50 protein-coding genes and 1 tRNA gene (1 of these 51 cut by a window edge) are annotated in these 57,462 nt (G+C 67.3%); 21 read left to right on the top strand and 30 right to left on the bottom strand.

Translation table 11 applies throughout. The features are described 5' to 3' along the window. Positions 1-316 carry the 5' portion of a GNAT family N-acetyltransferase gene (locus ASF72_RS01220; protein ID WP_056595797.1) on the bottom strand. It extends 224 nt beyond the left edge of the window, so 316 of the gene's 540 nt are visible here — the first part of the coding sequence; the start codon lies at positions 314-316; its stop codon lies beyond the left edge, outside the window. Positions 317-320: 4 nt separating this feature from the next. Further along, positions 321-2,297 carry an FAD/NAD(P)-binding protein gene (locus tag ASF72_RS01215; protein WP_056595794.1) on the bottom strand — a complete coding sequence of 659 codons (1,977 nt, stop codon included), beginning with the start codon at positions 2,295-2,297 and terminating at the stop codon, positions 321-323. A 316-nt stretch (positions 2,298-2,613) separates the two neighbouring features. Here ASF72_RS01215 and ASF72_RS01210 point away from each other — a divergent pair, with 316 nt between their 5' ends. From ASF72_RS01210 to ASF72_RS01180, 7 genes are read left to right on the top strand one after another with little or no spacing between them, the layout of a single operon-like run. Next, entirely contained in the window at positions 2,614-3,654 is a 1,041-nt protein-coding gene (locus ASF72_RS01210; RefSeq protein ID WP_050685297.1) for an amino acid ABC transporter permease, read from the top strand. Further along, positions 3,654-4,463: an amino acid ABC transporter ATP-binding protein gene (locus ASF72_RS01205; RefSeq protein WP_050685296.1), complete on the top strand. Its 810-nt coding sequence runs from the start codon at positions 3,654-3,656 to the stop codon at positions 4,461-4,463. Before ASF72_RS01210 ends, ASF72_RS01205 begins: the two co-directional genes overlap by 1 nt. A gap of 10 nt (positions 4,464-4,473) precedes the next feature. Beyond that, complete coding sequence (locus ASF72_RS01200) at positions 4,474-5,505, top strand: ABC transporter substrate-binding protein (RefSeq protein WP_050685295.1); 1,032 nt, start codon at positions 4,474-4,476, stop codon at positions 5,503-5,505. After that, positions 5,502-6,632: an LLM class flavin-dependent oxidoreductase gene (locus ASF72_RS01195; RefSeq protein ID WP_056595791.1), complete on the top strand. Its 1,131-nt coding sequence runs from the start codon at positions 5,502-5,504 to the stop codon at positions 6,630-6,632. The genes ASF72_RS01200 and ASF72_RS01195 overlap by 4 nt, the downstream gene beginning before the upstream one ends. Further along, entirely contained in the window at positions 6,616-7,443 is an 828-nt protein-coding gene (locus tag ASF72_RS01190) for a DUF1684 domain-containing protein (RefSeq protein WP_056595788.1), read from the top strand. The genes ASF72_RS01195 and ASF72_RS01190 overlap by 17 nt, the downstream gene beginning before the upstream one ends. Continuing rightward, positions 7,440-8,516: an LLM class flavin-dependent oxidoreductase gene (locus ASF72_RS01185; protein ID WP_056595785.1), complete on the top strand. Its 1,077-nt coding sequence runs from the start codon at positions 7,440-7,442 to the stop codon at positions 8,514-8,516. Before ASF72_RS01190 ends, ASF72_RS01185 begins: the two co-directional genes overlap by 4 nt. 9 nt (positions 8,517-8,525) lie before the next feature. Continuing rightward, complete coding sequence (locus ASF72_RS01180; protein WP_050685291.1) at positions 8,526-9,914, top strand: NtaA/DmoA family FMN-dependent monooxygenase; 1,389 nt, start codon at positions 8,526-8,528, stop codon at positions 9,912-9,914. Between the two features lie 72 nt (positions 9,915-9,986). Here the strand turns inward: ASF72_RS01180 and ASF72_RS01175 are convergent, their stop codons facing one another. The 6 genes from ASF72_RS01175 to ASF72_RS01150 form a co-directional block, all read right to left on the bottom strand. Continuing rightward, positions 9,987-11,579 carry an APC family permease gene (locus tag ASF72_RS01175; protein WP_056595783.1) on the bottom strand — a complete coding sequence of 531 codons (1,593 nt, stop codon included), beginning with the start codon at positions 11,577-11,579 and terminating at the stop codon, positions 9,987-9,989. A gap of 46 nt (positions 11,580-11,625) precedes the next feature. Next, complete coding sequence (locus ASF72_RS01170) at positions 11,626-13,266, bottom strand: GMC family oxidoreductase (protein ID WP_056595779.1); 1,641 nt, start codon at positions 13,264-13,266, stop codon at positions 11,626-11,628. Beyond that, a complete protein-coding gene (locus tag ASF72_RS01165; RefSeq protein WP_056595775.1) occupies positions 13,267-14,784 on the bottom strand; it encodes an aldehyde dehydrogenase family protein in 1,518 nt (505 codons plus the stop codon). It abuts the gene before it with no gap. Positions 14,785-14,907: 123 nt separating this feature from the next. Further along, positions 14,908-15,510 (bottom strand): TetR/AcrR family transcriptional regulator, encoded by a 603-nt coding sequence (locus tag ASF72_RS01160; protein WP_050685287.1) that lies wholly within the window; start codon positions 15,508-15,510, stop codon positions 14,908-14,910. A 94-nt stretch (positions 15,511-15,604) separates the two neighbouring features. Next, complete coding sequence (locus ASF72_RS01155) at positions 15,605-16,588, bottom strand: ABC transporter substrate-binding protein (RefSeq protein ID WP_056595772.1); 984 nt, start codon at positions 16,586-16,588, stop codon at positions 15,605-15,607. A gap of 219 nt (positions 16,589-16,807) precedes the next feature. Further along, a complete protein-coding gene (locus tag ASF72_RS01150) occupies positions 16,808-17,677 on the bottom strand; it encodes an aldo/keto reductase (RefSeq protein ID WP_050685285.1) in 870 nt (289 codons plus the stop codon). Positions 17,678-17,817: 140 nt separating this feature from the next. Here ASF72_RS01150 and ASF72_RS01145 point away from each other — a divergent pair, with 140 nt between their 5' ends. Continuing rightward, positions 17,818-18,807 (top strand): LLM class flavin-dependent oxidoreductase, encoded by a 990-nt coding sequence (locus ASF72_RS01145; protein ID WP_050685284.1) that lies wholly within the window; start codon positions 17,818-17,820, stop codon positions 18,805-18,807. Between the two features lie 180 nt (positions 18,808-18,987). Next, positions 18,988-21,654: a trehalase-like domain-containing protein gene (locus ASF72_RS01140; RefSeq protein WP_056595770.1), complete on the top strand. Its 2,667-nt coding sequence runs from the start codon at positions 18,988-18,990 to the stop codon at positions 21,652-21,654. A 3-nt stretch (positions 21,655-21,657) separates the two neighbouring features. Here ASF72_RS01140 and ASF72_RS01135 read toward each other — a convergent pair whose 3' ends face one another. The 3 genes from ASF72_RS01135 to panD all read right to left on the bottom strand — a co-directional run bounded on the left by ASF72_RS01135 (position 21,658) and on the right by panD (position 24,312). Then, positions 21,658-22,788 carry an FAD-dependent oxidoreductase gene (locus ASF72_RS01135; RefSeq protein WP_056595767.1) on the bottom strand — a complete coding sequence of 377 codons (1,131 nt, stop codon included), beginning with the start codon at positions 22,786-22,788 and terminating at the stop codon, positions 21,658-21,660. Positions 22,789-22,837: 49 nt separating this feature from the next. Next, the gene (locus ASF72_RS01130) at positions 22,838-23,764 is read right to left on the bottom strand and encodes an AEC family transporter (RefSeq protein WP_056595764.1); all 927 of its coding nucleotides are present in this window, start codon (positions 23,762-23,764) and stop codon (positions 22,838-22,840) included. Positions 23,765-23,880: 116 nt separating this feature from the next. Then, the gene (gene panD / locus ASF72_RS01125) at positions 23,881-24,312 is read right to left on the bottom strand and encodes an aspartate 1-decarboxylase (RefSeq protein ID WP_197273551.1); all 432 of its coding nucleotides are present in this window, start codon (positions 24,310-24,312) and stop codon (positions 23,881-23,883) included. A gap of 132 nt (positions 24,313-24,444) precedes the next feature. Between panD and ASF72_RS01115 the strand changes: the two genes are divergently transcribed. Further along, positions 24,445-24,873, top strand: a complete 429-nt coding sequence (locus tag ASF72_RS01115; RefSeq protein WP_056595761.1) for a hypothetical protein — start codon at positions 24,445-24,447, stop codon at positions 24,871-24,873. On the opposite strand, the gene ASF72_RS01110 is transcribed toward ASF72_RS01115, so the two are convergent. Then, positions 24,826-25,788, bottom strand: a complete 963-nt coding sequence (locus tag ASF72_RS01110; RefSeq protein ID WP_050685278.1) for a LysR substrate-binding domain-containing protein — start codon at positions 25,786-25,788, stop codon at positions 24,826-24,828. The genes ASF72_RS01115 and ASF72_RS01110 overlap by 48 nt on opposite strands. A gap of 149 nt (positions 25,789-25,937) precedes the next feature. Between ASF72_RS01110 and ASF72_RS01105 the strand changes: the two genes are divergently transcribed. Then, positions 25,938-27,398: an amino acid permease gene (locus ASF72_RS01105; protein ID WP_050685277.1), complete on the top strand. Its 1,461-nt coding sequence runs from the start codon at positions 25,938-25,940 to the stop codon at positions 27,396-27,398. Between the two features lie 233 nt (positions 27,399-27,631). Continuing rightward, a complete protein-coding gene (locus ASF72_RS01100) occupies positions 27,632-31,126 on the top strand; it encodes a bifunctional proline dehydrogenase/L-glutamate gamma-semialdehyde dehydrogenase (RefSeq protein WP_056595758.1) in 3,495 nt (1,164 codons plus the stop codon). Between the two features lie 85 nt (positions 31,127-31,211). On the opposite strand, the gene ASF72_RS01095 is transcribed toward ASF72_RS01100, so the two are convergent. Both ASF72_RS01095 and ASF72_RS01090 read right to left on the bottom strand, forming a co-directional pair. Continuing rightward, positions 31,212-31,526, bottom strand: coding sequence for a hypothetical protein (locus ASF72_RS01095; protein WP_056595755.1), 315 nt, complete (start codon positions 31,524-31,526; stop codon positions 31,212-31,214). Between the two features lie 132 nt (positions 31,527-31,658). Then, positions 31,659-32,513, bottom strand: coding sequence for a LysR family transcriptional regulator (locus ASF72_RS01090; RefSeq protein ID WP_050685274.1), 855 nt, complete (start codon positions 32,511-32,513; stop codon positions 31,659-31,661). 140 nt (positions 32,514-32,653) lie between these two features. Between ASF72_RS01090 and ASF72_RS01085 the strand changes: the two genes are divergently transcribed. Beyond that, entirely contained in the window at positions 32,654-34,036 is a 1,383-nt protein-coding gene (locus tag ASF72_RS01085; protein ID WP_050685273.1) for an MFS transporter, read from the top strand. A gap of 2 nt (positions 34,037-34,038) precedes the next feature. On the opposite strand, the gene ASF72_RS01080 is transcribed toward ASF72_RS01085, so the two are convergent. From ASF72_RS01080 to ASF72_RS01070, 4 genes are all read right to left on the bottom strand, one after another. After that, the gene (locus tag ASF72_RS01080; protein ID WP_056595752.1) at positions 34,039-35,289 is read right to left on the bottom strand and encodes an amidohydrolase; all 1,251 of its coding nucleotides are present in this window, start codon (positions 35,287-35,289) and stop codon (positions 34,039-34,041) included. A 178-nt stretch (positions 35,290-35,467) separates the two neighbouring features. After that, positions 35,468-36,649: a N(5)-(carboxyethyl)ornithine synthase gene (locus ASF72_RS01075; protein ID WP_050685271.1), complete on the bottom strand. Its 1,182-nt coding sequence runs from the start codon at positions 36,647-36,649 to the stop codon at positions 35,468-35,470. Beyond that, the gene (locus ASF72_RS20670; RefSeq protein WP_164468834.1) at positions 36,646-36,786 is read right to left on the bottom strand and encodes a hypothetical protein; all 141 of its coding nucleotides are present in this window, start codon (positions 36,784-36,786) and stop codon (positions 36,646-36,648) included. Before ASF72_RS20670 ends, ASF72_RS01075 begins: the two co-directional genes overlap by 4 nt. Before the next feature lie 152 nt (positions 36,787-36,938). After that, positions 36,939-37,012 (bottom strand) — tRNA-Gly (locus ASF72_RS01070). 232 nt (positions 37,013-37,244) lie between these two features. On the opposite strand from ASF72_RS01070, the gene ASF72_RS01065 reads away from it, so the two are divergent. Then, positions 37,245-37,706, top strand: a complete 462-nt coding sequence (locus tag ASF72_RS01065) for an SRPBCC family protein (protein WP_056595750.1) — start codon at positions 37,245-37,247, stop codon at positions 37,704-37,706. 8 nt (positions 37,707-37,714) lie between these two features. Here ASF72_RS01065 and ASF72_RS19885 read toward each other — a convergent pair whose 3' ends face one another. Continuing rightward, the gene (locus ASF72_RS19885; RefSeq protein WP_082483891.1) at positions 37,715-39,544 is read right to left on the bottom strand and encodes a CAP domain-containing protein; all 1,830 of its coding nucleotides are present in this window, start codon (positions 39,542-39,544) and stop codon (positions 37,715-37,717) included. Positions 39,545-39,655: 111 nt separating this feature from the next. Here ASF72_RS19885 and dcd point away from each other — a divergent pair, with 111 nt between their 5' ends. Beyond that, complete coding sequence (dcd, locus tag ASF72_RS01055) at positions 39,656-40,231, top strand: dCTP deaminase (RefSeq protein WP_056595747.1); 576 nt, start codon at positions 39,656-39,658, stop codon at positions 40,229-40,231. Between the two features lie 29 nt (positions 40,232-40,260). Here the strand turns inward: dcd and ASF72_RS01050 are convergent, their stop codons facing one another. The 6 genes from ASF72_RS01050 to ASF72_RS01025 all read right to left on the bottom strand — a co-directional run bounded on the left by ASF72_RS01050 (position 40,261) and on the right by ASF72_RS01025 (position 46,242). Beyond that, entirely contained in the window at positions 40,261-41,442 is a 1,182-nt protein-coding gene (locus ASF72_RS01050) for a cation:proton antiporter (protein ID WP_050685268.1), read from the bottom strand. 5 nt (positions 41,443-41,447) lie between these two features. Continuing rightward, a complete protein-coding gene (locus tag ASF72_RS01045) occupies positions 41,448-41,930 on the bottom strand; it encodes a cation:proton antiporter regulatory subunit (RefSeq protein WP_056595745.1) in 483 nt (160 codons plus the stop codon). A 40-nt stretch (positions 41,931-41,970) separates the two neighbouring features. Then, complete coding sequence (locus ASF72_RS01040; RefSeq protein ID WP_235504630.1) at positions 41,971-42,663, bottom strand: cupin domain-containing protein; 693 nt, start codon at positions 42,661-42,663, stop codon at positions 41,971-41,973. Positions 42,664-42,701: 38 nt separating this feature from the next. Further along, positions 42,702-43,646 carry a PmoA family protein gene (locus ASF72_RS01035; RefSeq protein WP_056595740.1) on the bottom strand — a complete coding sequence of 315 codons (945 nt, stop codon included), beginning with the start codon at positions 43,644-43,646 and terminating at the stop codon, positions 42,702-42,704. Further along, complete coding sequence (locus ASF72_RS01030; RefSeq protein ID WP_056595737.1) at positions 43,643-44,743, bottom strand: Gfo/Idh/MocA family protein; 1,101 nt, start codon at positions 44,741-44,743, stop codon at positions 43,643-43,645. Before ASF72_RS01030 ends, ASF72_RS01035 begins: the two co-directional genes overlap by 4 nt. A 95-nt stretch (positions 44,744-44,838) precedes the next feature. Beyond that, a complete protein-coding gene (locus tag ASF72_RS01025) occupies positions 44,839-46,242 on the bottom strand; it encodes an MFS transporter (RefSeq protein WP_056595734.1) in 1,404 nt (467 codons plus the stop codon). Between the two features lie 191 nt (positions 46,243-46,433). On the opposite strand from ASF72_RS01025, the gene ASF72_RS01020 reads away from it, so the two are divergent. The 6 genes from ASF72_RS01020 to mnhG are packed head-to-tail and all read left to right on the top strand — an operon-like array spanning position 46,434 to position 52,889. Further along, entirely contained in the window at positions 46,434-49,451 is a 3,018-nt protein-coding gene (locus ASF72_RS01020; RefSeq protein WP_056595731.1) for a Na+/H+ antiporter subunit A, read from the top strand. Further along, positions 49,448-50,035, top strand: coding sequence for a Na(+)/H(+) antiporter subunit C (locus ASF72_RS01015; protein WP_050685261.1), 588 nt, complete (start codon positions 49,448-49,450; stop codon positions 50,033-50,035). Before ASF72_RS01020 ends, ASF72_RS01015 begins: the two co-directional genes overlap by 4 nt. After that, positions 50,032-51,678 (top strand): Na+/H+ antiporter subunit D, encoded by a 1,647-nt coding sequence (locus ASF72_RS01010; RefSeq protein WP_050685260.1) that lies wholly within the window; start codon positions 50,032-50,034, stop codon positions 51,676-51,678. Before ASF72_RS01015 ends, ASF72_RS01010 begins: the two co-directional genes overlap by 4 nt. Next, complete coding sequence (locus ASF72_RS01005) at positions 51,675-52,220, top strand: Na+/H+ antiporter subunit E (RefSeq protein ID WP_050685259.1); 546 nt, start codon at positions 51,675-51,677, stop codon at positions 52,218-52,220. Before ASF72_RS01010 ends, ASF72_RS01005 begins: the two co-directional genes overlap by 4 nt. Then, entirely contained in the window at positions 52,217-52,498 is a 282-nt protein-coding gene (locus ASF72_RS01000; protein WP_050685258.1) for a monovalent cation/H+ antiporter complex subunit F, read from the top strand. Before ASF72_RS01005 ends, ASF72_RS01000 begins: the two co-directional genes overlap by 4 nt. Next, positions 52,488-52,889: a monovalent cation/H(+) antiporter subunit G gene (gene mnhG, locus ASF72_RS00995; RefSeq protein ID WP_056595728.1), complete on the top strand. Its 402-nt coding sequence runs from the start codon at positions 52,488-52,490 to the stop codon at positions 52,887-52,889. Before ASF72_RS01000 ends, mnhG begins: the two co-directional genes overlap by 11 nt. 75 nt (positions 52,890-52,964) lie before the next feature. Here mnhG and ASF72_RS00990 read toward each other — a convergent pair whose 3' ends face one another. The 5 genes from ASF72_RS00990 to ASF72_RS20870 form a co-directional block, all read right to left on the bottom strand. Next, the gene (locus ASF72_RS00990) at positions 52,965-53,225 is read right to left on the bottom strand and encodes a DUF4235 domain-containing protein (RefSeq protein ID WP_056595725.1); all 261 of its coding nucleotides are present in this window, start codon (positions 53,223-53,225) and stop codon (positions 52,965-52,967) included. A 70-nt stretch (positions 53,226-53,295) separates the two neighbouring features. Further along, complete coding sequence (locus tag ASF72_RS00985; protein WP_056595721.1) at positions 53,296-55,479, bottom strand: hypothetical protein; 2,184 nt, start codon at positions 55,477-55,479, stop codon at positions 53,296-53,298. A 95-nt stretch (positions 55,480-55,574) separates the two neighbouring features. Beyond that, positions 55,575-55,760 (bottom strand): CDGSH iron-sulfur domain-containing protein, encoded by a 186-nt coding sequence (locus ASF72_RS19880; RefSeq protein WP_432246065.1) that lies wholly within the window; start codon positions 55,758-55,760, stop codon positions 55,575-55,577. Positions 55,761-55,792: 32 nt separating this feature from the next. Next, complete coding sequence (locus tag ASF72_RS00980; RefSeq protein ID WP_056595717.1) at positions 55,793-56,851, bottom strand: iron-containing redox enzyme family protein; 1,059 nt, start codon at positions 56,849-56,851, stop codon at positions 55,793-55,795. A gap of 172 nt (positions 56,852-57,023) precedes the next feature. Next, on the bottom strand, positions 57,024-57,462 hold a 439-nt coding region (locus ASF72_RS20870), incomplete at its 5' end, for a sugar phosphate nucleotidyltransferase (protein WP_268760240.1).

The raw sequence follows: 57,462 nt of genomic DNA, 5'->3' as shown, positions 1-57,462 counted from the left end.
GCCCGGTGGCGGTCCAGATCCGCTTGAACTCAGCGGTGGTGGCGTCGTAGCGGCGGAACGCGCCGCCGGCGATGGATTCGCCGTTTTCCTGGATGATCAGCAGCGCCCCGCCGGGGGCGGCGAACTCGGCTGCCGGGTACCGGTTCAGTTCGTCGGCCACCTCCCGGTCGCCGAAGAGGTCGTTGTAGCGGGTGCCGTATTCGACGGCGAGCTCGTCCAGGAGCGGGCGGACCCTGGGGTCATCCATGGGCAGGCTCAGGACGGCCAGCGAGGCCGGGTCGAGGGGGTGGTGCGCCACAGTGGGTTCGGCAGTCATGGTTTCAGTTCTTTCCGACGGCGGCTGGTTGGGGATGACGGGTTGGTTGCGGATACTGCGTTGGTGCGGTCGCCGAAGCGGCGGCGGATGCTGCTGCGAGCGATTGCGCTGCGGCGAGGATCCGCCGGGCCAGGGCATCATTCTCCCGGAACGGTGCCGCGTTGGTCGAGGGCCGCGCAAACGCGCCGGCGCCCCAGCCCGAGGTGCCGGGCCCGATTCCGAAGACCGCCGCCTGGGGTTGGCCGCAGGCGCCCACCAGTTGAAGGTCCCCGTTGACCAGAAGCTTGCCGGTGGAATGGATCCCGTCCGCCGTCAGCAGCTGCTGCTCGGTGCCGAGCCCGGTCCGGTGCAGGGCGGCCAGGGCAGGGTTGCGGGTCCGGGCCAAGGAGGTGGCCGGCAGCCGGGCCTCGATGAAGGCGGTGGCGCTGATGCCCGCGCCGGACTGCCGGGACGTGGCGTGGAAGGCGCCGGTTGTTTCATCGGCTGAGACTTCCAGGCCGGGGCCAAGGAACTGCAGCAGCCCGGCGCGGTGCAGGGCCAGCATCTGCCGGAGCCGGTGCGGGGGCGGGCCGGAATCCACAAAGCTGAAGAACCCGTGCCACCAGCCGTGGACGGTCTGCTGCGACCGGGCATTGAGCCGCTCCGCGGGAACCACCCGTCCCAGTTCCATGTAGACGCGCAGCAGGGCCAGGAACAACGCCAGGGTTTCCGGATGGTCCGGGCTGTCGCGGAGGGCCAGGTCATGCTCGATGTAGCCGGCCACGGCGGCCTGGACATCCTCGGCGCCCTCGAACAGGCGTCCCTCAAACGGGCGGTCCAGCTGTTCCAGGTCAAGGTGGAGCGCGGCATCGGGTACAGCGGCGGCCACCAGGTCCCGGCGGGCGTCGCTGTACCAGTCCAGGCCCGCGTACTTCACTGCGAACGTGTCCCAGGCCAGGGCGCCGCGTCCGGGTGCACCTGTCAGCAGCTCGCGGTAGTAGCCGTACCCGGCCTCCTTGGCGATCAGCGGCCACAGGTGGCTGCGGAAGTCCAGTTCCCCGTGCTGTTCCAGCAGCCCGGCCACCGCGTCCGCGGTGAAGAACTCCAACGGACCCGGCGCGTCACCGGCAAGGGCAGCGGAGATCTTCGAGTGGTAGGGAACACCGCGTCGGGACCCGGCCCACAACCGCGGTTCCCGTCCGGACGGAAGGTAGCGGAGCCCGCCGTCGGCCGCTTCTTCAAACCTGCCGCCGCGGCCTTCCATCAGGATGACCAGGAGGTCCACAAACGCCAGGCCCATGCCGGCCACGATGACGTCCTGGCCCGGTGCGATGGCCGAATAGTCGACGTCGGTGGTGTAGCTGGGTGCGGCGTGGAACCCGCCGTGGCGCCGGGCGAAGTCCTGCCACCGTTCGGACGCGGCATCAGGCAGGGAATCGGTGTGGCCCACCGCGGTGACCAGGAGGTCGGCGTGCAGGACCCGGCCGTTTGCCAGCGTTATGTCGTGGCCGCCGCCGTCGGAGGCGGTGATGTCTTCCGCGGTGGTCCGGTGCACCGTCAGGCTCCGGCCGAAGGTCCTGGCGGTCCTCCGGAAGAACCACTCAAGGTACTGGCTCTGCAGGCGGCGGGTGGGGAACGTGGCGCCGGTGAGGGTGCGCAGTTGCTCCTGGAGGGGGCGGGGGAAATCCGGGACGTCCGTGATGCTGCCGGACAGGATCCCGGCGGCCCACTCCGCCAGCGACGGCCCGGGCAGCGCCGGGCCGTCGCAGCTTACGGAGTCGTCGGTAAACATGGTGATGTCCGCGGCCATGGAGTTCAGCAGCAGGCCCGGGTCCTGGTCGTAGCGCCAGATCCGGCCCGAACCTGGGACGTGCGGCTCCACCACGTGGATCTTTACGGGACCGGCGAAGACTTCCGGCCGGTTGGCTGCCAGCCTCTCCAGGACGCCTGCCGCACGGGGCCCGCCGCCAATAAAGACGATGGCCGGGATGGTGGCTGGCATGGGGGCTCCTGGTGGCAGGCGGTGGTGGGTTGCGGCAGCGGGACCTTCGGACATTGAAGGGGCTGCCGGAGTGCCATGGTAGGCAGCGTTCCCGACGGCGGTCGAGCGCCTTGTTCACGCCCGTTAACTCCGGGTCATCCCGCGTCAAGAAAGGCAAAAAACGGACTCATGACGCCGTGCGAAGCCAGGTGAAGGAATGCAACCTGCCGCCTTGCCGGGCCTCTCGGCGCGGTCCTAGATTTGCAGCCAGCAACCGCGGCAGAATGTCGCGGACCAGGGCGGATGCTCCGGGCACAGACCAGAAGCGAGGTGGCACATGAGTTCAGCAACAACAAGGGTGGCGCAGCCGGAACAGGCTGCGGACCCGTCCGCAGGACCTGCGCCGGCTGCTGCCGGTGCCGGGAGCCAGCCGCCGGCAGGTGGCCCGGGCCGGCAGGCCGCCGATTACTCCGCTTACCGCGTGGTGGCGGCCAAACACCCGTGGCGGTGGGTGGGCACCGCGGCCGTGGCGCTGGGCGTGGTGGCGATCGCCTGGTCGCTGGCCACCAACCCCCGCTGGGAGTGGGGCGTGGTGGCCCAGTGGTTCACCGCGCAATCGGTCATCAACGGCCTGGTGGAAACGCTGAAGCTCACCGCCATCTCCGGATTGCTCGGCTTTGTGCTGGGCTTCATCCTGGCGCTGATGCGGCTCTCCGCCTCCCCGCTGCTGGTCTCCGTGTCCTGGACGTTCTCCTGGATTTTCCGGTCCACCCCGCTGCTGGTGCAGATGCTGCTCTGGTACAACCTGGGCTACCTGTACGAAAAGATCAGCCTGGGCATCCCGTTCACTGACGTCCGGTTCTTCGAAATCCAGACCACCACCCTGATCAGCCAGTTTGCCGCTGCCGTCCTGGGCCTGACACTCAACCAGGCTGCCTACTCCGCGGAAATCATCCGCGGCGGCATCCTCTCCGTGGACCAGGGCCAGCTGGAGGCTGCTGCGGCGCTGGGCATCCCGGCCTGGCGGCGGTCCACCAGGATCGTCCTGCCGCAGGCCATGCGCGCCATCCTGCCCACCGCCTTCAACGAGATCATCGGCCTGGTCAAGGGCACCTCGATCGTCTACGTGCTGGCCTACTCGGAGCTCTTCTACACCGTCCAGGTCATTTACAACCGCACCCAGCAGGTCCTCCCGCTGCTCCTGGTGGCCACGCTCTGGTACGTGGTGATCACCTCGGTGCTCAGCGTCTTCCAGTACTACATCGAACGGCACTACTCCAAGGGAGCGGTCCGCAACCTGCCCCTGACGCCGTTGCAGAAGGCCCGCAAATTCTTCGCCACCCACGCCGTGGACAGCAACCGGGCAAGGAGCCTCTGATGACTGAAACACCAACCCGCGGCCTGGTGGAAATCACCGGGGTCAGGAAATCCTTCGGGACCACTGAAGTCCTTAAAGGTGTCAGCCTCACCGTGGAACCAGGCGGCGTGGCAGTCATTGTGGGCCCCTCCGGCTCCGGAAAGTCCACGCTCCTGCGCACCATCAACCACCTCGAAAAGATGGACGGCGGCCACATTTCGATCGACGGAAAGCTGGTGGGCTACGAGGTCCGCGGCGAACGGCTGCACGAGCTGCGGGAAAAGGACATCCTGAAGCAGCGCACCGAAATCGGCATGGTGTTCCAGAACTTCAACCTCTTCCCGCACCTGACGGCGCTCGAGAACGTCGCCGAAGCCCCGGTGGTGGCACAGCGCCCCGGAAAAGCCAAAAGCACCAAGGAGGAAGCACGGCGCCGCGGCCTGGAACTCCTGGACCGCGTAGGGCTCAAGGACCGCGCCGACGCCTACCCCCGCCAGCTCTCCGGCGGCCAGCAGCAGCGCGTGGCCATTGCCCGGGCACTCGCCCTGGACCCCAAGATCCTGCTGTTCGACGAGCCAACGTCCGCACTAGACCCCGAGCTGGTCAACGAAGTGCTGGACGTCATCCGTGAACTGGCCAAGTCCGGCACCACCCTGATCATCGTCACCCACGAAATGGGCTTCGCCCGGGACGTCGCGGACACCGTGGTGTTTATGGACCAGGGCCAGATCGTGGAACAGGGCACACCCCAGGAACTCTTCACCAACCCCCGCGAACCGCGCACCAGGAGCTTCTTCTCCAAGGTCCTCGAACCCGCCTTCAACATCTAAAGGATCCACCATGGCTTTCTCCTCCAGTCTCCCCGGCGCCGGCCGCCGGCACCCGCGCCGCGTCCGCACCCTTGCCGCCCTGCCCGCCGTCGTCCTCCTGGGCACCGCAGCCTTGTCCGCGTGCGCCGACCCCGGCGCCTCCGCCGCTGGAAACGCCTCGGCCCCGGCGGAGCCGACGGCGGCCCGCAACGGAGTGGTCTACAACACTTCGCCGGACCAGCAGCGCATCCGGGCAGAGAAGGACGCCGCGCTCGCCGCCAAGGTGCCGGACCTGATCGGCAAGGACGGCAAGCTGACCATCGCCACCACGGCAGGGTCGATTCCGCTGACGTTCCACGCCACGGATGACAAAACGCCCATCGGCGTGGAGATCGACATCGCCCAGCTGGTAGCGGACAAGCTGGGCCTGGACCTGGACATCCAGGTGACCTCCTGGGAAAACTGGCCGCTGAAAACCCAGTCGGGCGACTTCGAAGCCGTGTTTTCCAACGTGGGCGTCAACAAGGACCGGGTGAAGCTCTTCGACTTCGCCACCTACCGGGCCGCGTTTATGGGGTTCGAAGCCAAAAAATCCGCAAGCTACGACATCAAGGGCTCCGACGACATTTCCGGCCTGAAGGTTTCCGTGGGGTCCGGCACCAACCAGGAAAAGATCCTGCTGGCCTGGAACAAGGAACTTGAGGACAAGGGCAAGGCCCCGGCCACGCTGCAGTACTACTCGTCCGACGCCGATACCATCCTGGCGCTGTCCTCAGGCCGCACGGACCTGAACATCGCCCCCTACCCGTCCACCGTGTACCGGGAAAACACCCGCGACGACCTCAAAGTGGTGGGCAAGGTCAATGCCGGCTGGCCGGCAGAAACCCTGGTGGCAGCCACCACGCTCCGGGGCAACGGCCTGGCCCCGGTCATCACCGAGGCGCTGAACGCCGCCATCAAGGACGGCAGCTACGGGGACGTCCTGGAACGTTGGGGTTTGAGCGAGGAAGCCCTGCCGGAGTCGGCAACGGTCACGGCGGAAAGTTTCGGGGCCGCAAAATGAAGTTCCAGGTCCTGGACATTATTCCGCACCTGAAGAACCCGCTCACCGGGGACATCGTTTCCACCGCGGACCGGCTGAACCAGGTGGTGCAGACCGCACAGCGGGCCGAGGAACTGGGCTACGACGGGTTCTCCGTGGGTGAGCGGCATGCGGGGGAGTTCATCTCCTCCTCGCCCACCACGGTGCTGGCGGCCATCGCTGCCGTCACGGAGCGGATCCGGCTGCAGACCGGTGTCGCCGTCCTTTCCGTCCTGGACCCGGTCCGGGTGGCCGAGGACTACGCCACGATCGACCAGCTCAGCCGCGGCCGGCTGGAACTGGTGATCGGCAAGGGCAATGAGGTGCTCCAGTACCCGCTCTTCGGCCTGGACCTGGACCACCAATGGGAGCTCCTGGCCGAAAAGTATGAACTGCTGCGCCGGCTGTGGCGCGAGGAGAACCTCACCTGGTCCGGCCGGTTCCGGGCACCCCTGACCGAGCCCACCACCACCACGCCCCGTCCGTTTGACGGCCCGCCCCGGATTTGGCACGGCTCTGCCACAACGCTGACATCGGCGGCCCTGGCCGCCAAGTGGGGGGACCCGCTGTTCACGGCGAACGCCATCCAGCCGCGGGAAAACTACCAGGTGCTGATCCAGCACTACCGGGACGAATACGAGCGCCACGGCCATGACCCGAAACACCAGTATGTTGGCTCGGGCAGCGGCGCCGGTGGTGTGTTTATCGCGGACACCACGCAGGAGGCCATCCGCCAGTTCGGGCCTGTGTACGAGGCGCTGACCCGCAACCGCAACGTCCCCGGCAACAACTCGCCCTTCCGGGACATCAACCACGCGGTGGCGGAAGGACCGGCCCTGGTGGGCAGCCCCGAACAGGTGGTGGACAAGATCCTGAGCTACCACGGGCTGTACGGCCACGACCTGCAATCCATTTCCCTTCCCACCACCCTTCCCTTCGGGCAGCAGCTGGACATCCTGGAGCGGTTCGCCCTTGAAGTCATCCCCGCCGTGCGGGCCGCCGCTCCCACCACCTTGTGGGAGGCCGAAGACCCGTACGGGCTGCGCCCCGAACCTGCTGTCCCAGCCACTTCCATCCAGACCAGGAGCACCCTTGACTACGCACGCTGAAACGACGCTGTTCGCCGCTGAGTGGGAAGAATGGCACACAGCCCACGAACAGCACCGGGCCTCCCCGCACGGCTTCCTCGCCGTCACCCATTTGCATTGGCTTGACGCCACGCCCACCCCGCTGGACGGCGCACCGGGCACCTGGAGCGCGGATGCCGACACCGTCACGGTGGTCCTGGCGGCCGGCGAAAGCCTGGAGCAGGACGGGCAGGAGCTCAATACTGCAACGGGCACCACCATCACCTTTGGCCCCATTCCGGAACGCGGCGGGATCAACCTCGCAGCCGGTAACGCAGTGGTGGAACTGGCTAAACGCGGCGGGCTGTACATCGTCCGGCCGCGGCACCCGGACAACGCCCTGCTCGGCACCTACCAGGGGACCCCTGCCTACGCCCCGAACGCGGCCTTTGCCGTCCCCGCGACGTATGTGCCCTTCGAAACGCCGCGCACCACCACCGTTGGCGCCGCCGTCGAGGGCATCCAGCACGTTTACGAAGCCCCGGGCGAGCTGCGTTTCCGGCTCGAAGGCCAGGACCTGTCGCTGACCGCGTTCAACGGTTACACGGCCGGATCCCTCACGGTGCTGTTCACGGACCAGACCTCCGGAAAGACCACCTACGCCGCCAACCGGTCGGTGTCCGTGGCTCCGGCCGCTGATGGATCGGTGGAGCTCGACTTCAACCGCGCCGTTAACCTTCCCTGCGCCTACACCGACCTTGCCACCTGCCCGCTGCCGCCGGCCGAAAACCGGCTTCCGGTGGCCATCGAAGCCGGCGAAAAGACACCCTACGAACGGAAGGACCAGCAGTGAGCACCGCAGCTACAGCACGCCCCGGTTTCCTGGCCATCGAACTCGACGGCGCCGGCTGGGACGGGGCCGGATCCGGCACCCTCGCCGCCGCCGTGCTGGCAGTGGAATCCGCAGGTTTCCACGTGGCCACGTTCAAGGACGCCCCGGAAGCGGGCCGTGCCAACGCGCTGCAGCGCGCAGCCTTTGCCGGCCCCGTGACCCGGTCCATCGCCTTGGTTCCCGAAGTGGACACCGTGTACACCGAACCGTTCCACGTCTCCACCCAGCTGGCCAGCCTGGACTACGTTTCGGGCGGCCGGGCCGGCTGGATTGCTACGGCAACCGAATCCCCGGCGGCCGCCGCAGCTGTGGGCCGGCGCAGCGTCACGGGCGAAGGCCTGGCCAAAGAGGCTTCGGCTGCGATCGAGGTTTCCCGCAGGCTCTGGGATTCCTGGGAGGACGACGCCGTCATCCGCGACGTGGCCACCGGCCGCTACATCGACGTGGACAAGCTCCACTATGTGGACTTCACCGCCCCGGAAGAGGCCGGCCCCGGCTATTCCATCAAGGGCCCTTCCATCATTCCGCGGCCGCTTCAGGGCCAGCTGCCGGTCATCGCCCCGCTGGGCCTGCTGGGCAGCGGACTGGTGGACGACGCCGCAGTGGACGCGGTCCTGGTGACCGCACCCACGCCCGAACTGTTGACCGCAGAGGTCCGGGATGCCCGCAGCCGGCTGCGCACCGGGGTGGCCATCATCGCCGAACTTGACGTGGTCCTGGACTCACGCGGGCTGGCAGCGGCAGACCGCCCCGCGCCGGCGGACAGCGGCCGTGCGCTCTTTACGGGCAGCGCGGCCGGGCTTGCCGCTTTACTGGCACCGATCCTGGCGGTAGCCGACGGCGTCCGCCTCCACCCGGCGTCGTTCGATGTGGAACTCGACGAGCTCTCCCGCGTGGTCCTGCCGGAGCTGCGGCGCAGCGGCGCCCTGCGCGCACCGTTGCAGGATGCCACCTTCCGGGACCTGCTGGGCCTTGACCGCCCCGCCAGCCGCTACGCCGACGCCGCCGCAACCGCCATTGCCGCCGCAGAATAAGGAAAAACCATGACTTCGCACAGCAGTGCTAAATCCGATCCCACCGTTTTTGCGCCCTCGGGCACCCTGCAGTTCGGCATCTTTTTCCAGGGGGTGAATTCGGGCACCATCTGGAAGGCCGCCGAATCCGGCTCGCAAACGGACTTCGAATCCTTCCGCCGGCTGGTGCAGACCGCAGAGCGCGGCCTGTTCGCCGCCTTCTTCCTGGGCGAAGGGCTGCGCCTGCGCGAGCACCTGGGCCGGCCGCACGCCCTGGACGTGGTGGGCCGCCCCGACGCACAGACCGCCCTGGCTGCCCTCGCCGCCGTCACCACCAACATCGGCCTGGTAGCCACTCAGAACACGACCTACAACGATCCCGCGGACCTGGCACACCGGCTGGCGAGCCTCGACCTGATTTCCGGCGGCCGGGCCGCCTGGAACATCGTTACCACCGACAACGCCTGGACCGGAGCGAATTTCCGCCGCGGCGGCTACCTTGACCACGCTGACAGGTACAAGCACGCGGAAGCCTTTGTGGAGACCGCCAAACGGATCTGGGATTCGTGGGAGACCCCCGCCGGCCCCGCCCGCCACGTACGCCACGAGGGCCAGCACTACACCGTGGACGTCACGCCCCGCCTTCCGCGCAGCGCCCAGTACCGCCCGGTGCTGTTCCAGGCCGGGGATTCCCCGGAAGGCCGGGACTTCGCCGCCCGGCAGGCTGACGTGATCTTCTCCGCGCATCCCAAGCTGGAGAAAGCCATTGAATTCCGCACCGACCTGGTGGCCCGGACACTGGCGGCAGGCCGTCCTGCCAACGCCGTCCAGATCATGCCGGCCAGCGAGTTCATTCTCGCGGCCACCGACCAGGAGGCCCAGGCCAAGAAGGAGTGGGTCCGCAGCCTGCAGATCGGGCCGCAGCAGGCCCTGGCCTACCTCGAACAGTTCTGGGGCCGGGAGCTCTCCGGCTACGACCCCGACGGGCCGCTCCCCGAAATCGATCCCGTGGTGGAGGAGACGTCCGAGACGCGCGGCAGCGGATTCCACGGCGCCAAAGCGCGGCAGCTCGCGGACCAGTGGCGGGCCGAGGCGAAGGACAAAGGCCTGTCCATCCGGCAGTTCGTCTCCGCCAAGACCTCCCGCATGGACGCCACGTTTACCGGCTCCTACTCCGCCGTGGCCGATCACCTCGCGGAATTCGCCAGGGTGGGGGCTGTGGACGGCTTTAACATCTCGCCGTGGCTCATCCCCACGGGCCTGGACGACATCGTCAACCACCTGGTGCCGGAACTGCAGGAACGCGGCGTCTACCCCACGGAGTACCGCGGCACCACGCTCCGGGAAAACCTTGGCCTGGCGACGCCTGTCCGTTCCGGCGATGCCGTCACCGCCGCCGGCCCGGTCCGGCATGCGTGAGCAGGACAGCTCCGCGGCGGAATCCACCGCGGAGCTGGTCCGGCTGCAGCTGACCGTGTGGGAACAACTGCTCTAGGGCACCTTGGCCTCCAGTCCGGCGGCGACAGCCGGTGCTTCCTCCCCGCCCGGACCCGACGAAGGATGGGCTGCGACGGCCGCGGCATGCTCGGCCAGGACACCCGTTTGATGGCGGATCTTCAGGCGGTACAGCAGGGCGCCGCCAGCGGTGACGGCGGCGACGAAGATCACCCCGCCCCACTGCAGATACCACTCGAACGGAGGCACCGAGTTGTAGATCTCGGGGCGCGGCCAGATCAGGTTCACTGTCATGGCGGCGCCCCACAGGACGGCGAGGATGTTCACCGGCAGCCCCCATTTGCCCATGCTGAAGCCGGCGTCGGAATTTTCGCCGGGCCACCTGCCCAGGAGCCGGTTGCGCAGCATGGGCGCAGTGACCAGGAGATATGACAGGTAAATCAGCACGATGCTGATGCTGGACAGAATCGTGAAGATCGCCGGTTGCATAACGTTGATGAGCAGCGGCATAACGGCCAGGGCGCCGATGACGATGGCCGCGACGGTAGGGGTCCTGCGGACCGGATCCACTTTGCTGAGCTGCCTGCTGAAGGGGAGGTTGTTGTCCCGCGCCATGGCGAACATCATCCGGATGGCGGCCGCGTGGACGGACAGGGTGCAGACCACCACGGCCACCACGATGCAGACAAGGAAGGCTTTGCCGAAGGGTCCGCCCAGGACGGAGAGCACGATGTGCTGCAGGCCGCCGTCGGCAGAACCGATTTTGGGATCGGTGAGGTCCGGCGCGGCGAGGATGCCAAAAAGCAGGATCAGGCCACCGAGCAGGAACGAGGCGGTGACGGCCCGCAGGATGGCCTTGGGTGCCGTGCGTTTGGGGTCCTTGGTCTCCTCTCCAAGGGAGCTGGCGGTATCGAAGCCGTACATAACGTAGCCGGACGCCATGGCCCCGATCAGGAAGACGCCGAAGAAGCCCAGGTCATGGCCTTCCCCGAAACCGGTGGTGTCGAAGAAGACCTCAGGCCCCCGCACCACATGCCAGCCAAGCGCTAGGATCAGCAGGACGGCTGCCACCAACTCCACAAAAACCCCAACGCTGTTGATCCGGGTCATAAGCTTCACGCCGAACGCGTTGATGAGGGTGGAGATGGTGATCATGATGGTGGCCAGCACCACGCCGTTCATGGCAAAGTCGAACGGGCCGGTGCCGTCACCAACGAACTGGAACCCGGACCAGAGCTGCGGCAGGGTGAGCTGCAGCGCCAGGGCCACGGACCCCAGCGCCATGATGGAGGACAGCAGCAGCCAGCCGGCCAGCCACGCCGAGGTACCGGACGCCAGCCGTTTGGCCCAGTTGTAGACGGATCCCGCCACGGGGTAGCGGCCGGCCAGTTCGGCGAAGCACAGCGCCACCATCAGCTGGCCAACGAAGACAATGGGCCAGGACCAGGCATACGCCGGTCCGGCCATGGAAAAACCGAAGTAGAACAGTTGAAAAACGCCGGTGAGGATGGAGATGTAGCTGACGCCTGCTGCAAAGCTGGCGAACTTGCCGATGCTCCGGTCCAGGGTCTGGGTGTAGCCGAACTCGTCCATGCCGCTTGAATCAATACTCTTGCTGGGTTCCAACATTTGGACTCCTCGATCAGAAAAGCACGATGGTGATGACGCCTGGTACTCAGGCGTGGGAGGCGCTGAACTCCAGTTCGGCCGTTGTCGTTTCGCCGGTGCGGCCGGTGCGGATGAGGTCCGCGCAACGCTCGCCGATCATCATGACGGTGATGTTGGGGTTGACTGTGATGTGTTCAGGCATCACGGAGGCGTCAGCGACGCGCAGTCCTGTGACGCCCTTGACCCGCAGCTCGGGATCGAGCGGCGACATCCCGTCGTCGGGCGGGCCCATCCGGACGGTGCCGACGGGGTGGTAAACCGTGTTGTGCGTCTTGCGGATGTAGTCCTGAAGTTCCTCGTCGCTTTGTGCCCCGATCCCGGGCGACAGCTCACGCCCGGCCCACTCGGCCATGGCCGGCTGGGCGGCGATCTCGCGGGCCTTGCGGATGCCGGCCACCATGACCCGCATGTCGTGGCCGTCGGGATCCGTGAAATAGCGTGGATCCACCATCGGCTTGTCGCGGAAATCGCGGCTGCGCAGCCGGACGGTGCCGCGGGAACGGGCGTGCGTGACGTTCGGGGTGAGGGAAAAACCGTTCTCGGTGGTGGGGTAGCCGTACCGCAGGGTGTTCATGTCGAACGGTACGGAGCCGTAGTGCATCATCAGGTCCGGGCGGTCCAGGCCTTCCTCGGTGGGGGTGAAGATGCCGATCTCCCACCACTGCGTCGAGCTCTGCACCATTGGCTGTTTGGCCTCGAATTGGACCACGCCCTCAGGATGGTCCTGCAGGTTTTCGCCTACGCCGGGGGAGTCCACCAGGTCTTCGATCCCGTGCCCGGCAAGGTGCGCCGCGGGGCCGATGCCGGAGAGCATCAGCAGCTTGGGCGAGTCGATTGCGCCGGTGGACAGGATGACCTCGCGGTGGGCGGACAGCCTGTGGGTCCGGCCGAACGCCGAGTCCACAACGTCGACGCCGGTGCAGCGCTTGTCCGCGTCGAACACCAGCTGGCGGGCGCGGAAGCCGGTCAGCAGGGTGAAGTTTTCGCGCTCCGTGATGGGGTGGATGTAGGAGACCGAGCTGGAGGACCTGGTGCCGTCCGCGCGGCGGTTGATCTGGAAGAAGTTGGCGCCGTTGACCACCGTGGTTCCGGTGTTGAACTTTGCCCGGGGGATGCCGGTCTGTTCGCATGCATCCAGGAGCGCGACGCCGGCAGGATCCACCGGGGGCACGTTCATCAGGTGCACGGGGCCTGAGTCACCGTGGTGCGGCGCGTCAGGGCCGGCATCCTCGTTGGTTTCCAGTCGCTGATAGAGCGGCCAGGCGGTTGCAGAGTTCCAGCCGGTGGCGCCGTACTTCGACTCCCACTCGTCCAGGTCCTCGCGCGGGGCCCAGAACGCGATGCAGGAGTTGTGGCTGGAGCAGCCGCCCATCACCTTGGCGCGGGCGTGGCGCATAAAGGAGTTGCCGTTCTCCTGCGGTTCCACCGGGTAGTCCCAGTCATAGCCGGATTCCAGCAGCTCCATCCAGCGGTCCAGCTGCAGAATCTCGGGCAGGCCGCGGTCATCCGGGCCGGCCTCCACGAGGGCCACGGTCACGTCCGGATCCTCGCTCAGCCGGGCGGCCACTGCGGCTCCGGCGGATCCGCCACCAATAACGACGTAGTCGAACCCGCGCCCGGGAAGATCCCCGATGTTTTCCACGTGCATCTAGTTCTCCTTGCTGTGGTCAGCAAACCAGCCGGTTACCTGCGGGCTGGTGTTCTGGTAGGTGTGCTTGGCTTCCTGGTACTCGGCCAGGCCGGTCGGGCCCAGCTCGCGGCCGACGCCGGACTGGCCGAAGCCGCCCCACTCGGCCTGGGGGAGGTAGGGGTGGTAGTCGTTGATCCAGATGGTGCCGTGCCGCAGCCGGGACGCCACGCGCTGCGCCTTGCCCGCGTCCTGGGTCCAGACCGCTCCGGCCAGGCCGTAGACGGTGTCGTTGGCGATGGCCACCGCCTCGTCCTCGGTGCGGAACGTCTCCACCGTCACCACCGGGCCGAACGCTTCGTCGGTGACCACGGACATTCCCCTGGCAACGCGGTCCAGGACGGTGGGCTGGTAGTAGAAGCCGGCGTCGTACTTTTCCCCAACAGGTGCCGCGCCGCCGCACCGCAGCCGCGCGCCCTCGTTGATGCCGCGCTGGACGTAGGCGTGGACCTTGTCCCGGTGGGCCGCGGAGATCAGGGGGCCGGTTTCTGCCGCCTCGTCGAAGGGGCCGCCAAGCCTGATCGCCTGTGCGCGGCGGACCAGTTCGGCCACGAAGCTTTCGGCGATGGATTCCGCCACCACCAGCCGCGCCCCGGCCGAGCAGACCTGCCCGGAGTGGACGAACGCGCCGTTAAGGGCGTTGTCGACGGCGGCGTCAAAGTCCGCGTCCGCAAACACCACGTTGGGGTTCTTGCCGCCGAGCTCCAGTGCCACTTTCTTGACGGTGCCGGCTGCGGCGGCCGCGATGCGCTTGCCGGTTTCCAGGCCGCCGGTGAAGGAAACGAGGTCGACGTCGGGGTGTTCGGAGAGCGGCGCGCCTGCCTCCGCGCCTGCTCCGGTGACGAGGTTGGCGACGCCGTCCGGCAGGCCGAGGTCCTGCAGCAGCTGCATGGCCAGGATGGCGGTGGACGGGGTCAGCTCGGAGGGCTTCAGGACGAAGGTGCAGCCGGCGGCCAGGGCGGGGGCGATCTTCCAGGCCGCCTGGAGCAGCGGGTAGTTCCAGGGCGTGATCAGGCCGCAGACGCCCACGGGTTCGTAGGTGATTTTGCTGACGACGGCGGGGTCCCCGGCGTCGACGATGCGGCCCGCCTGCTGCCCGGCGAGCCGGCCGAAATATTCGAAGCAGGCGGCGATGTCGTCCATATCGATGCGGCTTTCGACCATCCGCTTGCCGGTGTCCAGCGACTCGGCGCGGGCGAACTTTTCGCGGTGTTCGCGCAGTCCGGCAGCGACCTTCAGAAGGAAGCTGCCGCGATCCGGGGCCGGGACGTTCGACCAGACTCCTGAATCGAAGGCGGCCCGGGCTGTAGCGATGGCGCGTTCAGCGTCTTCCTGCCCGGCTTCGGATACGGTGGCGGCCAGTTCGCCGTCGGCCGGGTTGCGGATGTGGCGCACCGCGCCGGATGCGGCAGGCTCCCACGAGCCGTTGATGAACAGGGTGGCTGCTGGCACGTCGTCAGAAGGTGTGGCGTAGGTCATACGGAGGACATTAGCTGAAGTTGAACGACTGTTCAATGCTTTTTTGAACAAACGTTCAAGATGTCTCAGGCCGATACCGGTTGCTGGAAATGGTCCGCCTTGGGGCGGGGCTGGGCCCGACGCCTAGGTCTGGCTGCCGGCCTGTGGGGCGAAAGCGATCTCTTCCGTGCGGGCGATGCTTCGCTGGATGGAGGCCTCATCCACGCCCAGCAGCGACGTCAGCCACATGCCGTTCTGCACCACCACAATGTCTGCGGCCCGCTCCCGGCATTCCTGCCAGGCAAGCCCGGGGATGGCCTTCGAGACGAGCGCCGCGAGCCCGTCGAGATACCCGTCGAAGGCGGCGGCATTAATCTCGGCATAGTCTGCGTCGGCCTGGGCGAGGGCCCAAAGGTGAAGGCGCAGGGACAGGTACCTGGTGGTCAGGAGGTCGGCACCGGCGATCCGCCGCAGGGCCCTGCGGAGTTGTTCATCCGGTTCGGCCGAGGGGTCCGGTGCCAGCAGCAGGAGGTCCTGCTCCTCAACCCGGTGCAGGGCGGCCCGTATCAGGCTGGTTTTGTCGTCGTAGTAGTAGTTCACCAGGCCCAGCGCGACGCCGGCCTCCCGGGCCACCGCACGCATGCTCACACCCGAAATGCCGTGCCGTGACAGCAGTTCCAGGGCCGCCTCGAGAATGCGCGATTGCCTGTCAAGCTGCTCACCTGAGTTCACGGTCTTTGTCCCCATCTGGCCAGAGTATGCCAAACCCGCCGGGAGCCCACATTCGAAGAATCCCAGCCCCGCCGGAGCGGGGCTGGGATTCAGTCGGCGGGAGGTCCCGTTATTTTTTGGGCAGGCCAGGCGGGTTCAGCTCCGACTTTTCGATGGCTTCGGAGGTGAGGCCCCAGCGGTCCAGGATCTTGGCGTAGGTACCGTTGTCGATCAGTTCATTCAATGCCGCCTGGGCGGCCACGGCGAGGTTGTTGCCCTTTTTGGTGGTGAACGCGATCTCGGCCGTCAGGGGCCAGCCGCCGTTCAGGGTGCCCACCTGCTTGGTTTTGCCGTCCAGGGCGGCCTTGTAGGCCGAGCCCGCGTTGGGGGCAAACGTCAGGTCCGCCCGGCCGGACTGCAGTGCCAGCGTGGAGGCCGAGTCGTCGTCGTAATACTGGAATTCCACCGGCGCCAGGCCGTTCTTTTTGTTTTCCTCGTCCCAGCGCACCAGGATGGCTTCCTGGTTGGTGCCCGAGCCCACAATGATGCGCTTGCCGGCCACGTCCTTGGCTTCCCTGACCTCGCCGACGTCGGAGTCCGTCTTGGCGTAGAAGCCCAGGAGGTCGTTTCGGTAGGTGGCGAAGTCGAACTTTTCCTTGCGGGCCTCGGTCACGGTGACGTTGGACAGCACGGCCTCGTACTTGCCGGACTCAACGCCCAGCGGCCAGTCGGCCCAGGCCACCGGAAGCACCTCGACCTGCAGGCCCAGGGTCTCACCCACGGCGTGGGCGATGTCCACTTCGCTGCCGATCACGGTTTTGTTGTCCTTGGCGAACAGGCTCAGCGGCGCGGTGCCGCCCGTGGACACTACTGTCAGCTTGCCGTCGGCCTTGATGGCTTCGGGGACCAGGGCGGCTGCCTCGGCGTCGACAGACACCTTGAACCGGTCCTGCTCGGGCGCCAGGTTGAACTGCTTGCCGGCCGCGGTGGTGGCGGCGCCGGTGGCCGGCCCTGCGGCCGCGGAGGCGCCGGGGTCCGAGCAGGCGGCGAGCCCCAGCAATGCGGTGATGGTCAGGGCCGCGGCCGCGAGCGGCTTTGCCTTAATGGTGGCCATTTTTTCTCCTGGGAGGTAAGGGCTGATGCAGCGGAAGTGTGCTTGTGCAGCAACTATCCGGCAGCCCTCCCCGCCAGGCCAAAGGCCTCCGCAACCCGGAGATACGCGGCGTAACCGCCGTTAACCGGGCGACCGCGGCGGTCATATTCGTGGCGGCATCACCCGGCGCCGGAAAAGGCCCGGTCCGCCGTGGCCGGGCCTTTCCGCATCCGAGTGGTGCTACTTGCCGGCTGCTTCGAGCTCAGCGTACGTGGCGTCGTCGAGGCCAACACCGGCCGAAGCCAGGTTCTCCTCGAGGTGTGCCACGGAGCCGGTCCCCGGGATGGGCATCATCACGGGGGAGCGGCGCAGCAGCCACGCCAGCGCCACCTGGGACGTGGTGGCCCCCAACCGCTTGGCGGCAGCATCCAGCGGGCCGCCGGGCTGCGCCAGTTCACCGGCGGAGATGGGGGCCCAGGGGATGAACCCGATGCCGTTCTTTTCCGCGTACTCCAGCACGTCCGCCGAACTGCGGTCCGTCAGGTTGTAGCGGTTCTGGACAGTGGACACAGTGAAGTGCCGGCCGGCCGCCTCCAGTTCCGCAACGCTGACCTGCGACAGGCCCAGCGCACGGACCTTGCCCTCGTCCTGCAGCTCGCGCAGCACCCCGAACTGTTCCTCGGCGTCCACTTTGGGATCGATCCGGTGCAGCTGCAGGAGGTCCAGGGTGTCCACCTTGAGCTTCCGCAGGCTCAGCTCGGTCTGCTGGCGCAGGTATTCCGGCCGTCCCACCGGAACCCAGCGGTTCGGCCCGGTGCGGGTGAAACCCACCTTCGTGGCGATCTTCAGGCCCTCCCGGTACGGGTGCAGGGCCTCGGCCAGGATCTCCTCGCTGATGTTCGGGCCGTAGGAGTCTGCCGTGTCGATGAAGTCAACACCGAGTTCGACGGCGCGGCGCACCACCGCGACGGCGGCCGCCCGGTCGGTGGGCTCGCCCCAGACGCCATCGCCGACGATGCGCATGGCGCCGAAGCCAAGTCTGTGCACCGTGCCGAGATCCTTAAGGCTGATGGTGGCGGAAAGTTCCAGCTGGTTCGTATCAGGGGTCATGGAGGCGGCAACAGCCCCAGTGTGCCGGGTATTCCGGAAACCCGTCGAAATAAGCCGGGCGCCGCCGTCGTTATACCTGCTGTGCCTGCCGTGACCCGGCCGGCATTTCCAACGCAACGCTCTGAAAGGCCGGCAGCACCGTGACTCTTCCCCTCTCCATCCTTGATCTGGCAACCATCGGCAAAGGCCAGACGGCTGCGGAGAGTTTCGCTGGCAGCGTGGCCATGGCGCAGGCGGCCGAGAAGCTGGGATACCGGCGGGTCTGGTACGCGGAGCACCACAACATGTCCTCCATCGCGTCGTCCGCCACCAGTGTGCTGATCGCCCACGTGGCGGCCCACACGGAAAGCATCCGGCTGGGTTCCGGCGGCGTGATGCTGCCCAACCACTCGCCGCTGACCATCGCCGAGCAGTTCGGCACCCTGGAGACCCTGCACCCGGGCCGGATCGACCTGGGCCTGGGCCGCGCGCCCGGCAGCGACCAGAACACCATGCGCGCCCTGCGCCGCGATCCGATGTCCGCAGACAGCTTCCCGCAGGACGTCCTGGAACTGCAGGGCTACCTCACCGGTCCCACCCGGGTCCAGGGTGTGGAAGCGACCCCCGGCAAGGGCACCGACGTGCCCCTCTACATCCTCGGCTCCTCCCTCTTCGGCGCCCGCCTGGCTGCCCAACTGGGATTGCCGTACGCCTTTGCCTCGCACTTCTCGCCGGCGGCGCTGCAGGATGCCGTGGCCACCTACCGACGCGAATTCAAGCCGTCCGCACAGCTGGACGCCCCGCACGTGATCGCCGGCGTCAACGTCATCGCCGCGGACTCCGCCGCAGAGGCGCAGGCCATGATGCAGGCCACCAAGCGTGCGCGCGTGTCCCTGTTCTTCGGCGGCGGCCGCGAGTTCACGGACGATGAGGCCGACATGGTGCTGGATTCCCCGCAGGGCCAGCACGTGTCGCAGATGATGACGTACTCCGCCGTGGGCACCCCGGATGTGGTGCTGGACTACCTGGACTCCTTTGGCCGGCACGCCGACGCCGACGAACTCATCGTGGCCCACCAGAGCACCGGGACCGATTCCCGGCTGCGGTCCGTGGAGCTGCTGGCGGAAGCCGCCGGCCTGCTGCGGGTCTGATTCCCACCGGCGCCCCGACTTAACATGGCGGCAATCACCCCGATATTCAGGTGAAACTGGCCGGCGGGACCATGGTCAGTGTCCCCTCCGGCGTCCGTGGATGCCGGGGCGGGGCACCACCCGGCAGTCCGCAGCCCGCGGCAGTTTCCCCGGGCCGGGCCTGCCGCGAGGAGCACCAGGATGGCGACGCCGTTGAACCAAAGCGTGGCGGACTCCGCGCTCCTCACCCGGTCACTTCCCCTGGGCCTGCTGCGCGCCTTCGTCCAGACGGACGCAGCGGATGACGGACTCACGCCGGCACTGCTTGCCGAACTGAAGGTCCTGGCCCGCGTCCCCGGCCTGCTGGTGGCCTGCAACTACGGCGGCACCCTTTGCGACGCGGAGGGCATTTCCACCGAAACCCTGCCGCTGGGCAGCGCCGCGATCGCGCTGCGCGCCCTGGCCGCGTTGCCCAACACCCACGCCGCTGTCATCTCCGGCCGCTCGCTCCGCGACCTTGCCGCTGTGTCCCGGCTGCCCGCGGAAGTGCACCTGGTGGGCTCCCACGGCGCGGAGTTCGACATGGGTTTCGCGCACGCCCAGACCCTTGCCACGGAAGCCCTCCTCCAGAAGGTCGGCGCCGAACTCAACGAGGCGGTGGGGTTCATGAAAGGCATCTGGATGGAACGCAAACCCGTTGCCGTCTCAGTCCACACCCGGCCGGCCGCCCCGGACGTGGTTTCCGCCGTGACGAAGGCCGCCCGGGAGATCGCCGCCCGGCACGGGCTCGCCTTCATCGTGGACGGCTCGGTGCTGGACCTGTCCATCCTGGAGCCGGCCAAAGCAGACGCGCTGGAGAACCTCCGGTCCCGGCTGGGCGCCAGCGCCGCGATGTTTGCCGGGGACGCCGCCAGCGATGAACTGGCCATGGCAACGCTCCGCGGCCCGGACATGGGCCTGCGGGTGGGCGCCGGGAAGTCGGTGGCCGCGCACCGGCTCCGGGACCCGGAATCCTTTGCCCGCGTGCTGGCCATCCTGTTTGAACTGCGCCGGGCCTGGCTCTTCGGCGAGGACGCCGTGGGCCTGGAACGGCACTCGATGATCGGCAACGGCTCCGTCACGGCCCTGGTCACGCCGGATGCCAAGATCTGCTGGATGAGCCACCCGCTGCCGGATTCAGGCTCCCTGTTCGCCCACATCCTGGGCGGGGACGCCGCCGGCCACTTCACAGTGGCCCCTGTCAAGGCCTCCCAGGTCCTGGGGCAGCGCTATGTGGACAGCACCATGATCGTGGAAACGCGCTGGGCAGACGTCACCGTCACCGACTACCTTGAACCGGCCCCGGACGGCATCACCAGCCTGGTCCGCGTCCTGTCCGGCCATGGCGCCGCCACCATCACCTTCGCCCCCAGGCCTGACTACGCCACCGCCCCTTTCAGCATGGAAGCCCGGGGCGATGAGGTGCACGTGATGGGCACCTCGGAGCCCATCATCCTGCTGGCACCCGGCGTCACGTTCAACATCACCTCCGATGGCCGCCACGCCACCGCCACGGCCGCCGTAAACCTGGCCAACGGGCCCGTGGTGCTGAACCTCCGCTGCGGTGACACCGAGCCGCAACCCGCCGATCCGGCGGGCGAGACCGGCCGCCGGGCCGGCGTAGCGCTGCACGCCCGACAATGGGTGCAGAACCTGGCGCTGCCCGCCGTCAAGCCGTCCCTGGTGCGCCGCTCCGCGCTGGTACTGCGTGCCCTGGTCCACCAGCCAACCGGCGCCGTGCTGGCCGCCCCCACCACGTCCCTGCCGGAGGGCATTGGCGGAACCCGGAACTGGGACTACCGCTACTGCTGGCTGCGGGACGGGTCCATGACCGTCAATGCCCTGGTTGACCTGGGTTCCACCAGTGAGGCCGCAGGATTCCTGGCCTGGCTGGGCCGGATCCTGGCCAACGCCCCAGGCCCCGAGTGGCTCCACCCGCTGTACTCCGTGACGGGCGCGCCGCTGTCCACCGAGGCCGTCATCGACAGCCTGCCCGGATACGCCGGCTCACGGCCGGTCCGGATCGGGAACGCCGCCGACCACCAGGTCCAGCTGGACGTCTTCGGTCCCATCGCCGAGCTGGTGAACAGCCTCAGTGAGCGGGAGGACGCGCTCGCCGATCCCCACTGGGAGCTCCTGGTGCAGATGGCTGCTGCCGTCCTGGCCCGCTGGCATGAGCCGGACCACGGCATCTGGGAAGCCCGCCGGGCCCCGCGCCACCACGTCTACACCAAGGTCATGTGCTGGGTCACCCTGGACCGGGCGCTGCGTACCGCCGAACGCCACGGAAGGGCGCCGAAACCGGAATGGGCTCCTGCCGCTGCGGCCATCAAGGCCGAAGTCCTGCAGGAAGGCTGGGACGCGGCGGCTCAGTCCTACACGGTGGCCTACGACAGCCCGGACCTTGACGCGGCCGTCCTGCACATCGGCCTTTCGGGCCTGCTGGACGTCACGGACCAGCGCTTCCTGGACACCGTCACGGCTGTGGAACGCGAACTGCGGGTGGGGCCCACGGTTTTCCGGTACAGGTACGACGACGGCCTGCCGGGTTTGGAGGGCGGGTTCCACATCTGCACCACCTGGCTGATCGAAGCTTATGTCGCGGTGGGCAGGATCGAAGAGGCCTGGGACCTGTTTGACCAGCTGGTCAACCTGTTCGGGCCCACCGGGCTGCTGCCGGAGGAGTACGACCCCGGCACCGAAACCCACCTGGGCAACCACCCGCAGGCATACTCGCACCTGGGCTTCATCCGCTGCGCCAGGATCCTCGACGCCCACCAGGACCAGCACGGCACCCGGAAACGGCACGACGAGCCCCGCCGGAGCTAGCCGTCAGCGGGACGCGCGGAACATTTCCGGCGCCGGCCGGGTGCCGGTGGCCAGGTCCGCCAGGATCCGGCCGATCGCCGGGGTGAACTTAAAGCCGTGCCCGGAGAAGCCTGCGCCGATGACCACCGGACCGATCCGGTCCAGCACAAAATCCTCATCGGGGGTGCTGGTATAGGTGCAGCTGATGGCCTCGAACGAGTCGGCGTCCACCCCGGGAAGCCAAGCGCGGGCGTAGGACTGCAGGGCGGCCAGCTGCACCGGTTCCGGCAGGAAGTTGCGCCGGTCCGGGTCCACCTCGGGACCCACCCCGTGCCAGCCGGCCTTGATCCCCTCGCCCGGGGTCTGCATGCCGTACACCGGGGAATACCAGTTCGCGTAGGCTGACCCGGCACCCGGGTAGTGGTTGAACCCTGGCCAGAACGCCCCTTCGTCTGCGATGCGGAAGTGCGCGGGCTGTTCCTGCGTGACCCGCAGCCGCGGGAACCGCAGCCCTGCTCCGGACTCCCCGCCCAGCAGCTTCCCGGTCCAGGCGCCGGCCGTAACCACGGCCTGGGCGGCGGTGACCACCTCCGTGCCCGTGGCGGATTCGAGGACCAGCCGGACCCCGTCGGACAGGATCTCCAGGGCAGCCACTCTGGTGTGGTGCCTGATGTCGGCGCCGCGGGCGGCGGCGAGCCGCTGGAAAACCGGGAGAGCCGCATCCGGGTTGAGCTGGCCGCCGTCGGGCATGTGGAGCACCTGCCGGTCGAAGCGGATGCCGCGCCAGCGCTCGGCCGCGGCGTCGGGGGAAAGCATCTCCGCCCGGATGCCGGCCGCCTCCAGCGCCTCCGCCACGGCAGGAAGCCGCGGGTGCGGGCCGTGGCTGGCGATGCCGGTGCGTTCCAGCAGTGTGGTGCCGCTGTCCTGTTCGAGCTCATCCCACAGGGCCAGCGATTCGGCGAGCATGGCGATGTATTCGGGCCGCTCATAGCCGGGATTGAGGTTCCGGGTGGCACCGTGCGAGGCCCCGATCTTGTGCCCCGGGCCGAACTGCTCCACCAGGGTCACCTGGCGGCCCCGCCGGGCCAGCGCCCAGGCGGCGGCGGAGCCCATGGCGCCGCCGCCGATAATGACGGTGTCGAGGATGGTGGACATGGGTTCTCCGGTTCTGGTTCGGTGGGTAAATCCGTTGGGCGCTTAAGGCTCAGGCGAGGAGCAGGGCGACGCCGATCATGGCAGGGACGGCCACTACGGTGGTGATCAGCACGGTGTCCTTGGCCACCGTCAGCCCTGTTTTGTAACGGCTCGCTGCCACGAATACGTTCTGGGCCGTGGGGAGCGCCGAGGTGACCACCACGGCGAACAGGGCATGCCCCTCCATGCCCAGCACAAACCGGGCAAACACGTACGCCAGGGTGGGGTGGACCACCAGCTTGAACGCGCTGGCCAGCAGCGTGTCCACGCGCCGGCCGGCGTCGGCCTGCAGTGGCCGGGTCCCGTTCAGGCTCATGCCGAAGGCGATGAGCATGGCGGGGATCGCGGCCCCACCGATGAGGTGGATTGGTTCCATCACCAGGGCGGGGATCTGTACTCCCGTTCCCGCCACCAGCAGGCCCAATCCCGAGCCGACGATCATGGGGTTGCGCAGGACCATGAGGATGAAGCGAAGGGGAGTGGTGCGGTGCGAGCTGGTGCTCGAATCCAGGATCATCAGGAACAACGGGGTGAAGAAAGCCAGCTGGAAAATGAGCAGCGGCGCCACATAGCTCGCGTCGCCCAGGACGTAGACGGCAATAGGGATGCCCAGGTTGGCCGAGTTGGCCAGCGAGGCCGCCATGGAGGACATCAGGGCTTCCGGCAGGGAGCGCTTGAGCCACAACCTGGCAATGGTGAAAAATATCAGCGCGGTGGCGATGGCGCCCACTGCGGTAACGAGCAGGGGAGCCGCGAAGACCTCCTGCAGGTGCGCTTTGCTCAGGGTTTCGAACAAAAGAGCCGGGCTGGCCACGAAGAAGGTCAGCGAACTGAGGACGTTGCGGGCGTTCTCGCCCAGGATTTTCCGGCGGCCAACAAACCAGCCCACCAGGATGATGGTCCACACCACAAAAAAACCCGCCAGCACGCCTAGCACGGCACGCGCACCGCGGGGCGGAAGGTCAACAGACGGGGGTTCACAACCCCCAGCTAATCAGATTTGAGCCTGAAGGGCGGGTGTGGACGGCGAAAATACCGCCATCCGGACAGGGACTACGCGGGCAGGGCCGAGTTGTCCAGGGCGTACGGCGGCCGCACCAACCCAGGGGTGATGCCCTCGGCGGGGTCGGTGCCCAGCTGGATGATCCTGTTGCCGGCATCCACATGGACCACGCGGGGAGTGTACGCGCGGGCTTCCGCGGAAGTCATTTGGGCGTACGTAATGAGGATAACAACGTCGTTCTCCTGCACCAGGTGCGCTGCCGGGCCGTTGATCCCCAGGACGCCGGAACCGCGCTCGCCGGCGATGGTGTAGGTTTCCAGCCGGGCGCCGTTGGTGACGTCCACGATGGCCACGAGTTCCCCGGGCAGGATGTCGGCAGCGTCAAGCAGGTCCAGGTCAACCGTGACGGAACCTACGTAGTGCAGGTCCGCGTGCGTGACGGTGGCCCGGTGGATTTTGGACTTGAACATTGTTCGATTCATAACGGACCAAGTCTACGCCGGAGCCCAGCCGCGGCGCTGTGACGCAGCCGACAGTGGCGCGCTATGACCCGTCCCTGCCGCTGGCCATCGCCATCGCCCGCCACTTCCACCGCACTGTTGAGGAGATCTTCCATGCAGACTGAACGATTCCCTGGCCAAAACAAGCCGCTGATGGTGGGTCTTTGCCTGACGGGACTCGCGACCGTTGTGGTGGTAGGGCTCCTGCTGCGCGAATACGGGCCCGGCAACATGGGAAATGGCTTCCTGGTGGGTGGTGCGCTGGGGTTGGCCGCGGCAGGCATCGGCGTGTGGCGGGCCATGCGCCGGCCGCAGTCCGTCACCACCTTCGAGTGGGCCTTCGCGCAGACCGGGGATGAACGCGATAACGCCGTCTTCACCAGGGCGCTGGCGGTGATGGGCCCGTTCTCGGTCCTGTTGACCTGCGCCGCCGTGGTGGCGATCGGCCTGGGCGCCCCGGTGGAGGTGGCTCTGGCGGTCCTGCTGTTCACCGAACTACTGACCGGCGCGGTGGCCTTCCAGGTCATCAACAGGCGCAGCTGAGGACCGGCCCGCCCCGGCTGCCACCGCTGCGGCCGCGGCGGCAAGGGTTTCCCGGGCCGCCAGGATGGCCGGCCGCTGGGCGCTGGAGCGGCGGACCGACGTGAAGATGGTCCGGTGCGGCCTGCCGGGGAGCTCCACCAATTGGGCCGTGGTGCCCCGGCCGGTCCACACCAGGTCCGGCATCAGCGCCACGGCGTTGCCCGACTCGATCAGGCGCGCCTGTGCCTGCAGGTCGGCGGTCTCAAAGCGGACGTCCGGTTCGAAGCCGGCGCTGCGGCACGCCTGTTCCGCCCAGTGCCGGGATGCGGCACCCCGCGGTTCCATGACCCAGGCGAGGTCCGCGGTGTCCTCGAGCGAGCGGATGGTGGTTCCGCCGTCGGCCGCCGGTGGAACCGCCAGCCGGATGGCATCCGTGGTGAGCTTCAGCCGGTCCAGTTCCGGATACCTGGGCGCGGCGTGGCCCGGATACTGTTCCGCGATGACCAGGTCAAAATCGCGCGCCCAGGTCTCATGCAGGGCTGTTTCGGGCTCCCGCTGGATCATTTCGATCCGCACCTCCGGGTATGCGGCAGCCATCCGGGTCAGCGTGTCGGGCATCAGGGCCAGGGCTGCCGACTGGAACACGGCGATCCGGACGGTTCCGGTGACGGTGGTCAGGGACGCGGCCAGGTCCGCTTCGGCCTGCTCCATGGTTTCAAGCAGTTGGGCGGTGTGGGCCACCAGGACCTCAGCCTGCGGCGTCAGCTGGACCCGGCGGCCGGTCTTGCGCAGGAGCTCAACCCCCACTTCCTTCTCCAGCAGGGCCAGCTGCTGGGATACCGACGACGGGCTGTACTGCAGGGCCTCCGCCACCTCAGCAAGCGTCCCCCGGATGCTCAGCTCCCGGAGGAGCCGCAGCCTGCGGACATCAAGCATGGAATTCCTTATCGAATCTAATGAATATCGGTTAGAAGTAGTCACTTTATCTAACGGAAGCCGCTGTGCATACTGTTGGAACCCAGTTACCCCCGTCACAGCCATCTCCGGGCGCCGCGTCGGGGTCGCACCCCAAGCAGGAGTAATCCATGACCAGCAAAGACCTGAGCCAGTCGATCATGCGGCGCAAGCCCATTGACGACATCGAAGAAGAGAGTAAACACAGCGGCCTTTTCAAGTCCCTGGGCCTGTGGCAGCTCACGGCCATCGGCGTCGGCGGCATCATCGGCGTGGGTATCTTCTCCCTCGCCGGACTGGTGGCAGCCGGCAGCGAAGGAACACCAGGGGTGGGGCCCGCGGTGCTTATTTCCTTCCTGATTGCCGGCCTCGCGTCCGCGGCGGCTGCCCTCTCCTACGCGGAATTCGCCGGCATGATTCCGCGGGCCGGCTCGGCCTACACCTACGGTTATGTGGCCCTGGGCGAAGTCATCGGCTGGTTCATCGGCTGGGACCTGCTGCTGGAGTACATCGCGATCGTGGCGGTGGTGGCCATCGGGATCTCCGGCTACCTTGAGGCCTTCCTCTCCGGCATCGGCGTCCACATGCCCGTCTGGATGACCTCCACCGCGGACGAGGGCAAGGGCGGGCTCATCAACCTCCCTGCCATCCTCGTGTGCCTCCTGGTCACCTGGATCCTGTCCCGCGGCACCAAGGCGTTCGGCCGATTCGAACTGGTGGCCGTGGCCATCAAGGTCATCCTCATCCTCTTCATCATTGGCCTGGGCGTCTTCTACATCGACACCAACAACTACAACCCGTTTATGCCCAGCGGCTTCGGCCCGGTCCTGGCCGGTTCCGCCACGGTGTTCTTCGCCGTCTTTGGCTACGACGCCATGAGCACCGCCGCCGAAGAGGCCAAGGACGGCAAAAAGCACATGCCCAAGGCCATCATCCTGTCGCTGATCGTGGCCATGCTGCTCTACGTTGCCGCCACCCTGGTGCTGACCGGCATGCAGAACTGGAAGGACATCGACCCCAAGGCCGGCTTTGCCTCCGCCTTCACCGGTGTGGGGCTGCCGGTGATCGCCACCATCATCTCCGTGTTCGCGGTGCTGTCCATCCTGACCGTGATGCTCACGTTCCTCCTGGGCGTCACCCGCGTCTGGTTCGCCATGAGCCGCGACGGTCTCCTTCCCGGCTGGTTTGCCAAGACGGACCGCCACGGCACCCCGCAGCGCGTCACCTGGATCGCGGGTGTCGCCTCGGCCTTCCTGGCCGGCGTTTTCCCCATCAAGGAAGTGGCCGACCTGACCAACATCGGCATCCTGGCCGCCTTTGTGGTGGTCTGCCTCTCGGTGATCATCTTCCGCTACAAGCGCCCGGATGCCCCACGCACCTTCCGCCTGCCGCTGATGCCGCTGGTTCCCGCCTTCGGCGTCCTGGCCTCGGCCTTCCTGATGTTCCAGCTGCACTGGGAAACCTGGGTGCGGTTCGGCGTCTGGCTGGTCATCGGCCTGGTGATCTACTTCGCCTACGGCCGGCGCAACTCGCTGATGAACCCCAACAGTCCGCGCCGCCACGAAGCCGTAGGGGCCCGCCCCGCCGACTGACCTGGCCCCCTCCCGCCTTGTCCCACTCCCTCCCCGTTGCCCTATCACTTATGGTCCCCAAACGCCGCGTTTGGGGACCATAAGTGATAGGGCAATGCTGGGTTAACGGGGCGAAAAAAGAGTTGGCTTTTCTAACCTGTATTGCTTAGAAAAGATCGCTTTATCTTATGTGAGCGCGAGCCCATACTGGTGGAAAGAGACTCCTCACCACCTCAGAAAGAACGGGGCAAACCATGACCCACCTCGCAATGGAACCGGCAGCGACTGCGCAGCATGTCGACGTCGACGTGCAGCAGGCGAAGGGACTCGCCACCGAGGCCATCGCGTTGGTCCGGCACTGGCTGACGGAAGCCGCGAAGGTCCCCGTTGACGCGTCAGCCCAGCAGTTGGCCGGTGTCCTGAAAGACCCCAACGGCCTCGAATTCACCGTGGGATTCGTGGACGGCGTGGTCCGGCCCGAGGACCTGCAGGTGGCAGCACGCAACCTCGCAGCACTGGCCCCCAAGGTGCCGGCCTTCCTGCCGTGGTACATGCGAAGCGCCGTTCACCTGGGCGGCACCATGGCCCCGATCCTGCCGCAGGTGGTGATCCCCGTGGCCCGCAAGGTGCTGCGCGAAATGGTGGGCCACCTGATCGTGGACGCCACGGATGCCAAACTGGGCCCGGCCATCGCCAAAATCCGCAAGGACGGCATCAAGCTCAACGTGAACCTGCTGGGCGAGGCAGTCCTGGGCGAGCACGAGGCCTCCCGCCGGCTCGAAGGCACCCATACGCTCCTGGCCCGTCCCGACGTCGACTACGTCTCCATCAAGGTTTCGTCCACCGTTGCACCGCACTCCGCCTGGGCCTTCGACGAGGCCGTGGAGCACGTGGTGGAAAAACTCACCCCGCTCTTTGCCCGTGCCGCCTCCTTTGCCGGCCCCGGGACCAAAGCCAAGTTCATCAACCTGGACATGGAGGAGTACAAGGACCTGGACATGACCATCGCGGTGTTCACCCGGATCCTGGACAAGCCCGAATTCAAGGACCTGGAAGCCGGCATTGTGCTCCAGGCCTACCTGCCGGACGCACTGTCCGCCATGATCCGGCTCCAGGGCTGGGCGGCGGGACGGCGGGCCGCCGGCGGCGCCGCCATCAAGGTCCGCGTGGTCAAGGGCGCCAACCTGCCCATGGAACAGGTGGAATCCTCACTGCACGATTGGCCGCTGGCCACCTGGGGCAGCAAGCAGGACTCCGACACCAGCTACAAGAGCGTCATTAACTATTCGCTGCACCCGGACCGGATCCACAACATCCGCATCGGCGTGGCCGGCCACAACCTCTTCGACATCGCCTTCGCCTGGCTGCTGGCCAAGCAGCGCGGTGTCGAGGCCGGCATCGAATTCGAGATGCTGCTGGGCATGGCCCAGGGCCAGGCCGAAGCCGTCAAGAAGGACGTGGGCTCCCTCCTGCTCTACACCCCGGTGGTGCACCCTGCCGAGTTCGACGTGGCCATCGCCTACCTGATCCGCCGGCTGGAGGAGGGTGCCAGCCAGGACAACTTTATGTCTGCCGTCTTCGAACTGAGCGACAACGAAGTGCTGTTCGAACGCGAAAAGCAGCGCTTCCTGGCTTCCCTGGACACCCTGGATGAGACCGTTCCGCCGCCTAACCGCCGCCAGGACCGCAACGCGGCCCCCGCGCCCGCGCCCCGCGACGGGTTCGACAACACTCCCGACACTGACCCGTCGCTGCCCGCCAACCGAACCTGGGGCCGCAGCATCCTGGCCAGGGTTGAAGGTTCCACCCTGGGCAACGCAGCGGTACAGGCGGCAACCATCACGGATGAGGCCGCCCTCAACACCGTGATCGGCACCGCCGTCGAAAAGGGCAAGGCCTGGGGCGCGCTGTCCGGCGCCGAACGCGCCGAGATCCTGCACCGCGCCGGCGACGTCCTCGAGGCCCGCCGCGCCGACCTGCTCGAGGTGATGGCCAGCGAGACCGGCAAAACCATCGACCAGGGCGACCCCGAGATCAGCGAGGCGGTGGACTTCGCGCACTACTACGCCGAGTCAGCCCGGAAACTGGAAACGGTCGACGGCGCCACGTTCGTCCCAGCCAGGCTCACCGTGGTCACCCCGCCCTGGAACTTCCCGGTGGCCATTCCCGCCGGCTCCACCCTCGCGGCCCTCGCCGCCGGCTCCGCCGTGGTGATCAAGCCCGCCAAGCAGGCCGCCCGCAGCGGCGCCGTGATGGTCGAGGCCCTCTGGGAGGCAGGCGTTCCCCGGGATGTCCTGGCCATGGTCCAGATGGGCGAGCGGGAACTCGGCCGGCAGCTCATCTCCCACCCGGACGTGGACCGCGTGATCCTCACCGGCGGGTACGAAACCGCTGAACTGTTCCGCGGTTTCCGGCAGGACCTGCCGCTGCTGGCGGAAACCAGCGGCAAAAACGCCATCATCGTCACCCCCAGTGCAGACCTGGACCTGGCGGCCAAGGACGTGGCGTACTCCGCGTTCGGGCACGCCGGGCAGAAATGCTCCGCCGCGTCACTGGTGATCCTGGTGGGCTCCGTGGCCAAGTCCAAGCGGTTCCACAACCAGCTGATCGACGCGGTTTCCTCGTTGAAGGTTGGCTACCCGCAGGACCCCACCAGCCAGATGGGGCCCATCATCGAACCGGCCGGCGGGAAGCTGCTGGCTGCCCTCACCTCCCTGGGCGACGGTGAAAACTGGGCCGTCGAGCCGCGGAAGCTGGACGGGACCGGCCGGCTCTGGAGCCCGGGTGTGCGCTACGGCGTCAAGCGCGGCTCCTACTTCCACCTCACCGAGTTCTTCGGCCCCGTCCTGGGCGTGATGACGGCGGATACCCTGGGCGAAGCCATCGCCATCCAAAACCAGATTGAATACGGCCTCACGGCGGGCCTGCACTCCCTGAACCCCGACGAGCTGGGCACCTGGCTGGATTCCATTGAGGCCGGCAACCTTTACGTGAACCGCGGCATCACCGGCGCCATCGTCCAGCGCCAGCCCTTCGGCGGCTGGAAGAAATCCGCCGTTGGCGCCGGCACCAAGGCAGGCGGACCGAACTACTTGGCCGGCCTGGGCACCTGGACCCCGGCCACCGGCACCGCCACGGCCGACATCAGCCACCCGGGCGTGCGCCGGATCATCAACGCAGCCAGTGCCGCTCTTGCCCCGGCCGAGCTGGAGTCCGTCAACCGGGCCCTGGCGTCCGACGCCGAGGCCTGGGCCAACGAGTTCGGCACTGCCAGGGATGTCTCCGGCCTCAGCGCGGAACGGAACATCTTCCGCTACCGCAGCCTCCCGGTGACCATCCGCCTCTCAGAAGGTGCGCCGCTGGCTGACCTGGTGCGGACCGCGGCCGCCGGAGTCCTGGCGGGCTCCGCGGTTACAGTGTCCACCGCCGTCGAGCTTCCGGCGCAGCTGCGCCCTGTCTTCACCGCGCTGAACATAGGCGTTGTGGTGGAGTCCGACGCCGGCTGGCTGGCTTCGGTGGGCCTGCTCGCCGCGTCCGGCAAGCTGACCAGCGCCCGGATCCGCCTGATTGGCGGCGACTCGGCTGCCCTGGCTGCGGCCACCGGCGGCCGGCCCGACGTCGCCGTCTACTCCCACCCGGTCACGGAAGCCGGACGCGTGGAACTGCTGCCGTTCCTCCACGAGCAGGCCATCAGCATCACCGCGCACCGGTTCGGCACCCCGAACCACATCTCGGCAGGCCTGATCTAGGCTTCGGCAGCGTCCAAACCGGCACAAGCCGGGCCGCCCCGTTGAAGGGGGCGGCCCGGCTTTGCCGGTTAACGCCGGCCGCGGTTCAGCCCAGGTACCAGCCGGGCGGCGTCCAGGCGGCCGGGACACTGTGGGCGGAAAAATCCTCGCAGCGCGTGCAGGTGTAGGCCACCTCGCCGAGGACAGCGATGCTGCCGTCGCGCCGGTAAGAGGGCGGGATAAAGGACTCAAGGTAGATGAATTCGTCGGTGCGGCACTTGTCACAGGTCGGCTTGCCCACATAGGCGTTGTCTGTGGTGGGGTACCTGGTGCCGGTCGCGGCCGGGCGGGCGGCGTGCCGGAGCGCGGCGTGCGGGCGCGCATGCGCCTGGCTGGGCTGGATGTTCCTGGCGGTCGTCATTGGCTGCCTGTCCCGGGCGCGGAAGCGAACAGGTGCGCGCGCCCGTAGTGCTGGAGGGCCGCTGCTTGACCATGGAAAGCCCAGCATATGCCAGCAAGCCCGTGCCATCAATGGATTTCCCACTTCAAGGGGTCAGGCCTGCCGGTTGATGGTCCTGCCCACGATCGAGGACGTCAGTGCATCGATCACTTCCGAGTTGGCCAGTGGATTGCGGATCAGCGTGAAGTCCACGTCCCCCACGGCGGGAAGGTCGAAGCGGCGGGTGATGATTTTCAGGTCCCCTGGCACCAGCGAGGACGGCATTACCGCGACGCCGATGCCTGCCCGGACTGCCGCCAGGACGCCGCTGATCTGCCGTGTTGTGCAGGTGATACGCCACGTCCGGCCGTGGGCCTCAAGCGCATCGATGGCGAGCTTGCGGCTCAGGCTGGGGGAGGGATAGGCGATCAGCGGAACCGGGGCGCCGGGCTCAAGAACAGTCTGCTCCAGGCCCACCCAGGAAAAGGAATCATGCTGGACCACCGTGCCGTCCTTGGCTCCGGCCACCCATTTCACGAAGACAAGGTCCAGTTGGCCGGCGTTGAGTTTCCGGTACAGCTGGTCGCTCTGGCCCACAGTGAGTTCCAGGTTGATCTGGGGGTAGATCTGGCGGAACTCCCGCAGGATCCGCGGCAGACCCGTAATGGCTAGGTCGTCAGCCGTACCGAACCGGAGCCGGCCGCGCATGGCGGAGCCGGAAAAATAACGCGCCGCCGCATCGTGGGCCGACAGGATGTTGCGGGCAAAACCGGCCATCGCGTCCCCGTTGTCCGTCAGCCTGACATCGCGGGTGTCACGGCTGATCAGGACCCGTTTAGCGGCCGTTTCCAGCTTCCGGATGTGCTGGCTGATGGTGGGCTGGGCCAGGCCAAGGCGCTCGGCGGCCTTGGTGAAGCTCAGGGTCTCGGCGACTGCCAGGAAGGACCGCAGCTGTGCGGGTTCAAACATGGGACGGCTCCGGGGAAGGTGGCTTGGCTGAGGTATTGCGGATCGCAATACTAGTTATAGGGACAATACGTCTCCATAATCGCTGTTGCCAGCCTAACGTTAAGGGCATTCCCACCCGCACGCTATCCGAGGATATTTCCGTGGCACCCCCACCGCCGTCGCAGGCAACCGTCGCCCAGCCCGTCATCGATTCCGCAGCAGCCGCTCCGCCGGCGGACCGGACCCAGCCGATTCCGGTTGTAGCTGAACGGCTGCCCTGGCGGCATACGTTCATTTCGCTGCAGGTGCCCAACTTCCGCATCTTCGCCGTTGGCCACTTCATCGCCGTGATAGCCATCTGGATGCAACGGATCGCGCAGGACTGGCTGGTGCTGGAGCTCTCCGGTTCGGTCACCGCCGTCGGCTTCACCGTGGCCCTCCAGTTCCTGCCCTCACTCCTGCTGGGCCCCTGGGGCGGCATGATCGCCGACCGGTTCGCCAAACGGAAAATCCTGATCCTGTGCCAAAGCATGGCAGCAGTCCTCGCGGCTGCGCTGGCCGCACTGGCACTGACCGGCGCCATCGCCGTGTGGCACGTCTACGTGATTGCGCTGGTCCTGGGCCTGGTGACAGTCCTCGACCAGCCGGCCCGGCAGGTTTTTGTCAACGAACTGGTGGGCCCGAAGTACCTCCGCAACGCCATCAGCGTCAACTCCACCACGTTCCAGCTGGGCGGCCTGATCGGCCCCGCGCTGGCCGGGCTGCTCCTGACTGCCGTGGGTGCCGGCTGGGCCTTCGCCGCCAATGCTGTGGCCTGCTGCTCCACGGTGGCCATGCTCCTGGTGCTCCGCAAGGACCAGTTGTTTGTCAGCGCGCCGGCACCCAAGAGCAAGGGAATGCTCCGGCAGGGCCTTCGGTACGCGTTGAGCAAGCCCACCATCTACTGGCCGTGGCTGATGGCCGGCTTTGTTGCCGTGTTTGCCATGAGCCTGCCCGTGATCCTGGCCGCCTTCGCCGACCACGTTTATAACATCGGCGCCGGCGGCTACGGACTCCTCAACGCACTGGTGGCGCTCGGTGCCCTGGTCGGCGCGGTTGCCTCCACCCGGCGGCGGCAGCTGCGGCTGCGGTCGGTGGTGTTTTGCGCCGGAATGTACGGTGCCATGCTGTGCCTCGCGGCGCTGATGCCATCCATGGTGTGGTTCGGCGCCGTGATGGTCCTCTCCGGGTTCTGGTGCCTGATGTTCCTGACCGGCTCCAACCAATTGGTCCAGATCAGCTCCAACATGGGTATCCGCGGCCGTGTGATGAGCCTGTACATCATGGTCCTCATCGGCGGCCAGGCCCTGGGCGGGCCGATGCTCGGCTGGATCGCCGAACATGCGGATCCGCACGTGGCGTTGCTGGTTTCCGGCGGCGTGCCGGCGCTCGCCGCCCTGACGGTCGCGATTGTGCTCGCCAGGAAGGGCTCACTGCACCTGAAGGTGGATGTTCGGGACCGGCGCCGGCCGGTCCGGATCGTGGACCGGCCGGCGGCCACGTAGCCCTACCCCTCGGGTTTGCCCACCCAGGCGAATGCGGCCACCACCAGCGCCGAAATGCCGGCGTCGAGCGTGGGGCGGATGACGGGGGCAAAATGCGGGGAGTGGTTGGACGGAATGGTGGACGCGACCGTCCCGTCCTGCACCGCCTTGCCGTAAACCACGGGATCGGTGCCGCCCAGCAGCCAGTAAACGAGGGGAGCCCCGGCGGCTGTGGCGAGGGTGCCCACGTCCTCACTGCCGGTGACGGGGCCGGGGTCGACGGCGCCACCCAGCTCCGCGGCGAACGCTTCCCGCACGCGGGCCGTGGCGTCGTGGTTGTTGACCACCACGGGGAAGTGTTCCCCGGCGGTGATCGCCGGCGGCAGGGGAGCGCCGGAAGCCGCCGCCTCACCGTTGATGATGCGGGTAATCCCGCTGATCATCCGCTCCCGGACCGCCGGATCCGCGGTCCGCATACTGATGCCCAGCTGGGCTTCTTCGGGAATGATGTTGTCCTTGGTGCCGGCGTGGAGCTGGCCGACGGTCAGGACGGCTGTCTCGTTGCCGCCGATTTCGCGGGATACCAGCGCCTGCAGCCGCATGATGGTGGCCGCGGCCATCACCACAGGATCAACGGTGGTTTCCGGCCGGGAGCCATGGCCGCTGCGGCCGAACAGCGTCACCGAGAAGCTGTCGGACCCGGCGAAGGCAGGTCCGGCATGCACGCCCAGCGCACCGGCGGGGAACGGGGCCACATGCTGTCCCAGGACAACGTCCGGCACCGGGAAACGGTCAAAGAGGCCGTCCGCCACCATGTCCCGGGCGCCGGCGCCGGTTTCTTCGGCCGGTTGGAACACCGCCACGATGGTTCCGGCCCAGGCCGGCCGATGGGCGCTGAACAGGGTGGCCGCGCCGAGGAGGCAGGTGACGTGGACGTCGTGGCCGCACGCGTGCATTACGGGAACATCGGCCCCCGTGGGCCCGGTGCCGCGCGCGGTGCTGGCGTAGCCCAATCCGGACTTCTCCAGGACGGGAAGGCCGTCCATGTCCGCACGGAGCATCACTGTGGGTCCGTCGCCGTTCCGCAGGACACCCACGACGCCGGTCCCGCCCACTCCGGCGTGGACCTCCCAGCCCAGCCCGGTGAGCCGTTCGGCCACGATTCCTGCCGTTCGGACTTCGGCGCCGGAGAGTTCGGGATGCCGGTGCAGATCCTCGTAAACTCCGGTGAGGTCCTGTGCCAACCCTGCAACGTCGTCCAAAACCTTTGTCATGCCAGTCCTTACTTCCGGGTTCGCTTGCCTTGCGACCCTACGCCCGCAGGCTGGCGAAGGCCGGGCCGAAGGCTGGGCGTTCACCGATCGCAAAACCGCCGTCGGAAAAGGTAAAAGTGTGGCCTTGCCCGCGCCGGCCGGTCCGGATCGTGGACCAGCCGGCGGCCGGGGCCCAGGGTCAGGGCTGCGCGGCGGGGGCGGCCTGGTTCCTGGCGGCGTGCGGATAGTCCGCCTCCCGCTGCTGGAACTTGAGCACGTCCTTGTTGAGGATCACGCCGGCGCGGATTTCGATGGCCCGTGCCAGGGTTTCGTTGCGGTCCCATTCCGCCGGGCCGCTGATCACAGGCTCGAGGAACGGCAGCAGGGCCTGGCTGATCTCCCAGCTGGAGGAATTCCAGAGGTACGACGGGCTGTGGTCCACCGCGTAGTAGTTGATGTGGTCGCCCACCGTGAACATGGGCTCGGCGAAGGTGGTGGAACGGGCCCAGCTGAACCCCATGCCGTCATCGCAGGAGACGTCCACAATCAGGCTGCCCGGGCTGAACGCCGCGAGGTCTTCCGTCCGGAGATAGGTCAGCGGATTGTTCGGATCCTGCAGCGTGCAGTTGACCACGATGTCGCTTTCGGCCAGGAACGGCGCCAGCGGCAGCCGGCCCCGGTCGGTGATGACCTGGCTCAGGAAGGGCGCTTCGTCGTCGTGGTCGAACTGCACGATGTTCACCGAGTGGATCGGGGCGCCCACAGCCGCAATTCCGCGGTTGGTGAGGACCTTGACGTCGTGGACGCCGTGGGCGTTCAGCGCGGTCACGGCGCCCCGTGCGGTGGCGCCGAACCCGATCACCACGGCACTGAGCCGGCGGCCGTAGTCGCCGGTGGAACCGGTGAGCGAGAGTGCGTGCAGCACCGAGCAGTAGCCGGCCAGTTCGTTGTTTTTATGGAACACGTGCAGGCCAAAACCGCCGTCGCTGGCCCAGTGGTTCATGGCCTCAAACGCGATCAGCGTCAGTTTTTTGTCGATTGCCAGTTGGGTGATGGCCCGGTCCTGGACACAGTGCGGCCATCCCCACAGGACCTGGCCGTCACGCAGTTCCGCCAGATCTTCGGGTTGCGGTTTGGGCAGCAGCACAACGTCGGCCTCCGCCAGCAGCCTCTCCCGTGACACCATTTTGCCCACGAGGGTAGCTAAGTGCGCATCGCCGACGCCGAACCGTTCGCCGTAGCCGTGTTCCAGGATGATGTGTTCGCGCAGTTCCGGGGCGATCCGCTCGAAATGGAGGGGATGGATGGGCAAGCGGCGTTCGTCGGGTTTGCGCGTGGAGGCCAGGACGCCCAGGCTCAGCCGGGTCTGTTGGCCGCTCACTTCTTTTTGGCTGCCTTGCCGGGGGTGGTCTCGATGGAGCTGGCCGGCGCAGAGGCGGCCTTCTTGTCTGCGCGCTTTTCCTTGATGGACTTGCCGGATTTTTTGGATGCTGCTTGACGCGGGGACTTCTCAGCCATTTGTGCTCCTGTAGCGGAACCGAATAGGTTCCTGGCTTCTGACCCTACACGGGCGGACCTAATGGCCGGCTGGCGGGCATACGGCGGCAGGTGACCCGCGCTGCCGGGCCGGGTGCCGGCGTCGTCCGTGGTGCCGGTGAAGGCGGGAAGATTGGAGCGGCTGACGGGAATCGAACCCGCGTATCAAGCTTGGGAAGCTAGCGCTCTACCATTGAGCTACAGCCGCAATGCCGCCGCCTCAGCGGGGCAGAACTTAGCTTAGCGCAGATGTCGGGCCCCGGCCGCCCATGCCTTCCCGCCGTGTCACGGGCTGCGCGTCATCTGCGTAACTCTTCCATAACGTCCCCTGCTGCAGGTGGAACGGGCACCGCGGCGCTGGTTAACCTGAAGCGGTAGCTGCGGCGTCGGGGGACGCAGCCAGTCAACAGCCAGGCACGCATCGATCACGGGAAGTATCCATGGCAACCGCAGAACATGAGGTCCTCATCAGGCGCGATGCGATGGCCGTGTACCTGTACCTGCTGGACGTGACCAACCTTCCGGTGTGGCGCGACGGCGTCCGGAGCGTCGCCCTGCTGAAAGGTTCCGAGGGCACCAAAGGCACCGTGTACCGGCAGATGGTGGCCGGGCGGTCCGGGCTGAGTATTCCGGCCGAACTGGAGATTACCGAGGCCAGGCCGGGGGCCGAGATCCAGTTCCGGATCACGTCTGGTCCCGCGCTCCGCCTGGGCGGCTACTTCCTCAGCACCGAAACGGCCGGCACGCGGGTCCGGTGCGCACTCGAAGCTCCGCCCGAAGGCCGGTTCGGGTTCCTGAACCGGTCTGCTTTCCGGAGCAGGCTGCTCCAGCGCAGCCTTCGCTCCGAGGTGGCGCAACTGGAAAACCTCCGGGCAGTGATGGAGCTCCAGCCGGCCGCTTAGCTGCTGCCCTACTGGGCCAGCCGGTGTCCTGCCCACGGGCCGGGAATGTTGGACGGTGATGCGAGGCGGCCCGCGCTGACATCCCAGAACTGGACAACATCACCTGAGCGTTTGAGCGCCAGTCCCGTGGAATTGGTGCCGGTTACTCCGCGCAGGGGCCTGATCCCGGTGACGTCCTGCCACCCCGCCGCGATCACGGGCCTGGCCTCCGCGCGCAGCGCCGGGGTTCCCCAGCCGCGGTAGAGCCTGGCGGTGCCGTCGTTTGCGACCGCGACCAGGTCCTGGAAGCCGTCGCCGTCGAAATCAACCATTGACAGTTTCCGGGCGGGGTTGATCGTGGCCACCAGGGTCCTGGCCGAGAGGTCGCCCAGGCCCTTGTTGGGATAAAGGAAAACATTCCCGGCCGTGTCCTGGGCGAGGATCTGGGGCAGCCGGTTATTGGCACACCAGCCACCCACCGCGAGCGACAAGGTGTTCCATCCGCCGCTGCCCACTGTCACGGCGGCGCGAAAGCCGCCTGCCTGGATGCCCTGGTGCACGGTCAGGTTGCCGTTGGTCCACTGGACCAGCAGGTCGTAGGCGCCGTCACGGTTCCAGTCCGTGACAAAGACGTCCTTGGCACCGCCGAATCCCGTACCGATGGTCTTGGCCGCGCCGTAGGACCTGGCGCCGTTCGATGCCCGGTTGACCAATTGCCCCGATGCGTTGACGCTGACCAGGTCTCCAGGGCCTTTGATGGCCGCAGCGGACAGGTTGAGGGTGGGCGGCATCTGCTTGCCCGGCGCGTCGCACATGGTGGGCGCAGGAGCAGGAAGCGGCGGTGTGACGGCGGCGCCGCCCGGGCTGTTGGTGGTTCCGGCCGGAAGCGTGGTGTAGCCGAAGAAGTTCACCACGCCCCAGATTCGGTACTGCCGGTCCGTGTAGGTGATCCCGGCGCCCATAACGTTGAAGCGTGGATCGAGCAGCATGGCGTTGTGGCCGGGGGAGCCTTTCCACCACTCCACCAGCTGCGCGGCATCCCGGTCCGTACGGATTGCAATCACTTCACCCGCGCCGTTGTTGGGGTTCATGGCCCGCGGATCGGTCCAGAAGTTTGCCCGGTGCTCGATGACCTCCCGGGAAGCGATGTTGTTGGACCATTCCTGGGCCAACCCGGCAACGGTGGCGTGGTATTTCAACGGGTTCAGGCCACGCGAAACACGGTATTCATTGATTTTTGTGAAGACCGTGAGGATCGCGGCTGCGTTGCTGTCCGGGACCAGTGACTCGGTTTGCAGGCTCCTGGCTGTGGCCTCGGGAGCTGCGCGGCGCTGGGCCTGGTTCGCGGCGAGCTCCTCGTCCGGTGCCCAGAGCGGGCCGATGGACGGGACAACCGGCTCGGCTGCGGGTTTTGGGGCCGGGACCGGGTTGGTTGCCGGCTTAGCAGCCGGCTGGGGCGCGGCCGGTTGGGCCGGGGCCGCCGGAACGGACGCGGGAGCCAGCGCCGTGTGTGGGGTGTCCGGAGCTGACGCCTCCGGGTCCGGAGCGTCCACCGCGGGAAGGACCGGCACCGAAAGGTCGGGTGCCAAGGGGGCAGGTGCCGCAGCGTCCGTTTCTCCGGCCGGGGCAGTTTCCGGAGCGTCGACCGTCAATGCTGCGGGAGCGGGCTGTGCCGCCGTGCCCGTCAGGCTGCCGGGTTCCAGCCCCGCCGTCGACCCGGCCGGGGCGTCCTGCGCCTGGACCTGGCCGCCGGTGCCGGGGCCGGCGTCGAGCTGCGCGGCGGAGAGGCCTGCAGACGACGAAACGAGCGCAAGGGCGCAGAAAGCGCCAACAATTGAAGGCGCAAAGAATTTATTCACTATTTTCCCCAGCTAAATTGGGCCATCCGGGAGACCATCCGGCGCCTGAGATCCTGAGGCAACATTAGCCGCGCCGTGCAGCAGGAACAATGCATACGGTAATTTGGGATCGTGCTGATCTCTGACCGCGACATACGTGCCGAAATAGACTCCCAGCGGATTGTGCTGGAACCGTACGATCCCGCAATGATCCAGCCGTCCTCAGTGGACGTCCGGATTGACAGGTTCTTCCGGCTTTTCGACAACCACAAGTACGCGCACATTGATCCGGCCGAGGAACAGCCGGAGCTCACGCGCCTGGTGGAAGTGGAGCAGGGCGAGGCATTTATCCTGCACCCGGGCGAGTTCGTGCTGGGCTCCACCTACGAAACGGTGACGCTGCCGGATGACATCGCCGCCCGCCTGGAAGGCAAGTCTTCCCTGGGCCGGCTTGGGCTGCTGACGCACTCCACCGCAGGCTTCATCGATCCCGGGTTCTCCGGCCACGTGACCCTGGAACTCTCCAACATGGCAACCCTGCCCGTCAAACTGTGGCCCGGTATGAAAATCGGCCAGCTCTGCTTCTTCCGGCTGACGTCCGCAGCGGAGCACCCCTACGGTTCCGGCGAATACGGCAACCGCTACCAGGGCCAGCGCGGTCCCACCGCCAGCCGCAGCCACCTGAACTTCCACCGCACGGACATTTAGGACCCGGCCGGGTCCGGCGCCGGCTTCCGCTACGCCTTGGCGGCGACGCGGGGACCGCCCAGGATGGCCTTCATCAAAGGTTCCACAAAGCGGGCGGCCAGCGGTCCCACCACGGCCATGATCAGCACATACGCGGTGGCCAGGGCCGCGAGCTCGTCCGGGACGGCGCCTGAAGTGACCGCGAGCCCGGCGATGACGATGGAGAACTCACCACGGGCAATAAGGGCTGCCCCGGCCCGGAACCGGCCGGGCCGGGCGATGCCCGCCCTTTTGGCTGCCCAGATGCCGGTGACCATCTTGGTGGCTGCGGTGACAAGTGCCAGCGCCAGCGCCCATCCCAGCACCGGCGGGATGGACGTGGGATCGGTGTTCAGCCCGAAGGCCACAAAGAAGATGGCGGCAAACAGGTCCCGGAGCGGCTCAAGGATCCGGGTGGCGTTATGGGCGGTGGCTCCGGAGATGGCGATGCCCAGCATAAAGGCGCCCACCGCCGCGGAAACCTGCATGGCCGAGGCGACGCCGGCCACCAGCAGCGCGGCCCCCAGCACGTTGAGCAGGAACACCTCGGAGTTCTCGCTGTGCACCGCCTTGGATACGTGGTGCCCGTGGCGCAGCGCCACCACAAGGACGAAGGTGACCACCGCCAGGGCGATGCCCACGGTGGTCAGGCCGCCCAGGAAGCTGACGCCAGCCAGGGTGGCGGTCAGGATGGGCAGGTACACGGCCATGGCCAGGTCCTCGAACACCAGGATGGACAGCACCACCGGCGTCTCGCGGTTGCCCAGCCGGCCCAGGTCAGTGATCACCTTGGCGGCGATGCCGGACGAGGAGATGTAGGTGACGCCGCCCATCACCATGGCGCCTACGCCGCCCCACCCCAGCAGCAGGGCCAAGGCGGCGCCCGGCAGGAAGTTCAGGACCAGGTCAAGGACGCCGGCCTGCCAGGACCTGCGCAGGCCGGTGAAAAGCTCGGCCGCCGTATATTCCAGTCCGAGCATAAGCAGCAGCAGGATCACGCCGATTTCGCCGGAAAGGTGGGCGAACTCGTGCATGCCGTCGAGTTTGATGACGCCGCCGGCACCGAAGGCGAGGCCGCCCAAGAGGTACAGCGGGATGGGTGACATTCCGATCCGTCCGGCCAGCCGGGCCAGCAGGCCCAGGCAGAACACAACGGCCCCCAGTTCAATGAGGGTCAGGGCCAGCGGGTCCACCGGGATCAGCCGTTGCGCAGGATATTGGCCGCGGAGTCAAGGCCTTCCTGGGTTCCGACAGCCACCAGCAGGTCACCGGTGTGGAGGATGGCATCCGGGCCGGGGGAGGGCAGGACTTCGCCCTCCCGCATGATGGCAACGATGGATACGCCGCACCGCGTTCGGATGCACGCTTTTCCCATGGGTTGGTTCTGGAAGGGGGAGCCCGGCGTAATGGAGAACTGCCGCGTGACGATCCCGGGAATGTCCTTGTGCTCTTCCGTCAGTTTCATGGCCAGGTGCTGCCCGCCCAGGAGGTTTCCCAGGGTGGCGGCCTCGTCGCCGGTCAGCGGGATTGAGGCCTGGCAGGTATCCGGATCGTCCCAGGTGGAAACGATGAGTTCGGTTTGCCCCTCGCGCAGCTCAACGACACCGATCCGGCGTCCTGTCGCCGTCATGAAATCCTTCCGTCGGCCAAGGCCGGGAAGGTCTGTCTCATCCACATTCATGCGTCCAGCCTAGTCTGCGCCGGCCCCTTGTGGGGTGGATTCAGGACTGCCGGGAATCCGCCCACGTGGTCAGCCGGCCGCACATGCCGTACCCCTCCTCCGGGCGCTGCCGGGCGGTGGCCACGGCGGAACCGGAGAGCGGCGCAGCGGAGCCCGCAGCCAGGTCTGCCAGCGCCTGCCCGGTTGCCTCCACCTGCCGGCGCACCGTGTCTTCCCAGATTTTTGTCCACTGGGCCACTTTGGGGCGCACCAGTGCTGCCGCGAGGTGGTGGAAGGCCGTCAGGGCCGCCGGTCCATCGCGCCGCACCGATGTATGCAGTTCGGCGTACCCTTCCAGGGCGAGGTCCCGCCGCCGCCGGGCTGCGGCGGCCACCGCGGAGTCTGCAGCGCCCGCGGGCAGGGCCGCGGCTGCGGCATACAGCTCCGGATCCTCGAGGATCCGGCGCGGAAAGGTCAGCACAGAGTCGCCGGCCTCGGGCAGTCCGGCGTTGGACATGATGACGGTCAGGGTGAGGCCATCCGGGTTGACCAGGCGGTGCACGGTGCCGGGGCTGAACCACAACAGGGAACCCGGTTCCAGGACGTGCTCTTCAGCGCCGGCCATGGTCAGGGTATGGACCGCCCCCGAGCCTGCCGTGACCAGGTATGCCTCGGCGGAAACGGTGTGCAGGTGGGGTGAGCCGCCGCATAACCCATCCGCCGCCTCCCAGTCGTAGACGCGGAGGCCGGTCACGGCCGTGCCGCCTGGAAACCCTGGAACCGGCGGCCGGGTCACCGGTCCGCCCCCACGGCTGAGCCGGCGGCCAGGGCCTCCAGCGCGGTTCCGGCCAGGGCTTCAATCCGGCCGGCGTCCGACTGGCCATCGGCGATCACCACTGCGTGGCGGAAGTGCAGCGTGGCGCCGGCGGCGAACAGGACCTCGGTGCTGAAGAACGGGGCCGGCCCCATGCAGGCGAACGGCTCGGACCGGGCAAACCATTCGGGCTGGGGGTTTCCGGCGGCCGGATCGTCCACCATGACCAGGGTGGAGTAGCGGCAGGTTTCGTCGTGCTGGCCCACAAAGGAGAGCCACGGTGCGCGCTTGCCGCGCAGTTCCTCTCCGGTGGCGCCGCCGGGAGCCAGGATGGTGCCGCCGGCAAATGCCCGGGGCCCCCGCCAGAACAGCCCACCATAACCGGCGTTGTCGCGGCCTTCTGTGGTGGGGGAGCCAATCTGGATATCGGCCCCGGAAACATTTGTCATGGCCGTGGCAAACACCAGGGTGTAGCTGCTGTCAGGGCCGGGCACCACGTGGAAGGAACGCTCCTCCGCCACCACCATGATGTCCTGCTGCGTGATCCAGTCCAGGGTGTGGGCAAAACGGAACGTCCGGCCGTCGTCCGTCACGGCGGCCGGCCCCCGGTGCCGCATGGCTCCGTTGTTGGGCAGCCACTGGTAGTCCTTGCCGCGCCGGTAACTGGGCCCGCCCCAGAAATTGTCGGGCCCCAGGTGCGGCAGGGACCAGGCGATGCCCTTGTGCCAGGTGTGGTCGTGCGGACGGTACGCCGTCACCACATCCCCGGCGGGGGTCCGTACAGGGTGGAAGTAGGGGCGCGGGGACTCCACCTGCGGGTCGTCCGCCGCGTAGGTGTAGGTCAGGACCTGGACGCCGTCGAGGGAAAGTTCGACGGCGGCGCCGTCGTCAGTCCACGAGAACGGGCTGGCGGAGGTGCTCATGCGGTGCTCTTTTCAAGTTTCCAGGGTTCGAGGTTGCCGTCGGCGCGGTCGAAGAACGGGTTTCCGTCCGTGATTTCGCCGCGTCGAACGGTGCTGCCGCCGATGGCGGACGCGTAGATGGCGGCGGCGAGTTCCATGGTGCGGTATGCATCGGCCGGTGGTACGGGCAGCGGAGTGCCCGCACTGAGTGCAGCGACGATGTGCGCGTACTGGGCGGCGTGTCCGCTGGGGGTCACCGGCTGGCCGTCGGCCCACGCTGCGGCAAGGTGCTCCTTGCCCGGCGCGGGCGTGAAACGCCAGTGCGCGTCGTCGTAGCCGTAGAGGTGCTCCAGTTCAACAGTGGCGTTTTCGTAGTCCAACCGCAGCTGCGAGGTCTCCCGCGGGGAGATGACGGAGTTGATGACCGTGCTCAGCGCGCCGGATTCAAACCGGACAATTGCGGTGGAAACGTCCTCGGTTTCCGTGCGCCGGGCCAGCCGGCCGGCAAATGCCGTGACTTCCTGCCACGGCCCCCACAGGTGGAGGAGCAGGTCGAACTGGTGGATGCCGTGCCCCATGGTGGGCCCGCCGCCTTCAACATCCCACTTACCGCGCCACGGCACATCAAAGTAGTCCTGGTCCCGGAACCACAGCGTGTTGCAGTATCCGGTCAGCGGGCTGCCCAGGGCGCCGCTCTCCTGCAGGGCCGCAAGTTTCCTGGCGCCGGAGCCGAACCGGTGCTGGAAGATGCAGCTGACCTGCCGGCCCGAGGCCCGCGCCGCAGCCTCAAGTTCCTCCATCTGCCGCAGCGACAGCGCCGGCGGCTTTTCCAGGACCACGTTCAAGCCCAGCGCCAGGGCTTCCAGTGCCAGGGGGGCGTGCGACGACGGCGGCGTGCAGATTGCCACCAGGTCCAGGCCGGCGGCGGCGGCGTCAGCGAGGGTCGGGGCAGTGGCGTTGATGCCCCACTTTTCGGCAAAGGCCGCGGCGCGGCCGGCATCGATGTCCACTGCCACCGCCAGTTCGGCGCCCCCCGCCAGCAGTGCTTCAGCATGGGCGTTGGCGATCCCGCCCGTGCCGACTATTCCCGCCCGGGGGCGGGGAAGGGGTGGTGTCATGGGCGGAACTCCTCGTCATTAAAGCAGAATGTTATCGATCACCTTTATTATGTGATCGATAACGTAATGCCGTCAAGGGCTGGTTCGGAGATGCGTCAGGACGACGGGACCACGGCGATGGGCGCTTTGCCCGGCGATTTCACGGGAAGCAGTACCAGCAGGCCGGCCAGCAGGACCACCATGATGCCAAGGATCCCCCAGCGCTGGGCCTCTCCGGCCGCGACCAGCGGGGTGGCGATGGCGATGCACAGGGTGAACAGCGCCGGAGCCAGGAAGCTGACGGCCCGGCCGGTGGTGGCGTACAGGCCAAACAGTTCGCCGGATTCCCCGTGCGGGGCAAGCCGCGCCAGGTACGCGCGGGACGAGGACTGCGCAGGGCCCACAAAGAGGCAGAGGAACAGCCCGAACACCCAGAAGGTGGTGCTGCCTGCCCACGCCGTGCCGAAGAAGACATGGTCGGCGTTGCCCAGGACCAGGATGAGCGTGCCGGCAACCAGGAGCCCCACCAGGGAGCCGATGATCACGGCCTTGGGCCCCACCCTGTCGTCGAGGAAGCCGCCGAGTACCGCCCCTGCGGCTGCCACCACGTTGCCGAAGATGGCAAAGAAGATCACCTGCGGCAATGCGAACCCGAAGGTGCCGGCGGCGATGATGCCGCCGAAGGTGAACACGGCGGCCAGGCCGTCGCGGAACACGGCGCTGGCGAGCAGGAAGTAGATGGTGTGCGGGCTGGTGGCGTAGATGGCCTTGATCCGCCGGAACAGCAACCCGTAGCTGGCAAGGAACCCCAGCCGCCCCGCCGCGGCCGTTGCCGGCACCTCGGGGACGGCGAAGAGGACAGGCAAAGCGAAAATGAGGAACCAGAGCGCCGAGAACACGGCCACCAGCCGGATGTTCAGGCCGTCCGCGGTGGCGGAGCCAAACCACTCGAAGCTGGGCTGGACGAACAGCTGCAGCACGATCAGCAGTGCAACGATGCCGCCCAGGTACCCCGAGGCCCAGCCGAATCCACTGACCTTGCCGATGTTTTTCGGCGTTGAGATCTGGGCGAGCATGGCGTTGTAGTTGACCCCGGCAAACTCAAAAAAGACGTTGCCGAGCGCAATCAGGGTGACGCCCAGAATCAGGAACCCGGGCTGGGGGAAGACAAAAAAGCACAGCCCGGTGAGCAGTGCCACGGCGGCCGTGTTGACCCCCAGCCACAGCTTTCGCCTGCCGCCGGCATCAGAGCGTTGCCCGGTGACGGGGGCCAGCAGGGCAATGGCGAGGCCCGCGATGGCCAGCGCACCGCCCAGCACCGCCGAGGCGCGGTCCTCGCCGCCGAACGCATCCGAGGTGAGATAAACGGTGAACACAAACGTGGTCATGACCGCGTTGAAGGCAGCGGAACCCCAGTCCCAGGCCGCCCAGGCCACAATCCGGCCCCTGCTGGAAGCCTGGCTGCCGGTTTCAAGTTCCGAGGACGGGTGCGGTGCCCCGGACACGCTGGCGCTGTTCATAGCTGCATCGTATCCGCCCGTGGCGAACACCAGGTGGACGCAGCCCCGCGATGCCGGGGCATTATGCGCCCGCAACGGCGCAATGTTAAGGACTAACCCGCAGGCCTTGATAAACTGGCCACTCCCAAACCTTACTTTTGCCGTCTGCTCCAACCATTGACAATCGAATTCCTGACGTTGCGGAGATACCAGTGATTACAGTCCTTGCCGTGCACTTTACGGTGGCTGTCCTGGCGCCGCTTATGTTCAGGGCCTGGGGCCGGAACGCGTTCTACGCACTCGCGGCCGTTCCCGCCGGTTCCTTTGTCTGGCTGCTGCTCCAGCACGGTCCCGTCTACTCGGACGCCGGGGCCATCGCCGAGGTGAACCCCTGGATCCCGGGCCTGCACCTCGAATTCGCCTTCCGGATGGACCCGCTGGCCTGGATCCTGTCGCTGCTGGTCCTCGGCGTGGGAGCCCTGGTGCTGGTGTACTGCGCCAAATACTTCGGGAAAAACGACCAGGACCTGGGTGGCTTCGGCGCCCAGCTGCTCGCGTTTGCCGGCGCCATGTTCGGCCTGGTGGTGGCCGATGACCTGCTCCTGCTCTTCATCTTCTGGGAACTCACCACCATCCTTTCCTACCTGCTGATCGGTTTCGCCCGCACCCGGCTCGCCGCCCGCAGGTCGGCGTTGCAGGCGCTGATGATCACCACAGCCGGCGGCCTCGCCATGCTGGTGGGCCTGATCATGCTGGGCCACACGGCCGGGACCTACCGCATCTCGGCCATCATGGACATGGCCCCCCAGCTCGTCGCCGGCAGCTCCGGCACCCTGGTGAGCGCCGCCGTCGTCCTGGTTCTGGTAGGTGCGATCACCAAATCAGCGCTGGTCCCCTTCCACTTCTGGCTCCCCGGCGCCATGGCCGCGCCCACCCCGGTCAGTGCGTACCTGCACGCCGCGGCGATGGTGAAGGCAGGCATCTACCTCGTGGCGCGGTTGGCCCCCGGCTTCTCCGAGACCGCGTACTGGCAGCCGGTGGTGCTGGGCCTGGGCCTGGCCACCATGCTGGTGGGCGGCTACCGCGCCCTGCGCCAAACCGACATCAAACTCATCCTGGCCTACGGAACCGTCAGCCAGCTCGGCTTCCTCACCATGGTGGTGGGCCTCGGCACGCCGGACGCTGCCCTCGCCGGACTGGCGATGCTGCTGGCGCATGGCCTGTTCAAAGCGACACTCTTCCTGGTGGTGGGCATCATCGACCACCAGTCCGGCACCCGCGACGTGCGCAAACTCTCCGGCGTCTTCCGGTCCTCCCGGGCCCTGGCCGTGGTGGCCGGCATCGGCGCCGCCTCCATGGCCGGCGTGCCGCTGCTGGCCGGCTTTGTGGCCAAAGAGTCGGTCCTCGAAGCCTTTGTGCACCACGCAGCCGACCCCGAAGCAGGCCCGTGGGGCATGGTGGTCCTGGCCGGGCTGGTCCTGGGATCGGTCCTGACCTTCGCCTACAGCGCCCGGTTTATGTGGGGCGCCTTCGCCAACAAACCCGGCGTGGAACCCACCCCGTTCAAGGCCATCAGCCCCGCGTTCCTCGCGGCGCCGGCCATCCTCAGCCTCCTGACCATCGGGTACGGGCTGTGGCCCGTCCCGGTGGACGCGTGGATCCAGCCGTACGCGGCCCTTTTCGCTTCACCAGCGGCCGACGCCGGCACTCCCGCCGAGCAGGCAGGGCACCTTGCGCTGTGGCATGGACTCACCCCGGCACTGGGCCTGACGGCGCTCACCTTCGTGCTGGGCCTGGCCATGCACTTCGGCCGCAACGCTGTGGCCCGGCTGCAGTCCCTGGTCCCGGCCTGGGTGGACGGGGACCGGGGCTACCAGCTGACCATCGGTGCGCTGGACGACGTCGCTGTGTGGATCACCGGCCGGACCCAGCGCGGTTCGCTGTACTTCTACCTTGCCGTGATCCTCAGCGTGGCCTTCGCACTGCCCCTGACGGTGATGCTTCTCTCCGGCAAGGCCCTCCCGGACAACCTGTACCTGGTGGATCCGGGCTCCCCGCTCCAGATCGTGGTGGGCGCGGTGATCGTTATCGGCGCCCTGGCCGCCGTCAAGGCCAACAAGCGCTTCCTGGCGGTGCTGATGGTGTCCGTGACCGGCTACGGCATCGCCCTGATGTTCGCACTGCAGAGCGCCCCGGACCTGGCGCTGACGCAGATGCTGGTGGAAACCATTGTGCTGGTCGCGTTTGTGCTGGCCATGCGCAGCCTGCCGGCCGAGCTGCGGGACCGCACGGGCGGCAAGTACCGGGTGGCGCGCGTCATCATCGGCCTGGCATTCGGCACAACAATGGTCTTTGCCGCGATCTACGCCATGGGCGCCCGCGTCGCCACACCGGTCTCGCTGCAGTTCCCGCAGCTGGCCTATGAAGGCGGCGGCGGGTTGAACATCGTCAACGTCACACTCGTGGACATCCGGGCCTGGGACACGTTCGGCGAAATCACCGTCCTGGCGCTGGCAGCCACCGGAGTCGCCAGCCTGATCTTCGTCCGCGGCCGCGGCGACAAGATCCAGATGTCCGCCTCCGTGGCCGAAGGCACCGTGGGCCGGCGGCACGGAGTGGATCCGGGTTCGCGTGAAGCCGCCGCGCTGGCCATCAGCCGCAAGTTTGCGTCGGCTACGCGGGATGCCTGGATCGTGGCCGGCCGGACCCTCGCCCCGGAACGCCGCTCCATCATCTTCGAGGTGGTCACCCGGCTGGTCTTCCACTCGATGATCATCTTCTCCCTCTACCTCCTGCTCGCAGGCCACAACCTTCCAGGCGGAGGATTCGCCGGCGGCCTGATGGCCGGCCTGGCGCTGACCATCCGCTACCTCGCCGGTGGCCGCTTCGAACTCCGCGAAGCCACCCCGGTCAGCGCGGGCGGGCTGCTGGGAATCGGGCTTGCCGTGGCCGCGCTGTCGGGGATCGCCCCGCTGCTCCTCGGCGGCCAGGTCTTCCAGAGCGCCATCGTCGAGTTCTGGCTGCCCGTCTTCGGGGACATCAAGTTCGTCACCTCCACGCTGTTCGACATCGGGGTCTACATCGTGGTGGTGGGCCTGGTCCTGGACGTGCTGCGCAGCCTCGGAGCCGAAATCGACGAGCACTTCGATGAACGGTCCATGGCGGCCGCCGAAGACGAAGAAGAAACCGGCAGCATTCCTGCCGGGACCACCGTAGAGGCCAAAGCATGAGCGTTAACCTGACCCTCCTGATCATCATGGGAGCGCTGTACGCCTGTGGGATCTACCTGATCCTGGAACGCAGCCTGACCCGGGTGCTGCTGGGGCTGATGCTGCTGGCCAACGCCACCAACCTCCTGATCCTCGCCACCGGCGGTTACGCAGGCCTGGCGCCGTTGTATTCGAAGGACACCGCAGCCGGGGACTACAACGATCCGCTGCCGCAGGCGCTGATCCTCACCTCGATCGTCATCTCCTTCGCGGTGACGGCCTTTATGCTCGGCATCATCTACCGGACCTGGGTACTGGCACGCCGGGACGAGATCCAGGACGACGTGGAGGACCTCCGCGTCGCCGAGACCCCCAGCTTCGACGCCGAAGACGACGCCGAGATCCCCATCGAAACCTCCGAATTCCCGCTCACCATGGTTGGCACCGACGGCGGCGACGTGTCGGATCACGGCAGCCCCGGAGACCCCGCGGACAGGGCCAAGGTGGTGGCCGGCGGCAAGGAAATGCCCGCAGAGGACGCCGCGGCGGAAGAAAAACCCGGCTCCCAAAACGTTGCCCCCACCCCGGAAGGAGACGCTAAGTGAACATCGCAAGCCTGGCTCCACTCGCCGTCGTCCTTCCCATCCTGGGCGCCGCGCTCACCTTCCTGCTGATCCGGCACTCGCGGGCGCAGCGGGCCGTCAGCATCGCCCTGCTGTCCGTGACGCTGCTGCTCGAGTGCTTCCTGCTGGCCAGCGTGTGGGACGGCGGAACGTTCGCCGTGACCCTTGGCGGCTGGATCCCGCCCTTCGGCATCGTTATGGTGGTGGACCAGTTCTCCTCGCTCATGCTGGTGGTTTCCTCCGCCGTGAGCCTTGCCGTCCTGGTCTACGCCACCGGGCAGGGCATGGCGGACGGGGACCACGACGCACCCGTCTCGATCTTCCACCCCACCTACCTGATCCTGGTGGCAGGGGTCTCCAACGCCTTCCTCTCCGGTGACCTGTTCAACCTGTACGTGGGTTTCGAAATCCTGCTGACCGCCAGCTACGTGCTGATGACCCTGGGCGGAACCGGCCCGCGGATCCGGGCCGGCGTCACCTATGTGGTGGTGTCGGTGGTGTCTTCGGTGCTGTTCCTGATCTCCATCGCCATGATCTACGGGGCCACGGGCACCGTGAACATGGCGGACCTGGCCATCAAGCTGGGTGAGCTGGACCAGGGCACGCAGACCCTCCTGCACGTGATGCTGCTGGTGGCGTTCGGGATCAAGGCCGCGGTGTTCCCGCTGTCCTTCTGGCTTCCCGACTCGTATCCCACAGCGCCCGCACCGGTCACCGCCGTTTTCGCCGGCCTGCTCACCAAGGTGGGTGTGTACGCGATTGTCCGCACCGAAACGCTGCTGTTCCCCGGTGACTCGCTGAACACGCCGCTGATGGTGGCGGCCCTGCTGACGATGGTGGTGGGAATCCTCGGTGCGCTGGCGCAAAGCGACATCAAGCGTCTGCTGTCCTTCACCCTGGTCAGCCACATCGGCTACATGGTGTTCGGGCTGGCCATGTCCTCCAAAGCCGGGTTGGGTGCCGCTGTGTTCTACGTGGCACACCACATCACCATCCAGACCAGCCTGTTCCTGGTTACGGGCCTGATCGAACGCCGTGGCGGCAGTTCCTCCGTGGACCGCCTGGGCGGACTGGCCAAGCTCTCGCCGCTGCTGGCGCTGCTGTTTTTCATCCCCGGCATGAACCTGGCCGGCATCCCGCCGTTCTCCGGGTTCCTGGGGAAAGTGGGGCTCCTGCAGGCAGGCGTGGAACTTGGCACCCCGCTGGCGTACGCCCTGGTGATTGGCGGCGTCGTGACCAGCCTGCTCACGCTCCTGGCCGTCGCCAGGGTCTGGAACCGTGCCTTCTGGCGCCGGCCCACAGATGCCGAACATCCGGACCCCGTTCTGCTGGCAGACCCCGAAGACCCGGAGGCCCTGCAGCCCGCCGGAGCCGGCCGGACCGGCATGATGGTCTCCAACCGCACGGGAACGGCGCGGCGCGCCATGCTGATGCCCCGGACCATGGTGGGCTCCACCCTGGGGCTGGTGGTGCTGGGCGTGGCCCTGACCGTCTTTGCCGGGCCGCTGTTTGAACTCTCGGACCGGGCCGCGCAGGACATGCTGGACCGGGCGCCGTACATCCAGGCAGTCCTGGGCGATGACACGGTGGTTCCGCCGGCACCCGCCCTTGGAGGAGGAAAATGAGCCGCCGCCGGATTTCGCTGCGCCAGGAACTGCCTCTGCTGGTGTGGCTGGTGATTGTGTGGGGCGCCCTGTGGCAGGACTTCAGCCCCGGAAACCTGCTCTTCGGCGCCTTGCTGGCCATCGCCGTCGCCCGGTTGTTCTACCTTCCGCCGGTTGAACTCAGCGGCCGGTTCAACGTCCTGCAGGCTGTCCCGTTTGCGTTGTCCTTCCTGGGCAAGGTGGTGGTGGCCAGCGGACAGATCCTCTACCTGGCGCTGGTCCGAGGCCCCAAGGTCACCAACGCCGTGGTGGCGGTGACCCTGCGGAGCCGCCAGGACCTGATGGTCACCGCCGTGGGGCACGTGATTTCGCTGATTCCCGGTTCCCTGGTGGTGGAGGTGGACCGGTCAACCTCCACGCTGTACCTGCACGCCATCAACATCAGCTCCCCGGAAGCCGTGGAGAACCTGAAAAACGAGGTGCGCGGCATCGAAGCGGCACTGATCCGGATCATGGGCACCCCTGAAGAGCTTGAACTTGTCCGGACGGAGGCGGCCGCATGATGCAGGCAGTCCTGGTGGCTACCGCCATCATCTTCTCTCTGGCCGCCGCCGGCGCCATCCTCCGGATCGCCCGCGGACCGTCGCTGCTGGACCGCGTGCTGGCGGCGGACGTGCTGCTGGCCATCCTGGGTGGTGCGCTGTGTGTGGACATGGCCGTGAACCGGCACCTGAACAACCTGATGCTGGTGGTTGCCATTTCCATCATCGGTTTCATCGGGTCCGTCACCGTGGCCCGGTTCGTGGCTGACCGAAGGGAACAACAGCCTCATGAATCCTGATTTCACCGGAGTGGACGCCTGGGTGGACCTGGCCTCGGCTGTGTTTATGATCGTGGGCGCCATCATGTCCCTGGGCGCAGCGATCGGGCTGCTCCGTTTCCCGGACCTGCTCAGCCGCATGCACGCCGCCACCAAACCGCAGGTGCTGGGCCTCTTCCTCCTCCTGGCGGCCATCGGCCTGCAGATGCGCACCTGGTGGGTATGGCCCGTGCTGGTGGTGGCCTGGATCTTCCAGCTGCTGACGGTTCCCGTCTCGGCACACATGGTGGGCCGCGCCGGCTACCGCACCAAGCACCTGCACCGGGAGCTCCTCACCTCCGACGACCTCGAGGTAGTGGTGCAGAAAGCTGCCGCCAAGGCCGCCGCCGACGAAACCCGCGACGGCGACTGAGCCTTAAAACACTGACGGCGGGTCCGGATGATCCGGGCCCGCCGTCATCCGTTTAAGCGTTGCTGCCTGTGCCTGTCAGACGACGTCGGCGCTCTTGGCGAACCTGGCGATCGCACGCTGCGTGCCACGGTTGGTGAGCACCTGGATGACGGTGCTGACGGAAGCCGAGATCAGCGCGAAGGTCAGCGCCGAGCGAAGGCTGGTGGGCGTGTCGTCCTTGCCGGTGGGGGCCTGCTTGCCGGTGGACTTTTCCCAGACGGCGTTGACCAGCTTGGTGCCGACCAGGCCGGCGCCGAGGCTGATGCCGGTGCCGAGCAGCTTAATGAAGAGGTTCATTCCTTGTACTCCTTGCGGACGGAAAACATACTCCCCCCAGCCTAGCGGCAAGCAGCTGCGCACGAGTTCCCTACGGCGACCGGACCAGGCCCTCCCAGGCAACGTTCCAGTCGGCAGGGAACCCGGGGGCGGACCGCTCCGGACCGTCGTCCCAGCCGGCTGCCATCAGCGCCACCGCAGCCAGCAGCCCGCCGTTGCCCGGCAGGTACAGCGGCAGCGAATCTGTTTGCCGGTTGTGCCCGTTGGGAAGGATGAGGTTCTTGCCGGCATCGAGCAGCAGGGCGTCCACCGCAGCTTCCGGATCGTCCAGCCGGGCGGCGGTCATGGCCAGGACGGGATAGTCCCAGCCCCACGTGCTGTCCCAGTCCCAGTCCGCGAGGACCTCCCGCAGCGTTGCCCGCATGATCGCCGGGTTCACCAGTCCGGCCTGCGGCAGGACGCCCAGGGCGCACAGCATTGACGGGTGGTCGGTGCGGATGGTGAAGGGTTCGACGTCGATCGCCGCGTACGTGCCGTCCATAACCTTGGGGGGCACCATGCCGGCCGCTACGGCTTCCCAGTCCTCCCGGGGCGGCAGGCCGAGCCGTTCGCGCCATGCCGAGGCCAGCCTGAGGGCCCACTGCCAGTACGCGAGTTCGAAAGTGGGATTGCTGGCCGTCCCCCGGACGGATTCGTAGCTTTCCTGGGCCGGAACCAGGGGCGGGCCCAGTTCGAAGCCGCGGGCAGTGGGGTGGGCGAAGGACGCCATGAAGTCGGCGGTGGCGAACACCACCTCCGCGAACTCGGCCAGGAGTTCATGGGACGGCTCGGCGCGGTAGGCCAGTTCGGCCAGGTGGATCGGGTGCGGCTGCTGCCAGATCAGGAAGGTGCCGATCGGGCTGGGGCTTTCCCGCCCGTCCGGACCCACTTGCTTGGGCCAGCGGACGCCGTCGAACCCCTGGTCCTTGGCCGTTTGCCGACCGCTGTCCATCACCGTGGCGTACCAGCGCAGCGCCGGCAGCAGCAGGGCCGTCCGGTTCCAGGTGGCGAAATGAGCCGCGTGCCACCAGTGCATCTCCAGGTGGAAGCGGCCGCGCCAGGAGTTGCACACCAACCCGGTTTCCTGGGGCGGCAACGATCCGGAGCAGTTGATGGCGGTGAGGTACTGCGAGAGGACGGTGCGGCGCTCCAGTTCCAGGGCGCGGGGATCCGCCGTCCCGGAAAGGTCGACGGCGGCGCCGGACTTCCAGAAGGCAGCCCAGCCTTGGCGGGACGCATCGATCACGGCGGTGCCGGCTTCCGCTGCGGTTGCCGCCGCCGGGGCAGCGGCTGGTTCCGGTGTGGCGGGTTTGCCGATGCCGCTGATGCCGCCCGTTCCGCGGGGCAGGCAGTCGCCTTGCCTGGCGCTGACGAAGTGGACCGCGAAGTCCAGGACTTCCTGCCCGGGTTCGGCGCGGATCAGCACCTCGTGCCTGCCCGTCTGCTCAACCACCAGGCCGGTGCCGGTGATGGCCACCTGGTAGCCGGAACCGTCAAGGTCCCGCTGAATCACCCAGCGCTGTGGTTCGGCTTCCGCCACCCGGGTGGAGTGGGCTGCCGGCTGGTCCCAGTCCGCGGCGTTATGCCAGGCTTCGGAGCCGTACGGGAAGGCCAACGTGACGGCCAGGCCCTGGTCCAGCGCCGCCGATTCGATGCGGAACCCCAGCTGGTCTTGTTCGGGGTGGCACGCAGTGGTGACATGGGCGGGGTGCCCGCTCAGTGCGAAGGTGCTGGTTGCTATCCCGGTCCAGAGGTCCAGTATCTGCCGGGGGTCCACGATGTCCGCGGCCTGGATGTCCGGGTTGTCCCTGTCCGGAAGGCTGAAGCCGATTCGGCCCAGGTCAAGCCGGTGCGGGTTGGCCCGCAGCCAGGTTTCGGCGCGGGACGTGTCCGTCTCGCGGCCGTCAACAATGTCACCCACCATGTCAACATAGGGCACCGGGCCGCGCGGCGAATCGTACGTGACGGTGGAACCGGCCAAGGAGTACTCGCCGTCGGCCGGAACGGCGTGCCAGCCCCATTGGGACTGGGTGCCCAGCAGCGTGCCCGGTGGGAGTTCACTGCGGGCACCCACCGGGTACCGGCCAGGCATGCTTTGCATTCCGGTCAGGTCCAGGGTGAAGCAGAACTCCCCGTTCCCCACCGAAACAGGGCTCCGCGGGTCCAGGCTTTGCTGGTGCACGTTATGGCGGCGCACCAGGGATTGACGGTCAATGGCAGTGTGCTGGCTGCGCAAGGCGCACGCCCTCCTCCGGTGAGAAAACGCTTTCTAAGCATCCTTTCCCGTGGCCCGGCGTCTGTCAACCACAGACCGCCCAGGGGGTGGTCCGTTCAGGCGGCAGGTGGTCCGCTGCGGAACCTGACCATCTTGTGCGAGCCGTCGCAATAAGGCTTGATGGCGGATGCGCCGCAGCGGCACAATGCCACGGTTTGCCGGTCGCGGGGGACTGCATCCCCTGACGGCGTGACAATCTCGAAGCTGCCGCGGATAATCAGAGGCCCATCCGGGCAAACCACGATTGAGCTTTCGGCCGGCCCCCCATCAGGGTTCACGCCGCAACCGCCACGGTTGGCCGGAGGGACGTTCCACCGTTTTCCCAGCAGGAAAGCAGGTGGCTGGACTGCCGGAGGTCCAGGGCAAGGGCAGCTGTTGCACCGAAGAGGACGTCGCCCAGCAACCTGGGCTCCGCCTCCACCAGGCCACCCGCCAGGTCACGGCCGGCAATTTGCTCGTGGACTGCATCGGCTTCCACATGCTCGTCGAAGTAATGGGTTACGGCTTTGTTGTAGCCATGCCTGCGGAATCCCTGGCTGTAGAGGCGGTTGGGCTGTGAGGAGGTCATCTCATACATGGCCAGGTGCCCGGCGATCGCCCCGCGCAGCCGGCGGTTCAAGCCGCACAGGGACATGAAGTTCACCGCCGCCAGGGATACGGCCGGTACGGTGTCCAGATATCCGCCGTAGGTGTCGTCCAGGTCAAGGCCCCGCATGGTCCGGGCGAACAAGGCGGCGTGCATCCGCTCAGGCCGGCCGCCGCCGTATTCATCCGACTGGATCTCCACCAAGGCGGCTTTTGGCCGTCCGCTCAGGCGGGGAATCGCCCAGGTGTGGGGGTCGGCTTCCTTGAGCTGGTAAACGGACTTGTGGATAAGGAATTCCCTCAGCTGGGCCAGGCTGGCCTTCTTCGCGACGAAACGCGAGACGCTGGGGCCGGCGTCGCGGCCGGCCAGGCTGAAGAGGATGTCCGCGACGCCGTCGCTGGTCATCGGTTCCCCATGATGGGGAAGCCCGTGGACCAGCGGGGCGGCCTCGTTGCGCACGGAATCTTCGAAGGGCTTCTCCAGGAGCTGGCGTGCCCCAATCAGGTCCGGCTCCCATTCCCAGGCGTCGTCCACCCCGTCCAGGCCGGAATAGTGCAGCTCGTAGAGGCAGAAGAGCGTGAGCTGGATGTCATCGTCCACCACCAGGTCCCCCGCTGCGGCCAGGCGGGCGTGGATCTCCTGCCGGAGTCCGGCCAGTCCTGAAGCGGTCAGTGTTGGCTCCGGACGGCGCGCAAGGACACGGAACAGCTCGTGGCTGATGGGCCCTCTGGCTTCTGGAATCTTCATGGTGCTCCTTTGACGTGATGACCTGGCGCCCTGTCTGGTCCGTTCGCCAGACCCACGCCCAGGTGCGGCCGGTTACGCCAGCCTCTCCAGTCGATCACCTTAATAGTAAGCATGATTACTATATTAAAGCGAAGTGCCGGGCCCCGGACTCCGCGGCAGGCCCGGCCGCCTGTTAGCTGACGAAGGCCTTCATCCAGGTTTTGAGGTCTTCGCCGAACTCCACGCGCTCGGAGGCCAGGGTGATGACGGCCTTAAGGTAGCTGAGCTTGTCTCCGGTGTCGTACCGGCGGCCCTTGAAGACCACCCCGTACACCCCGGAGCCGTTGCCCTCGCCCGCGGCAAGGGTCTGCAGCGCATCGGTCAGCTGGATTTCGTTACCGCGGCCCGGCGGGGTGTTCTCCAGGACACCGAACACGGCCGGGTGCAGCACGTACCGGCCGATCACGGCCAGGTTGGACGGCGCCTCACCCACAGCGGGCTTCTCCACCAGGGAGTTCACGCGGACGTAGTCCTCGCCCGCCACCGCGGAAATGTCGGCACAGCCATAGGCGCTGATCTGCGAGGGGTCAACCTCGATCAGGGCGATCACCGATCCACCGGTCTTCTGCTGC

Source organism: Arthrobacter sp. Leaf141 (assembly GCF_001424565.1).
Classification (GTDB): domain Bacteria; phylum Actinomycetota; class Actinomycetes; order Actinomycetales; family Micrococcaceae; genus Arthrobacter.
The sequence above is the reverse complement of the archived record's forward strand: the minus strand, read 5'-3'. Positions and strand labels throughout refer to the sequence as shown.

Bases quoted from the DNA above. Each gene is read 5' to 3' on its own strand.
- ASF72_RS01215 (WP_056595794.1), bottom strand. From the start codon at position 2,297: ATGCCAGCCACCATCCCGGCCATCGTCTTTATTGGCGGCGGGCCCCGT.
- ASF72_RS01210 (WP_050685297.1), top strand. From the start codon at position 2,614: ATGAGTTCAGCAACAACAAGGGTGGCGCAGCCGGAACAGGCTGCGGAC.
- ASF72_RS01205 (WP_050685296.1), top strand. From the start codon at position 3,654: ATGACTGAAACACCAACCCGCGGCCTGGTGGAAATCACCGGGGTCAGG.
- ASF72_RS01200 (WP_050685295.1), top strand. From the start codon at position 4,474: ATGGCTTTCTCCTCCAGTCTCCCCGGCGCCGGCCGCCGGCACCCGCGC.
- ASF72_RS01195 (WP_056595791.1), top strand. From the start codon at position 5,502: ATGAAGTTCCAGGTCCTGGACATTATTCCGCACCTGAAGAACCCGCTC.
- ASF72_RS01180 (WP_050685291.1), top strand. From the start codon at position 8,526: ATGACTTCGCACAGCAGTGCTAAATCCGATCCCACCGTTTTTGCGCCC.
- ASF72_RS01175 (WP_056595783.1), bottom strand. From the start codon at position 11,579: ATGTTGGAACCCAGCAAGAGTATTGATTCAAGCGGCATGGACGAGTTC.
- ASF72_RS01170 (WP_056595779.1), bottom strand. From the start codon at position 13,266: ATGCACGTGGAAAACATCGGGGATCTTCCCGGGCGCGGGTTCGACTAC.
- ASF72_RS01165 (WP_056595775.1), bottom strand. From the start codon at position 14,784: ATGACCTACGCCACACCTTCTGACGACGTGCCAGCAGCCACCCTGTTC.
- ASF72_RS01160 (WP_050685287.1), bottom strand. From the start codon at position 15,510: ATGGGGACAAAGACCGTGAACTCAGGTGAGCAGCTTGACAGGCAATCG.
- ASF72_RS01155 (WP_056595772.1), bottom strand. From the start codon at position 16,588: ATGGCCACCATTAAGGCAAAGCCGCTCGCGGCCGCGGCCCTGACCATC.
- ASF72_RS01150 (WP_050685285.1), bottom strand. From the start codon at position 17,677: ATGACCCCTGATACGAACCAGCTGGAACTTTCCGCCACCATCAGCCTT.
- ASF72_RS01140 (WP_056595770.1), top strand. From the start codon at position 18,988: ATGGCGACGCCGTTGAACCAAAGCGTGGCGGACTCCGCGCTCCTCACC.
- ASF72_RS01135 (WP_056595767.1), bottom strand. From the start codon at position 22,788: ATGTCCACCATCCTCGACACCGTCATTATCGGCGGCGGCGCCATGGGC.
- panD (WP_197273551.1), bottom strand. From the start codon at position 24,312: ATGAATCGAACAATGTTCAAGTCCAAAATCCACCGGGCCACCGTCACG.
- ASF72_RS01115 (WP_056595761.1), top strand. From the start codon at position 24,445: ATGCAGACTGAACGATTCCCTGGCCAAAACAAGCCGCTGATGGTGGGT.
- ASF72_RS01110 (WP_050685278.1), bottom strand. From the start codon at position 25,788: ATGCTTGATGTCCGCAGGCTGCGGCTCCTCCGGGAGCTGAGCATCCGG.
- ASF72_RS01105 (WP_050685277.1), top strand. From the start codon at position 25,938: ATGACCAGCAAAGACCTGAGCCAGTCGATCATGCGGCGCAAGCCCATT.
- ASF72_RS01100 (WP_056595758.1), top strand. From the start codon at position 27,632: ATGACCCACCTCGCAATGGAACCGGCAGCGACTGCGCAGCATGTCGAC.
- ASF72_RS01095 (WP_056595755.1), bottom strand. From the start codon at position 31,526: ATGACGACCGCCAGGAACATCCAGCCCAGCCAGGCGCATGCGCGCCCG.
- ASF72_RS01090 (WP_050685274.1), bottom strand. From the start codon at position 32,513: ATGTTTGAACCCGCACAGCTGCGGTCCTTCCTGGCAGTCGCCGAGACC.
- ASF72_RS01080 (WP_056595752.1), bottom strand. From the start codon at position 35,289: ATGACAAAGGTTTTGGACGACGTTGCAGGGTTGGCACAGGACCTCACC.
- ASF72_RS20670 (WP_164468834.1), bottom strand. From the start codon at position 36,786: ATGGCTGAGAAGTCCCCGCGTCAAGCAGCATCCAAAAAATCCGGCAAG.
- ASF72_RS01065 (WP_056595750.1), top strand. From the start codon at position 37,245: ATGGCAACCGCAGAACATGAGGTCCTCATCAGGCGCGATGCGATGGCC.
- ASF72_RS01045 (WP_056595745.1), bottom strand. From the start codon at position 41,930: ATGAATGTGGATGAGACAGACCTTCCCGGCCTTGGCCGACGGAAGGAT.
- ASF72_RS01035 (WP_056595740.1), bottom strand. From the start codon at position 43,646: ATGAGCACCTCCGCCAGCCCGTTCTCGTGGACTGACGACGGCGCCGCC.
- ASF72_RS01030 (WP_056595737.1), bottom strand. From the start codon at position 44,743: ATGACACCACCCCTTCCCCGCCCCCGGGCGGGAATAGTCGGCACGGGC.
- ASF72_RS01025 (WP_056595734.1), bottom strand. From the start codon at position 46,242: ATGAACAGCGCCAGCGTGTCCGGGGCACCGCACCCGTCCTCGGAACTT.
- ASF72_RS01015 (WP_050685261.1), top strand. From the start codon at position 49,448: ATGAGCGTTAACCTGACCCTCCTGATCATCATGGGAGCGCTGTACGCC.
- ASF72_RS01005 (WP_050685259.1), top strand. From the start codon at position 51,675: ATGAGCCGCCGCCGGATTTCGCTGCGCCAGGAACTGCCTCTGCTGGTG.
- ASF72_RS01000 (WP_050685258.1), top strand. From the start codon at position 52,217: ATGATGCAGGCAGTCCTGGTGGCTACCGCCATCATCTTCTCTCTGGCC.
- mnhG (WP_056595728.1), top strand. From the start codon at position 52,488: ATGAATCCTGATTTCACCGGAGTGGACGCCTGGGTGGACCTGGCCTCG.
- ASF72_RS00990 (WP_056595725.1), bottom strand. From the start codon at position 53,225: ATGAACCTCTTCATTAAGCTGCTCGGCACCGGCATCAGCCTCGGCGCC.
- ASF72_RS00980 (WP_056595717.1), bottom strand. From the start codon at position 56,851: ATGAAGATTCCAGAAGCCAGAGGGCCCATCAGCCACGAGCTGTTCCGT.